Origin of the sequence: Paraburkholderia sp. BL25I1N1, from assembly GCF_003002025.1 — a bacterium.
Classification (GTDB): domain Bacteria; phylum Pseudomonadota; class Gammaproteobacteria; order Burkholderiales; family Burkholderiaceae; genus Paraburkholderia.
Genome location: NZ_PVZB01000030.1, coordinates 1 through 57,671 on the forward strand (window position 1 = coordinate 1; position 57,671 = coordinate 57,671).

A 57,671-nucleotide genomic window follows, 5' to 3' on the forward strand; every position below is an offset into this window, starting at 1 on the left:
TGATGCCGTCTGGTTCTGGAGGGACCCACATCTCCGATGTCACTCCTGCTGCAGCCTCAGATTTCCGTGAAGAGAGGGCGGCGTTCATACCATCTGTCTACATGGGTATGAAGCCGCATCCAGCACCCGCGCGGCAGTTTCGAGCGCGGTGTCAATGGTTGCCGAACAGGGGGATTGCCCCGACGAACGGCTGGTTGCGCGTCAGATGTCACAAACGCTTATCCGCCTAACTTCGCGGTGCCGCGACATCTAGTCGAGCGCTGATCTTGCAAGCCATTGATTGAAAATCAATTCCTGCAGCAAGCCGCCAGATTCGACGCTAAAGGGACGATTACCCCAGGAAGCAATATTCACCTCGTGAATGTGTTAATTAATCAAAGCGTTATTGGCCCTGTGCCAGCTGTCGTCCATCATTCAAGAGTTGCTTCATCGAGAAAAGCGATGCGTCGAATTCATACACGAATGCAGCGCCCTCTTGTCAATCGATGAGTTTTCAAAACATTCGGGGCATCGACGGCACACAGTTACACCTTAAATTCCTCAGTCCACAACTGCCCCACCATAATTAACCCGGCACGAATACCCAGGAGACAAAGCATGGCACAACTGTTACTGCAGCCGTCGTACGTATCTAGCCAGGCGGCAATCTCCAACTCCGGAAGCTCGCGCTCGGCGAGCCTCAACCCCATGAAGCGGCCGTCAAAATGACCATCAAGCCGGTAGTGATGTTTGAAGGCCAGTGATACTGGCCACATACAGGTGACAGGAGCAAGAACTTGAAGACTCAACTCATCATAGATAACGAAACCCGGGACGCTCAGGACGGTAAAACGTTTTCGCGTCTCCACCCGGTTTCGGGCAGCGTAATAACGGTAGGTGCAGCGGCGAGCGTTGAAGACGCGATCGCCGCAGCGGAGTCCGCGCAAGCCGCCTTCAGCAACTGGAGTAAGACAGGTCCTTCAGAGCGTCGCCGCCTATTGTTGAAGGCAGCGGATATTCTCGAAGGCAAGCTTCTAGCCCTTCGCGAGACAATGGCCAAAGAAATCGGCGCATCTAATCTGTGGGCAGAATTCAACGTCATGGGGTCTGCTGCTCTTTTTCGCGAGGCAGCCGCGCTTGCAACACAGATTCAGGGCGAAACCATTCCTACCGATAAACCCGGCACGCTGTCCTTCACGGAAAGGCATCCAGTCGGAGTCGTCCTAAGCATCGTTCCATGGAACGGACCGGTTCTACTTGCTGCCCGCGCGATCGCTTATCCGCTCGTTTGCGGCAACACCGTTGTGTTCCGGGCATCTGAGACAAGTCCGGCGACTCATATGGCCGTCGCTGAAAGTCTCTATGAAGCGGGCCTGCCCCCCGGCGTGCTGAACTTCATCACGTGTGCACCCGGCGATTCTCCCCAAGTTACAGACGCGCTTATCGCACATCCCGCGGTGCGCCGAATCAACTTTACCGGTTCTACGCGAGTAGGTCGAATCATTGCGGAAAAGTCGGCAACTCAGCTGAAGCGCTGTCTGCTTGAACTTGGTGGTAAAGCGCCATTTATTGTCCTCGACGATGCGGACATCGATGCGGCGGTCAATGCAGCAGCCTTCGGGTCGTTTCTGTATCAGGGACAAATCTGCATGTCGACAGAACGATTCGTCGTCGACGAAAAGGTGGCGGACCAGTTTGTTGCCCGTTTTGCCGCGCGGGCAAAGGAACTGCCGGTCAGCGACCCGGCGGCCGGCGCCCCCTGCGTAGTTGGCCCGCTGGTCAGCCCGGAATCGGGCAAGCGAATCAATTCGCTGATCCGGGATGCGTTGACGAATGGCGCGAAGTTGGTGACAGGCGGCGAGGCAGACGCTGCCGTCATGCGACCCACGATCGTCGACCACGTAAATCCATCGATGGCGATTTACGACGAGGAAACGTTTGGCCCTATCACGACTGTCGTGCGGGTATCTGGAGTCGAAGAGGCAGTAAGAGTCGCCAATGACACCGCGTATGGTTTGTCGTCAGCAGTCTTCGGGCGCGACGTGACGCGTGCCTTGGCTGTCGCGCGCAGAATCGATGCCGGATCCGTACACATCAATGGAGCTACTGTGCAAAACGAAGCGCAAGCACCGTACGGCGGGACGAAACAAAGCGGCTACGGACGATTTGACGGGCGCGCCGTGATCGATGAATTCACCGAACTGAAGTGGATCACGATCGAACCAGCTCGGCAGCCGTATCCGTTCTGACCTTGCATACCCGAGGAGCTGGCGCGAGGATGAGCAACATTGTCCTCGCGCCCGATCCTATCAGGCTCCAGGAAGCGGCCCTTTCAATCCACGGGTCGGGTTTCGTGTTAAGGCGAGACAAAGTCCGGTTGAAGTGCAGGCTGTGCTGCATCAAACGCCGGATGAGAAGAAGCATGGCGATAGACAGCCATACTCAGCGGATACGCATCCAGATTGCACCCCATCCTCAATGCATTCGCAATCTGCGGAACGAGGCAGCAGTCTGCTAGTGTGGGTTGTTCGCCGAAGCACCATGGTCGACTGCCGTATTTCGAGAGCAACCGCTCAACACCACTCATGCCTTCAGTCACCCAGTACTTGTACCACTCGCTCTTTTGCTCCGGCGTCACCTTCAGAACCGTGTCAAGGTACTTGAGCACGCGCAGGTTGTTCAGCGGGTGAATATCGCAGGAAATCAGGTACGACAGCTCCAGCACGCGCGCACGATGCTCTGATTCTGCAGGAATGAGTTGCGGCTCTGGATAGCGCGCGTCCAGCCAGTCGACAATTGCGAGTGACTGCCCGAGGCTGAAGTCACAATCCGTCAGGGCAGGAACGGTCGCCGAGGGATTCACCGCGTCGAGGTATGTTCCCTTGCGATGCTCACCGGTCCGGATGTTGACGGGTACGTAGTCAAACGGGACCCTCTTAAGAGCGAGCGCAATGCGTATTCGATAAGACGTTGAACTATTGAAAAAACTGTGAAGTTGCATAGTCCCCCCGACGTACTACACTACACGGACGTGAAGTTCGCCCAGCTTTTCGACGCCCACCGTCATGGAATCGCCCACCTTTACCGGACCCACGCCCTCCGGTGTTCCCGTATAGATAACATCGCCAGGTTCGAGGCGAAAGAATTTCGAGAGATCCGAGACCGTCTCCGCGACCGACCAGATCAGATGCGAAACGTCACTTTTTTGTTTTGTTTCGGCATTCACTGTCAGCCATAGGCCACCGCTTTCGAAATGCCCCACATCGCTCGCCTTGTGGATTGGACCGATCGGCGCGGAGCGATCAAACGCCTTGCCAATCTCCCAGGGGCGTCCCATTTCGCGCATCTTCATCTGCAGATCGCGACGCGTCATGTCGAGGCCAACGGCATAGCCCCAGATGTGACTGAGTGCATCGGTCAGCGCAATGTCCGAACCCCCTTTGCCAATCACCGCAACGAGTTCTGCCTCGTAGTGGTAGTTATTCGTTTGCGCTGGGTATGACAATTCAAGTACCTCACCGTAGGCCACCGGCACCACGGCACCCGCAGGCTTGCAGAAGAAGAACGGCGGTTCGCGGTCCGGATCGAAACCCATCTCACGTGCGTGTGCAGCGTAATTTCGGCCGACGCAATAAACACGCCGTAAGGGATAATGCGCATCGGTACCTACAACGGGCACGGCGATGGGTGCCTCGGGCGCAAAAACGAATTTCATGGGAAGAGACTCCTGACAATTAGTCGGCTTGGCGTGTTTTGGACAGGACCCTCACGTGCCCAGCACATCCAAAGGAAAACCTATTGGCGCTTTTCACGCAGCAGGTTCAATGCGGAAAGGATCGGTCGATCCGAGTAGCTGAAAAGCACGCAGTCGTTATCGGCCGTCAGACTGACCGGCTGCCATGACGGCACCACGAAGACGTCATGCGGTGAAAACCCGAAGTGTTCGCCACCGATACGCACGCTACCGTTGCCTTCCACGACACAAAAAATCGTGGCATCGGTTGTGCGATAGGTCTTACCGGAGAATCCGGCAGGCAGGAACTGCATGAATGTCGCAATCGTCGGCATCGGCCAGCCGCCCGTCGCGGGATTGACATAGCGGAGTTTGACGCCATCCCACTCGTCGAGTTCGCCGTTGCGATGGAGCGCATCAAGCGCTTCGCGACTGCGTTCGTACGGGTAGCTGAAGATGGGCGACGTTGGATCGGTGACCACATGACGGACGGGCACCATGTTGTGCCCAAACCGTGCGAAGCTGTCGCCTTCTGAACGAAGCACCGGCTGGCTTGCTTCCGGGTAGCTTTCGGCAAATCCGGCGTCAAGCGATCCAACGACCGGAATGTCCAGACCGTCTAGCCAAACCACCGGTTCGCCGCCGTCGGAGACTACCGGATTTCCGTGGTCGTGCCAGGCCCAGGAGGGCGTGATAATGAAATCGCCGGGATGCATGGCGGTGCGTTCGCCGTTCACGGCTGTCCATGCGCCTCGACCTTCCACGATGAAGCGAAGCGCAGATTGCGTATGGCGATGACTCGGCGCGACCTCGCCAGGCAAAATCAACTGCAGACCAGCATAGAGAGCCGGCGTAATGCTGGACTTGCCAGGCAGGCCTGGATTTTCGAGCACGAGTACTCGACGCACCGCCTCTTCTGCGCTGATGACTGACCCGGCCTGCATAACCAGATCGCGTATCTGCGCGTACTTCCAGATGGCGGCCTTGGCCTGCGGTCGCGGCTCCCTAGGCACGAGGTTGTGCAACGACTCCCAAAGCGGGGAGAGCTGTTGGGTCGCGAGTTGCTGATAATAGGCTGCGCGCTGTCCTTTAACCATATTGGCAGTCATGCGTGTCTCCTGATGATGTGCGTACCCGCGTCTGTGCTCATACGGCGCGAGAACCCACGAAATATGCCGTCGGACGCCAACTTTTTTAGCGTCCGGGTGTCGGGCTAGATTTCGATGTATACCGAGCCGTCCTCGACCTTGACCTGATACGTCTGGATATCCTCGGTCAACGGCTCGCACCTGGCTTTGCCGCTGCGGATGTCGAACTTGCCCTGGTGCAGCGGGCACTCGATCTCGTGACCGTCCAGGAACCCGTCGCACAGGCGCGCATGTCCGTGCGTGCAGATGTTGTCCGTTGCATAGACTGCTCCATCGACGCTGTAAATCGCGACCTCGCGCCCACCGGCCGTTACCGCTGTCACATCGTCCGCAGGTATGGCGACCAGCTCAATGAGCTTTGTCCACTGTTTTTCCATCTTCAACCTCAAATCGGGTAAATAATCGAGTTCGCGATCATTTCGCTGTCGAACACACAGACGCGGCTGGCGAATTTCAGTCCACAAGGTGTGCGTCGAACCGAATCGATATAGCGGCCCACGTTGAACACACTCGTGAGTTCATCAGGCTTCGTGCGAAATACCGCGTAGTTGGCCTGCGCCTCGATATTCTCTGCGCTAACCGCGCTCACCTGAGGGATGCTTACAACGTGCCGCTGATAGTAAGGGTCGTGGAAAATAGTCTCGGTCATGCCGTAGACGCGGTCCTTTAGCATGCCTTTGCTTTCAAACGCGAGAGTCGCGAGTGGGAAGTCACGATCGTAGTTTTCGCGAGGCTGGATCTTGTAGACGCATTCGTCAACAAAGAATTCCGGCCAGCGATCCCACTCGTTGTTATCCAGCGCGGCGGCATAGTCGGTATACAGCGCGAGCAATTGTTGCCACGTTTCAAAATCGAGCATCTCAGACCTCCATTACGCGGCGCCAGTAGTCGTACATCCCACGAATCAGGGTCTCCGTGACCATGTGGTCCGAGTCCGCGACTTCTCGTCCCCCAAGTTCCGCGATCGTTCGATGGAACGGCTTCTGCTCAAAGCCTTCCTGAGAAAATTCAATGACTTCGCCATCGTCCGCAGAAACAAAACCAGCCGGGCCGAACAGGTTGGCCTGCCGCAGTCGCCTGCGCGTCATCTCTTCGCTATCGACCTCGAATCCGAAGTGCGTCCAGACGAAGTCGAACGAGCCATGCCCGTTTGGCTGGATGTGGCGCGTGGAAAGAGAATTGACCTGCTGCTGGATGATGACGCTCGGGAAAAGTGTCATGAGAACGGCGGTGGGACCATTCCACCAAGGTTCGTGCACGACGTCGAGGAAACGATCATCGTTGAGCGTCATCTGCTCCTTGAAACTAGACACACCACTCGTGACCTCACCTTTGCCGCCCGAACCGCGCGTCGAGATCATCGCCGCATGGCGAAACTGCTCGTCCATCTTCAGTTCAGACTTGTTATCCGCGCGCCACAGACCGAACGTCACAAACCATGTATGCAGCAATCCCGGATGGTACGGGTCCTTGATATTTTCCTGCATCAGCTTCCAGTTTCCTGGAATGCGTTGGCGGTTATAGCCATAGATCCTGAGCTTGCGGCCGTCGAATACGCGGTCGAAATAGCCGAGAATCGTTGGGCCAAGATAGTCCTCGAGCGAAACCACGTCATGGTCGAACGACGCGAAGATGACGCCATTGCGCATGGCGACCTTCAGCTTCGTCAGACCGTGTTGCTTCGGATCGAAGTCTGCAGGCATTCCGCCGTTGACCTTGCCGTCTGTCTTCACACCTCGACGGAAAGGCACTCCGACGAGATCGCCCTTCAGGTCGTAGTTCCATTGGTGATAAGGGCACGTGAAATCCTTGCGATTGCCGGATTTCTCACGACAGAAACGCACGCCACGGTGCGCGCACACGTTCTCCACCACGGCGACTTCGCCATCATTTGTTCGGGTGACAATGACCGAGCGTTCACCAACCACCGTTCGCTTGAAGTCGCCCGGATTGGGAATCTCGGCTTCGAGGCCCACATAGGACCAGTGCCCCGAATAGAAAAATCGTTCGAGTTCCTGCCGATAGGTGGAGTTGTCGGTATACGCCCAGAACGGTACGCGGCTCGAGCCTTCGCCTTTCCATTCGGGCCGTTTAAAGACAATGGGGGCCACGTGCATGACTTGTCTCCTGTTATGGAATTGAATGACAACATCGGCGGCTACACACCGTTCGCGTAAAAAGCGTCGGCGTAGATATGGGCGGGATCGACACCTTTCTGACGCAGCAGAATGGAGGCCGCATCAACCATCACAGGTGCCCCCGCCAGATAGGCGCGCCAGTCGGCCATGCTTTTCCAGTCGGCGTTCACCGCTTCGGTCACAACGCCTGCGCGATATGGGCCGCCCGTCGACCCAGACGCAACCACCACGTGAACTGTGAGATCCGGCAACGCCTCACGCATCTCATTGAGCCAGCGAAGGCCATAGACGTCTTCGGGCGAACGAACGCCGAAATAAACGTGTACAGGATTGCGCATGCCAGCGTCGACCATCCCGCGCAGAATCGAAAGAATGGGGGCTAACCCTGTACCTCCTGCGATACACACCATCGGACCGGAGAATTTCTTTCGCAGGTAGGCTGTTCCCAGTGGGCCGCTGAGGCGAACGGCCTGTCCGACCGCGAGTTCCGTCGCCACGTATGAAGTGACTCGACCATCGGGAACCAGACGAATGTGAAATTCGACTTCCTCCGAATTTGCGGTGACCGCCATCGAATATGGTCTGATATGCTGCGCCGTGAATTGCAGAGTGGCGTACTGCCCCGGCGAGAATTCGAACGGTTTGGACAGGGCAAGTCGCACGCGCTTGATGTCGTGCGTCAGGTCATCAATGCCTACGACGGTGGCCTTAATGATTTTTGCCGGATGAGTCACGATTTCGTCGACCTCGGGTATTTCTATTACGCAGTTTTCCACTACCGTCGTCTGGCACGCCAGCACTGATTGCCCATTTCCGGTGGGCGACCGCGATTCGGGCCCACCGGTTACAAGGACGCTTCCGGAAACGACGCGGCACCGGCACGTACCGCATCGGCCGGCCATGCAACTATACGAAACCGGAACCTGATTGTTACGCAGGGCTTCCAGAAGATTTTCACCCGAACGTACATTGAGCGTGCGCTGAAGCGGCAAGATTGAAACTTCCATCGACCAATGCCTCCTGGCAGGACAACTTCTGCCCTATCATGCTTTCAATCGCACAATTGATAAATAGAAGTTACTTGATATTTCATATCACCAAAATCAATAATACTCAGCATCCGCTCGGAGACACGGCATGGAACTTCAGGATATTGACCTCAACCTGCTCGTCGTCTTTAACGAGCTCCTACGTCAGCGACGCGTGTCGGCCGTTGCGACCAGCCTTGGCATATCCCAGCCGGCTATCAGCAACGCGCTCAACCGCCTCAGAAAAGTACTCGGCGACGAGCTTTTTCTTCGCAGCTCTAAAGGAATGGTTCCAACGAAGTTTGCCGAGACACTGGCCGAACCGATTGGCTATGCATTAGGCACAATTCACAATACGCTAAACGTAACGTCCGAATTTGATCCTGCCTCGGCCTCTCGCGCCTTCACGATTGCGATGACAGACATCGGCGAGATCTATTTTCTGCCCAGCCTGATGAAGCGCCTCGCGCTTGTGGCTCCAGGCATCAAGATAAGTACGGTGCGCAACCAGTCCGATACATTACGCGACGAAATGGAGCACGGCGAGGTCGATCTCGCCATCGGGTTTCTGCCAGGTCTGAAGACATCCTTCTTTCAGCGTCGACTATTTCGCCAACGTTATGTCTGCCTGTTCCGAAAGGAACATCCGTTCGCGAAAACAGGCCTGACTAACAGGTCATTTCTCGGCGCCGAACATGTTTCGATCATTGCGGAGGGCACCGGGCATGGCATGGTTGATACGGCAATCCAGCGCGCTGGCGTACAGAGAAACGTGCTCCTGCGCGTGCCCCATTTCGTAGCTGTCGGCCACATCCTGCAGGAGACTGACTTGATCGCCGTGGTCCCTGAAGCGTATGCGACACGGACGCTCGCACCGTTCGACCTGGTGAGTGCACCTTGCCCGATCAAGATCCCGGACATCACCATAAACGTCTTGTGGCATGCAAGGAATCATCGCGAGCCAAGTAATCAATGGCTGCGCCAACTTGTGTTCGACGAATTCGCACTCTAGACCGGGCCGTGCGGAAACGAGATGTGCGCGAGCCTCCGGCCTCTGTCGAGCCGCATTCCCCGCAAGCAGTGGTCTGCCGAGTAGTAGCCGTTCGATCGCCGAGCACCGAAGCCCAACCGCAATTGACTCGCCTGGCTAACCCAGAAAGAAAACATGCATGTGCGTTCGAGCCACAGGACGGCCGGTCGGTATGTGCTCCGATCTAAGCTCGAGCCATCCCGTTTGTCTCTCATTCATGGCCCTACGCGCTAGCGGCGCATTAATGAGAGGCAGGGAGACTCTCCCGCAAAGAATCACCGATCACTCAATCTGGAGAACGAGGGATAATCCGTATCGCGCATTCTCCAAAAACTGACGAAACTCAAAAAAATCATGCCGCGACGCATGGATCGGCGGGCGATAGAACGAGCAGGGAGAAAATAATCGGTACCCTATTGAGACACGAGGTTCAGCGCGCGACTACCTTGAACGCAATGCGGGTATGGCCGAATCTGATCGGCAGCCTGCTCGCGGGAAGCTCCGAGACGCAACAGGCCTGTATGTTCGAGCCCATAGGCATGACGACGTTCAGCGGCTCGATAACTTGCGGCCGGGTGGGAGCCGCGCGTTTTGGGAAAGTAGCGGCCACGCCCTCCATGTATTGCGGCCAGTCTGCGCTCGGGGCCGAACTGTCACCTCTTTTTGTCGCGCTGCAGACGAACGGTGAAAGCGTTTTGGGTGACGGCACTTCTCGTGTTGCACTTTCCGCAAGCGAATGGACCATTTTCGATGGGCGCCGGCCATTCGCAATAAGCGGCGATCGGCCCATGGAGCTGATCTTCATTAATCTCCCAGGGCTCGGACCTACGAGATCCCAAGACCCATTGGCATACCCGACCTTCGAGTCGCTAGGAACGTCGGGCTCCGCGCGTATCTTTTCGGACCTTGTTACCTCGCTATTCAGGGAGTTTGAACACGTCGACGAGGCCGTTGCAATGGCATCAGTCGAAAACCTCAGATTGCTGTTTTCAGACGCGTGCCGGGTTCGCTTTCCCGGCGCGTTACTACCTGTCGAAGCGCAACGGCGAGCGATGATAGATTACATCGAACGACATCTCCCGGACCCGGAACTTAGCCCTGCTTCCATCGCCAGGGAATTCGAGACATCTGTCCGCCAGCTTCATCGCGTCTTCAAGGGTACTTGCGGTGAAACCGTCGGCGAGTACATATGGAAGCGACGTATTCACAAGTGCGCAGACGAGCTACGCTGCGCCGGGAACGCCGCCGATAGCGTGACTACAATTGCATTTCGGTGGGGCTTCAGCAGTTCGCCGCATTTTTCGCGCGCGTTCAAGGATGAGTTTGGGCAGACTGCATCTGCCTATCGGCGAAGTCTTCCCAACGGACCGGCCGTAACCAGGCTCACATAGAGCAAGCTGCAGTGCGCTCTCGGCATGACGGCCCGCTGCAGCTTAACCCGACTAGCGGGACTTCAGCTGAGAACGCGAAATCCAGTTGCCGTGGAATGCCAGGGGGATCCGGTTATTTATCTTCACCCGCGCGACAGGCTCCTGGTCGAAAGCTCTGGCGTCAAGAATCACCAGTTCCGACGCGTTTCTCGCCGGGTCCCACCATACTGCCAGGATCCAGCCGTGGTCCTCGCTTTCGGCTGACGGATGCGGCACAAAGATGGGTTCCCCCGGAATCATAGAATAGCGCTGCTCCACTCCCTGAACTTGAACTGCGCGCGTTTCGAAGTCAAACTTCGCGAGGGAATTAAATCCTTGGCCGCCCTTTTCCGGGTCGACAAGCGCGAGATAGCCGAAGCGATGCTTCGTCCCGGAGATTGCTTCGTTCGTCCTCAGGAATTCGCCAACTACGCCTTCGAACGAACTCTGTGTTGATCGTGAGTTGTGCACGTCGATAAGCGTGCGGACCATCCGGGCAGAGCCGAACACCGGCGTAGAGACGTGAGGAAAGGCAAACGGGAAAACTTCGCCGATCGGCGGAGCGTCGGGAACCGCCAGCAAATCGGCGATGCATGCATCGACAACGATCTTGTCCCCTTCCTGGTACGCGTTCAGGAAATGGGTTATCTGGAAGTCGCTCTCCTGTCTTATCATGACCGTTGACCCGTCGTGACGATTGACCAAGAAAATGCGCGTGCCGACAGATTTATCAAGCGACAAAACGCCCTTTCCTTGTGCGACCACCCCTTCCTCGGCGATATTATTTAACAATGGGCTCAGGAAGAAGATGAACCAGTCCTTGCTGAAGATGAAGTCGTGGATCCACGCCAGGCTGTCCATATGCACTGTATGTTCGCTCGTTACATTCCCAGTGCCGTCGACGGCAAAACAGGTCACGGTCTGCGCTTTATAGTCCTGCGCAACGAATAGTGTTTCCCCCGTAGATGGGTCCACGTGCGGGTGCGCTGTCAAAAGCTTATTGCCAAATCGTCCGTTGAAATCGAATGTACCGATGGTTTCCAGGGTCTCGGGGTCGAGTTCCCAATAGTGACTCTCGAGTTCATGCAGAGCCAGAACCCTTCCGGCCAGGGGAATCACATTGATGCCGGCAACGACTTTTATCGCGGGCGCACCGGGGGGCAGTTCACCCTGTGTGACATTGGAAACCCCGTACAACCCATTATATAGGGCACGCCCAACCTGTTGCTCCGTAAGGAGACCTTCAGTTTTCACCCATTTGCATGCATACCGCGCAGTTCCGCCTTCCAGGAAAAACGCATGCGTCATGCCATCCCCATCAAACCAATGTGCGCGGTCGGCGTTGAGCGGCTTGTAGTATAGAGAATTTCCCGTGCGATACAACGCACCGCTCAGCTCAGGCGGGATTCTGCCGACCACGACCGGTGCGCCTTCCGCATACTCCTGCGTAAGGGGTTCAAAGGGTCCGTTGAGAAACGGGTTGCTTTCGCTCCACATGTTTTCATCTCCATATTCAGTGGTTGTTAAGGGCCATATGCCGCTGCGGCGCTAGATTTATTTCGATGGGTTGGCCGGCAGATAGATTGCCTTAGTCTCGGTGAACATGGCCAATCCCTCGGGACCGCCTTCGCGACCAAGACCGGACTGCTTGAATCCGCCGAACGGAACCGACGGGTCGAGTTGGAGACCGTTTATAGTCAGATTTCCTGTACGAATGCGTCGCGCAATTCGCTCCGCCCGTTCAACGTCATTTGAAAACACGGTGCCGCTGAGGCCATAGTTGCTGTCGTTGGCGATGCGGACGGCATCGTCGTCTCCATTGTGGTCAATGATGGAAACGACGGGCCCAAACACCTCTTCCCGGGCGATCGTCATATCGTTGCGGACATTGTCGAAGACGGTCGGTGCCACGAAGTAGCCTCGCTCATGGCCCGACGCGCGAGTGCCGCCGAGCACGACGTTCGCACCTTCTCGCTTCGCGATCCCAATAAAGTCCATCACGCGTCGATACTGGTTCGCGGTCGCGACGGGGCCGATGACGGTATCGGGCTCCCAGGGGTTGCCGACCTTCATTCGTTGGATCGCCGTCGTATAGGCATCGACGAATTCGTCGTGGCGCTTGCGCGGAACAAGGACGCGGGTTTGCGAAAAGCAGATCTGCCCACTGAACGGCATTGTGAACGGTGCGATATTCGCAATCCATGCATCGATGTCAGCGTCATCGCAAATGACTGCCGCCGACTTGCCACCGAGCTCAAGACTGACCCGCGCGAGGCGGTCCGAACAAACCTGGGCGATGTGCTTGCCTGCCGCAGTCGACCCGGTAAAGCTCACCTTGTCGATCATCGGCTGACGAATCAGCCAGTCGCCGACCTCGCGCCCCGCTGGGACGACGTTGAAAACACCATCAGGAAGCCCGGCCTGCCGAACGCATTCCGCAAGTACCTGGGCGTCCAAAGGCGTTTCAGGACTGGGCTTCGTCACGACTGTGCAACCCGCTGCCAATGCCGCTGCCAGCTTCTGGGCAAGCAGTACAAGGGGGGCGTTCCACGGGACAATCAGCGCGCAGACGCCGACGGGCTCGCGAATGACCTTCACCCGTCCGGTACTGATTGCGCGCTCGGACTCGAACGTCGACTCGGAAATCAGATCGGCGTAGTAATCGAAATACGCAGCAGCGAGGCTGGTGAAGCGCTCCGCGAACCAGCTGGGGGCGCCTACCTGTGCCGTCCATACTCTGGAGAAGAGCGGAAGGCGGTCGCGCATCTCAGCGGCAATTCTCCGCAGTGCTGCGGCTCTATCGGATCGGGATGTCGCACTCCAGAGACCGCTATCGAAAGCGCGCCGTGCAGACTCGATGGCCGCATCAACGTCTTCGACGGAAGCAGCGGGCAGCCGGAAGATGACTTCCTCGCTAATGGGTGAAACAAGCTCGAGTTCCTGCGGGCTGTTCGGTTGAGCCCATTGCCCGTTAATGTAGAAGCGGGTCCGAATATCTTCGGAGAGTTCGCGCTCGAAATTAAATTGGTCTGTCGCCGTCATGGTCAGTCTCCTCTCGTATTGATTGGAGGTTACCCGGCGCAACTGGCGGGAGTCTTGCCTAACCGTGACACGCACTTATCCCGGCGAGACTGCAATTGCTGGTGGGCACAAAAAGAAATAGCGTGGGAGCTAGCGTTGAAGGACTTTCACTAATAAGAGGACCGGCTGGTGCTCGTAACCGTCTTAAAGGCGAGACCCAGGCGGTGGACCCTTACTGCACCGCGCTGACCCATTGGTCGCCGGGCTTAGCGTTCAGCGCAGGCGAACAACGCGATCTCTGCCTTAAGCGTTACAGCCTGTTCGTCCAAAGATGCGGCCGCGGCCGCCGCCTGCTCGACGAGAGCTGCGTTCTGTTGGGTAACGACGTCCATCTGCCTGACCGCCTGGCTCACCTGTTCAATGCCGCGACTTTGAACGTCAGAAGCACCGGCGATGCCGCTGATAATCTCGGATACCCGGCCAACAGCCTTCCTGATTTCGGCCATGACACTGCTCACCTCGACTATTCGCTGGGAGCCTTTCTCGATCCCGGACACAGATTCGAAGATCACCGATTTAATTTCCCTCGCTGCTGCTGCCGAACGCTGCGCGAGACCGCGGACCTCACCCGCTACAACGGCAAAGCCCCTCCCCTGTTCCCCAGCCCGTGCTGCCTCAACTGCAGCATTGAGCGCGAGGATGTTGCTCTGGAACGCAAGTTCCTCAATCAGGCCTGTGATCTGCGATATTCGTGTCGAACTCTCGCTGACATTCCCCATCGTTTCCACCATCGCGGCGACCATATCATCTCCTGTGGTCGCTACATCAGCTGCATTCGCGGCCAGCATCGTCGCTTCTCGCGCACTGTCGGCATTTTCGTTGACCGTCTCCGCCAGACGGGCCATGCTCGACGCGGTCTACTGGAGTGAGGCAGCCTGTTCTTCGGTCCGGGCTGAAAGCTCGATATTTCCGACCGCAATCTCGGCGGTCGATTTCGCGACAACGTCAGCGGAAGCTCGTACGGAGGAGATGGTTGATTCAAATCGTTGCATGAACCTGTCGAATGCAACCGCACCCGCCCCAAACTCGTCCAACCTGGGACTCTTCGATCGCTGGGATAGATCGAGAGTCTCGGTAATATCCTCGAATCGCTCGCGCATGCGGCTCAGACCTCCGCACACGAGCCGCTGGAAATACAGGGCTGAACAGATCGATACAACCACCGCTGCCGCCCCCGAGATCATGGCCATCAGCAGCACGGCGTCACTCTGGAGAATCTTCTGTCCCCTGTGGACCAGCTCGACGGCAGTCAGCGACGCGGCTGTAGCGGCCAGTACCGCCGATGCGCCGAACGCGAAGAGCAGTGTGAGTTTGATCGTCATAGTAGTTTTCATATTCCTGTCCCCATCGACCACGTGGCACCCATCCAGCCACGACAGTCTGAATCTATAGGAGGCAGCTCGCCGTCCGAAAGGACCTGGTACGCATTTGCGGCTGCCATATCATCACAATGACCTGGCCAGCCAGGGCTGGGTCTCGAGTCGCCTCTTCTCGTACTGGCGGATCAGGTCTGCGTGCCTGAGAGTGAGTGCGATCTCGTCATAACCATTGAGCAAACAGTCCTTTCGGAACACATCGATCTCAAACTGATACGTCTGTCCTGATGAGGTCGCTACCGTTTGACCTTGAAGATCGCTCGTCACCTGGAATCCGGGGATAGCATGCGTTGATTCAAAGAGTTCGTTGACCTGCATCTCCGGAAGTGCAATCACCAGAAGGCCATTCTTGAAACAGTTGTTGAAAAAGATATCAGCAAAGCTTTCGCCGATAAGTGCGCGAAATCCGAACTGCTGCAGCGCCCACGGTGCATGCTCCCGGGAACTTCCACAACCGAAGTTCCTGCGCGTCAGCAAAATTGACGCCCCCAGATATCGGTTCTGATTCAGGACAAAATCGCGGCTAATCACACGCATTGAGTTGTCAATGCCCGGCTCGCCGTGGTCGAGATAACGCCATTCGTCAAAGGCGTGCGGCCCAAAACCAGTGCGACTGATCGACTTCATGAACTGCTTTGGAATGATCGCGTCCGTGTCTACGTTTGGGCGGTCTAGTGGTGCGACCCGACCAGTATGGTTGGTGAATTTATCCACGTTGCGTCTGCCTGGAGTTATAGAAATTGATCCGACCGCTGGGCCAGCATGCCCCGCTTGCAAAGCCGAGCCATCGTTGCCGTTAGAAGCTGTGCCGGATGCCGACCATTGCGCCAAACTGCCCCTGGCCTGCGGCGGGGGTTGTACCGGACCCACCCGAGCTGACCGTGAAGCGAGCTTTCGCACTGTTCTCGAGGTAGGAGGTTTGCGCATAGACGGCTGTTCGCTTGGACAACATATAGGTGAGTCGGACGGTGCCCAGTGTGCCTCGCGTGTCATGCTGTGACACGATCATCCGATAAACCTCGCCGTCAACGATGATCGTAGGCGTAGTCAGAATGCTCGTGCCAACGTAGAACAGATTTGCCCTGACCCCCGTGACGCTAGGTCCAGTGACCATACGGACAATCCAACCTGCCCCAATGCGAGCAGGTCCAAGCTGCGTCCATCCGTTGGCCTCGATGCGTGCGTCCTTGTCGCCGCTGTTCGGAATGGGCGCAGGTGTCACACCGTCGGAAAAGTTCGCCGCCGCGTTTGTACCGCCTCTTTGCTCGTCATACACAGCAGATGCACCAAAGAAGCCGCCGTCGTACTTCAGGCGCGCACTCAACTGTCGACATTCGATAAGCTGACCGGGGACACCGCCGGCGCAGGTACCTTGACCCGGGGAATTTCCCGTACCCGTTGAGTCGCGCCCGAACGAATAGGTCGCGCCAAAGCTGAAACCATAGAAAGTCGGGCTCAGATAGGCAACGGAATTGTCGCTGCGGGCGTTCGGGAGGTAGGCGTCAAACGACGCAATCGCATAAATGTTCGGGCCGAGGATGTCGGACTCCTGAATCCCCCAGTAGCCCATTGAGTACTGCCGCCCAAATGAGAGCGTACCCCACGCGGGAGACTTTAGGCCAACCCAAGACTGCCGGCCGAACAATCTGCCTCCCTGCCGAAGACTCCCACTACCCGGGTCAAACCCGCTCTCAAGTACAAACACGGCCTGGAGTCCTCCCCCCAGATCCTCGTTACCGCGCACGCCCCAGCGGGACGGCAGCTCCCCGGTTATCGAGGGCATACGTAAGATTGAATCTCCCTTTGCGTTGGCGTCAGTGACGTACTCCACTCCCGTATCGATGATCCCATACAGGGTCACGCTGTTTTGCGCGCACGCCGGGCCAGCGATAAGTGCGGCACATCCTGCAATAGCGAATTTTTTCATCAGTTCTTCTAATTTTATAATATTTAAGTCTAGAGAGTTTCGAGGGGTGACTTCCTCTCCTATTCTCCTGCCGGAAAAGTGTTTATTAGACTTTAGCCGTACTCTTGTTCACCGCGATTGCAGCGGTGGCGACAACCGCGGGCACGATGCCGGCGAGAAATACCTCGCTGACACTCCAGTGCATCTGGAGCAGCAGCCCGCCCACAAGCGGCCCTGAAATCGAACCGATTCGTCCAATGCCAACGGCACATCCAACGCCTGTCGCGCGCATATGGATGGGATAAATCTCTGCGGCCAGTGCGTTCAACCCGGCCTGGACACCCTGCGTTGCGACACCCATCAGTACGCTCACCACCACCACGATATCGATGCTGCTCGCGAAGTTGGCCAGGGCGGCAGCCAGCGCCATATAGACGATCAGTTCGGTAATGAGCACCTTGCGCATACCAAAGCGGTTCATCGCAGGGCCCTGGAGCAGACATCCAGCGACGCCGCCAAGACTAAAAAGCGCGACGGACCGGATGCCGGCCGAAACCGAATGCTGTGCATCGGCCAAAACTGCAGGCATCCAGCTAACGATGAAATACAGCACGACCAGATTCATGAAGTATGGAACCCAAAGCAGGCACGTCTGGGCGGCATGTCCTCGCGCAAACAGGTCCCGCAACGGAACGCGGATTGCTTCCTTCCCGGGCGTGTAACGCACCGTTTCAAGGTCGATATCCGGCGCGATTCTGCGCACGATCTCACTCAGTTGCCTCTGCTTCCCGCCTCGCAGAACCAGAAAACGGGGAGATTCCGGCATGAGCAAAACCGACAGAAGCGCGACAACGAGAGGCAGTGCACCGCCGACGAGAAACACAGACTGCCAGCCATGCATCGGAATCAGCGTTGCACTGATAACCCCGCCAAGCACTGCACCCAACGGCATCCCGCACATCAGCGTCGAAACGACTGTCCGGCTATGGCGCCTCGGTGCATATTCCGACGCGAGTGAGATGGCGTTGGGGAGAGCACCACCGAGCCCGATCCCCGTTAGGAAGCGCAGAACAAGGAGTTGGTCGTACGTTTGGGCGTACGCAGTAGCGAATGAAAGCGCACCGAAGATCACGGACGAAAGAACGATCATGGTCCTGCGTCCGTATCGGTCAGCGAGTGGCCCGAGTGTCAGTGCCCCGACAAGCATCCCCACCAGTCCGGCGCTGAAAACGGGACCGAACTGTTTGACGGGCACTGCGAGACCGTGGGAAATCACCGGTGCCAGCATACCAATGACCTGCGTGTCGAAGCCATCAAGGACGGCGGTCAGCATGCACAGAGAGATTGCGTAGAATTGAAGTCGGCTCAACGGACGACCGTCGATGACCTCATGGACCTGCAACGAGGCCGAGGGAGTACTCATGTGTTGTCTCCATTGCGGTCAAATAGCCGCTTATTGTTGGGATTGCTTGGCGATAGCGTATGGCGCGCCTGTACGGCGGCACGCCATACGGAATCAGGGAAGGTCAATCGTTAGGCTTTCTCCGCAGATACGCGAAACGCAGGCGCAGAGCTTCTCGCCTCCTTTCTTTTGCTCGTCACTGAAGAAGACGTCCCGGTGGTCGAGTTCCCCGGAGTAGCCAAGGACCTCTACCGCACAAAGTCCGCACTCACCCTTCCTGCAGTTGAAAAGCGGGTCGGCCCCGGCGGCTTCGAGCGCATCAAGCAGTGTCTCCTGCGCCCCGACATTCACCGCAAGTCCCAGCCGGGGAACCTTGAGTGTGAACGGCCGGTTCGGATATGCACCACCATTGGCGAACGATTCGAATCTCAGATCGCAACGCCTGCGCCTACTGCTCTCCCACGAATGGCGTGCGGCAGTCAGCATGCCAACCGGGCCGCAAACGTACATCTCGGCGCTCGGGTCCAGGTCATTCAGCAGTTGGTCGAACGATACAATGTCACCCTTGCTCGCATCGTAGACTTCCAGCGCGTTGCCCAACCGCTCCTCGAGGCGGTCGAGAAATGGCATTGAGGCGCGACTTCTTCCCGCATAGACCAACCGGAATTTCGATCCTGCGGCAAGAGACGCTTCCACCATCCCCACGATTGGCGTTATGCCAATCCCACCGGCGACGAAGATCCGCGGTACAGACTGAGCGGAAAGTGGAAATGCATTGTGCGGCCCGCCGATCTCAAGCATGTCTCCTTCGGAGAGACGCCACATGAAGGCCGATCCACCTCGCGACGGCTCGACCCTGCGGACAGCGATAAGCCCTTTGTTTCCACCGTTCGCCAGTCCAATGAGGGAGTACGACCGCGACTTAACGCCATCGCCCGCGCCGCAATGGACATCGATGTGACTGCCGGGCCCGAAAGCGAACGGTCCGTCAAAGTCCAGTTCGAAAAGCCGCACGTCGTCGCAGACGTTTTCAATTCGGCTGATACGCGCGCTCTGTCGAAATTTCATGGTGCCTACCCCTTCGAGTGCGTGCCGACGGAGACAATCGGGATCACCGGACTTTTCGCGGCCCGACCGCCTCGCTCACGCTCGACCATCTGGTCGATGTACCGACGTGCCAGAATTGCGCCACCGTCAATGTTGAGCGGATAAAACTCACGGTCGGGATAGCGCGAGACAGCCGCCTGTTGCGCTTCCAGAATCGCTTTGTCCTCGGCAAAGATCGAGCGCACTGCCTCTCGCCATTCTGTCGTCAGGCGCTGGCTGGTGAGCTTGTAGTTGCGCACGATTGCCCAGTAGTAGACACAGGACGTCTCCGTTTCCGGCGTGCTCACATGAATAACGAAGCCCGTGATACCCTGGCTGCGATCGCCTTCCGGAGCTCCGGTGCCCGTAGGCGCGACGCCGACGTCAATCGTGACGGCGCTCGGTGCGTGAAAGGTAATGTGCTGCCATCGGTCGACCGGCCCCTGCTTGCCCAGATGCTTCCTGAAAAAGGGCGGCGGATCGATATTCACCATCCATCGCGTCACCTCCACGGTCTTTTCAGTGCGTGAAACTGTAAACGGCGCCTCGGCTACCGCACGATTGCCGATGCTGCTGTGGTGCACGAAGGTCTCATGGGTGAGATCCATGAGATTATCGATGAGTAACCGATAATCGCATTGCAGATGAGTCGTGCCGCCGTCTCCTGCCCATTCCACGCTGTCGTTCTGAAACAGGTCTGGAATGAGCGCGTCGTCGGCCTCCAGCGGATCGCCCATCCACACCCACACAAAGCGATGTCGCTCGACAGCGGGAAACGACCGCACGCACGCCGAAGGATTGAGGGTTTCCTGCGACGGCATTTGCACGCATCGGCCATCCGGTGCAAAAACCAACCCGTGGTAACCGCACACGACGTCGTCGCCACTCAGCGTACCAATGGAAAGGGGCAGCAGACGATGCCAGCAGGCATCCTCAAGCGCTGCTGCTGAGCCGTCCACCTTACGGTAGACCACGATCGGGATACCGCATACCTTCCTGGGCGTGAGCTGGCGTCCAATCTCATGGTCCCAGCCTGCTACGTACCATGCATTCATCGGGAACATACTTCGTCTCCTCTCTTTCTATCGCTCTTCATTCGAGCTCTCGGACTGACTGACTCCGCCTTACTGGTTCACCAGGACGTCGTGTGGGTCAATCACGAATTTCTTCGGAACTCCAGAATCAAACTCGGCGTAGGCATTCGGCACATCATTGAGCGAGATCACAGTCACATTGACGATGTCTGCAATCTTGAGGCGATCCCAAAAGATGGTCCGCATGAGATCACGTTGGCACTCCATGACCGGGGTCTGGCCGGTGAAAAAGCTGTGAGATTTCGCCCAGCCAAGCCCGAGCACAGTGAAGGCTGCCCGCACGGGCAGCCGGATCGGTCGCACCCGGTCGTCTGTCACGTAGAGACCTGGGATACCGATAGAACGGGCAGCACGGGTGATCTCCATCAAGGGATTGAGCACGGCCGCCGGCGCTTCCGAGCGCGATCCGGTGTGCCCATGGCATCGAGCTTCGAAACCGACGCAGTCAATCGCACAGTCGACCTCCGGCCTGCCGAGTAGTTCGACAATCCGGTCAGTCCGGTGCGGCGGTCCTGCCCCGCACCATATGCTGGTCGGAACCGCAGATGTTCGTCGAGATGACTCGCAAAATGACGCCGTGCTGCGCGGTTCTTCCAAGCGGGTCGATCAGTTTCGGAAAATCTATTTGCCGCACCTCGACACTTCCGGAGTCCGTATAGACGACTCCTCGATTTTCATCCATGCTCGCCTCCAATGATTTTCAGGCTTGGTTTAGCCATGTCTGAACGTGAACGCCCCGCCGTGAGGCTCGCATCACTTCGACGGGCACGACAGTCGCTTCAGTCGATCCAGCGCCGACGTGCCTCGAGGAAACCACTCACCAGGCACGGCAGACATCAATCAACCGTCGTACCTTATCTCCCGCCAAAGCCCAAGTGCTTTCTGGGCTGGACGATCTGAGAAGCTAAACAGGACGGATTTCCCCGTTGTCCAATGCGAAGTGATGGTCCAGGAAGGCACAACGAACACATCGCCCTCTCTCCACTCGATAACCTCGCCGTTGATCCAGGTACTACCCTGTCCTTCACGGACGCAGCAGACGCTCGCATCAGTCGAGCGATATGCCCGACCTTTGAACCCCGAAGGCAGCTCCTGGATGAATGCTCCCATCGTTGGCATCGGATAACCGCCGGTCGTCGGATTCGTATATTGAAGCTTGAAGCCGTGGCAAGCGTCGATTGCCCCGCCAAGCGCGACCTGGTCAAGCGCCGCCTTCACCCTCGCATACTGGTAGTGGAAAACCGGTGACGAGCTGCCGGTCGGAACATACTCGACGGGAAGCAGGTTCATCCCGTAACGTGCAACCGCATCGCCGGCAGTACGTTCGACCTCCTGCACGTCACCGGAGGGATAAGCTTCCGCGAAGCTAGCGTCAAAGAGATTGACGATTGGAACGTCGAGGCCATCGAGCCAGATGACCGGGTCATCGCCCATATTGCCGTGGTCATGAAATGTCCACGACGGCGTCAGAATGAAATCGCCGGGCGCCATCGGAATCCGTTCACCGCTGACGGACGTGTAGCCTCCGGTTCCTTCAATTACCAGACGCAACGCCGAGGCGGCATGCCGATGGCTCGGCGCAATCTCGCCCGGCAAGATTAGCTGGAGCCCCGCGTAGAGACTCTGCGTTATTTGGGACATCCCACGAATACCGGGATTTTCAAGCACAAGTACCCTGCGCTCTGCCTCCTTCGCGGTGATCAGTTCTCCCGCCTCAATCAGCAGTGTGCGCATCTCGGCATAGTCCCACTTGTGCGGTACACAGCGCGGTCGCGGTTCCGGTGTCACGAGCTGCGACATGACGGCCCACAGCGGAGCGGAGTCCACATTGTGGAGACGGTCATACAAGGCCAGCCGCTCCGGGCTTTCTCCGCTCGCCGATGGATTATCGCAGGATGTCTCCATGGCTTAAGCCCCGATGTCGTTGCTACGCACCGCGACGGTCATTGACCCGATGCGGTCGATTTCGGCGAACATGGTGTCGCCCGGTTGAATCGAAGCGACCCCTTCGGGTGTGCCGGTAATGATCACGTCTCCCGCTTGCAGCGTGTAGAAGGACGACGCGAACTCGACGAGTTCCCGCACACCGAGAATGAGTTCGTTCGTATTCGACTTCTGGCGCGTTTCGCCATTGACGGAAATCGAAAAATCCAGGTTACCTGCGTCGGGAAGTTCGTCGCTCGTCACCAGCCACGGCCCAAGGACCGTGTACGAGTCGGGGGACTTCCGGAAGCTACGCTCCTCGGGTCCGCGAATCGTGATGTCCAGTCCGATGCAATATCCCGCGACATACTGGAGCGCGTCCTTCCTGGAGACATTTGCCGCCGTCTTGCCGATCACGACCGCTAGCTCCACCTCGTGGTCGTTTCGGCGGTCCAGCTTGCGAAGCGCCACCCCCTCGGAGGGGCCGACGAGCGAGCTGGTCGCCTTTAGAAAGAGGCCAGAGCGCTGAATCTGATTGATTTGATTGTCGTGATGCAGGTTTGGGTCGCCCAGCACTTCCTTGAGATGCTTCTGGTAATTCACCGGAGCAGCGATGATTTTGCCCGGGTTTGCGACCGGGCTCAGCAGCCGCACATCCGACAGAGGAATCGACTGCGCCTGGGGCGCAAGTTCGGCAGCCAGATGCCGGACCTGGTCGAGATGGGCAATCAGCACATCATGACGAGGAAACGGGTACGCGGCGGAGGGCAGAAGCTCAAGAGCCTCAGTCACATCGCGAACGATGTTGCCCTCGACGACGCCGAGTCGGTTTTCGTTAAATCGACAGATTTTCATTTTGGTTCCAGCAGGTATCAGGAGAGTAGAGCTTAGTACGCGAGGGTTGGATCCGCGTCAGTGCGCGAACTCGGACTTTTCGCTTAGCCGCTCGGAAGACGGTCGAATCGCGTGCGCGTCGTAAAGCCAAGCCATTCCGTCCAATGTCTGCTCAAGCGTTCGAGACTGGAGGAACTGGTTACGTAGTTCGCGATTCACACCGTTAGCGTGATAGAACTCTCCGTACAGGCGGGCACTCATCTGGACTTTGCCTGTGCGCAGATATCGACGCTCCTGATAGCGCTCGAAAGCAGCGGCCGGATCGTCGTTGGCATGAACGATTTCGTCGGCGAGGACGACTGCGTCTTCCATGGCCATACAGGCACCTTGCGCCATGTACTGCAACATCGGATGCGCAGCATCTCCGAGGAGGGTTACGTTGCCCTTTGACCAGTTCTTGACAGGATCACGGTCACAAAGAACCCACATACGCCACGTTTCGATTTTCTCGAGTAGGGTTTTGACGGTAGGCACAGCATCGCGGAAACGAACATGCAATTCTTCAGCGTCGCCAACTGCGTCCCAACCTTCCACATAGCGGTCACTATGGAAAACGGCGACGAGGTTAAATAGCTCACCGCCGCGCAAAGGATAGTGAACGAGGTGGGTCTTTGCACCAGCCCAAAGGGTCATCGTGTTTGAACGAAGGTCTTCTGGGACCTCACTGATAGGAAGGACTGCTCGGTAGGCAATGTGGCCCGAGACACGCGGCGTGCCGTCCCCAACGATTTGAGCGCGCACGGTGGACCAAAGCCCGTCGGCACCGATCAGGGCACGTCCGCGCACCTCTCCGTCCGTCGTGTCGAGGACAACCCTGTCGCCGTGGTCAGTGAAGCCATTGACCTTCACGTTCGTCGCGGTCTCGATCAGATCCGACTGCAGGCAGGCATCGAACAGAATCCGGTGAAGGTCGGCCCGATGAATCAGCGCGTATGGGTAGGTGAATCGATTGATGAACTGGTCATCGAGCGGAATAGATACAACCTGCTCGCCGGAAATTCCGTCCATCATCACGAGCTTTTGTGGCATCGCGGCCTTCGCACGGACAGCGTCCGTGATGCCGAGGCGTTTGAACACGTGAAACGCGTTCGGGCCGATCTGAATCCCTGCGCCAATCTCCTTGATTTCCTGAGCCCGCTCCAAAAGGCGGACCTTGAAGCCTGCCTGGCTTAATGCGAGCGCTGCGGCGCACCCGCCGATGCCTCCGCCCGCGATAAGCATGGGCAGCGGTTGTTGCTGGCCTGAAGTCATGCGTCTCCTCCGATTCATGTGCAAGTTCACGGTGGCGTTCCGACCGCCGGGAGAATCCCATGGCGGTGACGTACGTCAAGTTTGTGTCGATTGTAGGGACTCGCGTTGTTTCAATCCATATGTAAGAATTGATACCAGTGCTCAAAATATTTGATATGGGCGGCTGAGATGGACAATCTCGATCTGAAGAACCTGATGGTGTTTGATGAGGTGTACCGCACGGGCAGTATTTCGCGAGCGGCGGAGAAGCTGGACCTCGGGCAGTCAGCCGTCAGCATGATCCTGACCAAGTTCCGGAAGCATTACGGGGACCCATTGTTTGTCCGCACGTCCGAGGGCATGCAACCCACCCGCCTGGCGGACGAAATAGTTGGCCCCATCCGCCAGGCCATGATTGTGCTTAAGACGACGCTGCATCACCGGGCGGAATTTGACCCCAAAACATCCGACCGCATGTTCAGCCTCTGCATCACAGACATTGGTCAGCGGGTAGTGATGCCGCGTCTATTGAAGCACTTGCGCGACGTGGCACCCGACATTCGAATTGACCTGAGCTATACGTCAGAGCACACGGCCCGGCAGTTGGAGTCCGGCGAAGTCGATCTCGCGATGGGTTTTCTGACGAAACTGGAAGCTGGAATCTATCAGCAGCAGCTCTTTCCCGACCGATTTGTTTGCATTGTCAATTTGCACCACCGTCGCCTTACCGGCACGACGCTGGGCCTGGAAGAATTCGAGCGAGAGTCTCATCTGATAGTTACAACTTACGGAACTGGCCACGTCATTGTTGAAGAAGCGTTGGAGCGCAACGCCATTAAGCGAAGAATAGGACTGCGCATCCCCAACTATCTGGGAGTTGTTTCGAATATCGTTTGCACCGAATTTCTCGCGATAGTCCCCGAACGATTCGCGCGCATAGTTGCCGAGAGCAATCCCATCAAGGTGATAGAGCTACCGTTCACTGTGCCCAACTTCCGTGTCATGCAGCACTGGCATGAGCGTAACTCGCGCGACCCCGCTAGCGTCTGGTTACGCGAAACAATTGGGACACTGTTTCGAGAATAAAACGACGTTGCTGCCGTATATCTATATATCTCCCAAGCTATCAGCTTCGGGCCGAGGCTCCAATGACGGCAATGGGAAGTTCAAAATTGATGAACCGGACAGCGGACAGTTCATACTTGGACGAACCGTGGGTTCAAAGTTGCCGAAACTCGTGCCGCACGATCTCGCGCGGCAGGTTCGGATTGAATGGTTTGTGCCCGCGTTTGCGGCGCGGATTGCCCGCGACCGACTTGCCGGGGCCGTTTTCACCCGCGGGCGCGTCAGCACTTGTCGCCAGCGCCTCAACTTCGTTGAACTGGCCGACCAGACCTTCGCGCCGATGCAACACTCACGGCGGCGCTCCTCGACCGGCTGCTTCATCATACACACGTCGTGCCGATCTCCGATGACTCGTACAGGCTGAAGGAAAGGCGTCAGGCCGGCATGATCAACCGCATCCCACCGTCGCACCTGAACGACGGGGACTGGGTCAAACACAAACGCAATTCGAAGGAGGCAGCACTCAGATAATAACCGCACGCGTAGGTGTATTAAATCCAAATTGCGTTTGCGTCCGAAGCTGTATCAACTTGAGGTCGCGTTTGACACCTTCGCTATTACCCGGTCACCACCTAGCTCGGGTAGTAACGCCAGGTGTAGCCATTGCAGCGGCTCGGGCATATCCAGAACGGCGCACCATTACGCAGCGCCGAGCTTGGACTGAATCAACGGAATGTCATGCTGCCAGTCGTATCGCACTACGCCCGTCGGCCAGTCGCTCATGCTCTGCGACCACTGCGTCACTCGCCCGGTCCAGATATCGCGCGAGTCCAAGTTTTCGTCCGCATCTCCCGCGCGAACTGCCGATGCGCCATGCAGCGACTTCCGAAGTCGCAACCGCACGTCACTGACAAGCATCAGCGCGTCACTGCTGGGTAAGACTTTGGTAACGGATTTTCCTACACTCCTTCACAAGAGCTTCCGCCGCATTGGAGAGCTCCATAGAAAAACACACGATCCCACTATAAGGAGACTCGAACGAGACGATCCCTCCGCAACTGGAGCTTCGCCGCTTCTGAACGTAGTCCTGGCAATCAACTTTGGGGCCTAGGCGTATCGTCCGCAGTCAGCGACTTAAACTCGACAGCATTCGTACACTGCCCGCGCACGCACCCGTCCTTATGGGTCGTTGGCCTTTGAGGCTTGAGCTTATCCGTGGCATGGATGCCGATCAAAGATCGGCGCTGTCACTGACTGCCCACCTGATCGGACGACTTCTGATTAGCTAGCCGGGGCTATCCTACAACATTGGATGAACAATTCAGAGTCAACTATGAAAAACAGATGGATTTCCAGGCGCATTAAGAAACTCGACGCTGAAGATGACTATGACGAAATCTGGAAGCTCATGACGGCGTACCGAGCTAATGACTTCATCATGAATTTCATCTATGTGGTGACTTTTCCCCACTTCTTCGTACGCGAGCATGACGCGCGGCCACTTATCGATGACGGCAATGGAAAGATACTAATCAATGGCGACCGGCGCGCCGACGACACGTCGTGGAAAATGCAGGTTTGGTGGCACTACGGATCGGACCATGAGAAGACACGGAAGAATGTCGAGTCGATCAACCGGATTCACGAAGCCTATGCAAAGCGCTTCCCCGACAGTTTCGGACATCTCGAAAGCTACTTGTATACGCTATGTTACGAAGCTGCCGGCATGCACCGATTGATGCGGCGAGTTGGCATGCGCGGTTTTTCTGCGAAGGAGCAGCGCGTTGCAGTAAAATATTGGTCGACGATGGCAGTTCTATTCAGGAACGCTCAAACAGGTGAGCGAATTAGCGGCTTTCCCGGGACTTTCGACGGGATAATGCGGTTCATGGATACCTACGAGTTGGACGGGATGACCGAGCCTTCTCATGAAATGGGCCGGATTGCAGCGCGAGCGATTTTGGATCAGTTCGCACAACGATATTTTCCCCGGTGGCTGCACGGCCTTGCCCACGCCTGGATCATAAGCCTTTACCCCGGAAATGTCCTGAAGGCTTATGAACTGAAACCCCTTCCACGCGCAGTCGTCAAACTGTTTCGGCTAGGCACAGCTGCCTTCCTCTGGTATGGGGAAAGGATTGTGCCCGACCCGATCGACACTTTCACAGAAAGACGCGAGGCGAAGCTGGCCCGACGGAAAGCAAGCGTTGTTACCACCGAGACGTCACACGATGCTGCTCAACCCGAGCACGAGACCGCCCTTCGGGCAGGATGTCCTCATTTTAGAGGTGGCACTGAGCATACGGACAGGTCGGTAAGTGGTAAAACCGGAGCCTGAGTCGGCCACAATGGCCGGAAACAGGGACCAGAATAGTGACAAAACGGAGCGACGTGCGCGCACGCCCCGCGTTCTAGGCGAGGGTGGCAGTTGCAGTTGATAAAGGTGTCCTCGTCGCTTATCTAGTGGGTCTCGCTATGCGCCGCATCGCCAACCCGCAGGCTGGTGAACTCAAGACCGATGTCCGCGATGCCCCCATCATTGCAGAAGCTGCGGGCTCGATGCCGCAGAAGCTGCGCTCACTTCGGCTGGCTGACGAACCGCTCGGCGAACTTACCGTCCTATGCGGCTTCGACGGCGATCTCGCGGCACAGATCACGCAGACCAGCGCCCCCATTCGAGGCCCGCTCGCCAGATCCATCCGGCGCTGGAAAGGGTACTGGGACCGCGCTTCGACCATCCGGCTGTGCTCGGTCTGCTTGAGCGATAGCCCGCGCCCGGTGAGCTCGCCTCAGCCAGCGAAAAAACACTGGCCGACCGCCTCACCAAACTCGCACCTCGCATGGGCAAAAGCCCTGGCCATCGAAATCGTACAGGCGCTCAGCGAACAGGCGGTGATCGTGCCCGGTACTTAGCCAGCAACCATCGTCATGCGACGCCTTGCTCAGCAACTCGCGTCCCTGCGCAAGCAACGCAAAGCAAGCTGGCGGCGAAGTTGAGCGCCTGGTGCACGCACACCCTCTTTGGCCGGTCCTGACCAGCTTGCCGGGAGTCGCCGTCAGGACCGCCGGCACAGTGCTCACTGAAGTCGCTCACAAAGCGTTCGCATCAGCCGCGCATCGGGCTGCTTACGCTGGCCTCGCCCCGGTCACCTGACGCTCGGGCTCATCCGTTCGGGGGTGAACATCCGCCCCGACGGGGTAACAAGGTGCTCAAGAGAGCGCTCTTCCTTTCGGCCTTCGCTGCCCTGCGGGCCCCCATCTCAAGGGACTACTACGCGCGCAAAGTCCAGCGGGTAAGCGCCGCAATCAGGCGCTCATCACTCTCGCCCGACGACGTTGCGACGCGCTGTGCGACGGCGCCCACTGCCAACCGAAATCCGCCTCTACTTCTCGACGAATCACATAGGGGCATCGCTTCGCTCGCTGTGATCAACTTGCGGTGGGACGTGCACCACTAGAATGCGTCCATGCTGGGCGCACGAAATGAAAGCGGCGCAGTATCGCTGCGCCCACATTGGCCAAGATGACTGCTCTTAAAACAGGTGAATCCACCGCAAGTTGACCACAGCGGAGTTTCTGAACCGGTTCCGCACAAGTGTTTCGGTATAGGTATTCAGCCAAAATTTGTCGCTCTTTCGAACGTCATAATAAAGGCCTGGACCGATACCTAGTACTTGTTCGCGCGATTCAGGAACGCTTGCTCCATTTATACGGTTTTCCGTAATCTGACGAAGATAGTAACCGTTTATACCGAGGCGCAGCTTATCGGTTAACCTGTATGAGGCGGCGAAGTTCGTGTAAAAAACCTGGCCGGCCTGTGTATCCTCAATGCCAGGAGCGAGAGGGGCGCCGCTTGCTGGCTCGTTATTCTTGAAGCTGTATTGGTAGTGCGGTCGCAAGCTAATTTCGAAACTCGGTCCAAGGAGAAAGGTGAACGACGCCGTAATACCTATCCCCCAAAAATGATTACCTGGATTCAGATCGACAGACGGATCATACCTTCCAGTCGGGAATGCCCCGTATACCTCTGCGCGACTCACAAACACGGGGTGGCCATCGACCATAACCGGGTCCCATTGCAGCAGGACTCCCAAGCTCATATCACCGAGCCCCGCGTGACTGGTCGTTGGTGTGACACCCGGGTACGGCGGCGGTGGGGTGAACGATGGACTGAGGTTCACAAGGGGCAAGATGACGTCAATGCCGGGGTGCCCGCCGAAAATCGTTGTAGCCGTGGGAAGCTCGTAAAGAACCTGCTCCACAAGCGTTTGTACATTCAACTGCGGATTGTTGAAAAGAGGCGAATTGGAGCCGTTGCTGGTCTTATACGCATTAGCATGCGTGACGGCAAAGTAGCTTTGCACTGCGAGGTCGCCGGGATTCCCGCCGAAGCCGTCAAGAAAGGAAGTGCTTCCCAAGTCGAGCCCAGTCGGAAGCGTGACCGTCGGCAAGACGGCATGGGCGTCGAACTGCGCGCTGGCAACCAACGCAACCAGAAGTTTTGAAGCGGCGATGGCCCAGTTGCGGACGGGTCGTCTCATTTTTTGTCTCCAAGGTAGTTATGAAAATTTTGTAGTTTTTTTCCTAAGCTCTTCAGCGCGCTGAGGGCCGTTTGGAAAGGAGTGTAAAAAAAGAGCTTGGCGATGTCTTATCCGGCAGTGACGTCAAGATGTCTGTCAATGACGTGCCGGTGTAACTTGGACTTGCCCCTGCATAACCGGACACACGGTCATGCTTAGGTAGGCGAATTTTGTTTGCCAGCGGAAGTCGCGTGGCGAGCGGTATTTCAGGGCGCTGTGCGGATGCAATTCGTTGTAGTGGCCGAACACGATGGCCACGTTTTGGGGCCTGTCCTCGCGTCAGGCTTGGGCATCCACGAAACTTAATCGCGCTTCATCGTTTTGACGAAGCCCCCAGCCTTTCCGTTGTTCTGCGGAGTTCGGACGGGTGCCGTGATGGGCTTCAGACCGATTGCCCGCGAGACCGTCAGAGTCTCGTCGGCAATGCAGCAGGAACCGTAGTCGCTAAGTCACTCGATTCGCTATCGGTTTCAGCGCCCCATGGAAGCGGTTCGCGACGGCCGGAAGCATTACGTCACGCACCAACCATGTCACCGGTGTAACCCCGGTCCTCGCCCCCCCAGCTCATAGCGTCGCGGTGGCAGCATCCAATGCAAAGACGACCAGCAATGGCACACCATCGTCACAACGGAATTCGAAGCCGTCCGAGCACCAGCGCGCACTGCCCCCAGGAGGACACCGGCAGAACGATCAGCCCCTTCGATGCAACTCGCCGCCTTCTGGGCAGATAGCGCTGCAGATTCCCCTCGGACAGGGACCCTTCTAGGTACGCACCCGCATACACGTCCGGTGACGAATACGGCTGAAAATACACGAGATTGCCCGTGCCCACCTCACCGCCCGGCGCCGTCGGGCGGAGGAAATAGTTGAACCCAACTTCGAACCGGTCAGCCACCGACGCGTAACTCACGATATGGCCGCCGGGTAGCCGTACGCCTCGTTCGCGCGTACCAACACGGCCAGCGCATTTCAGTGCAGTGCGCTGGCCAAACGCTCTGGGACTTCGAGATTGCCGCGCGGCGCTCATATAAGCGTCATCCAAGAGGTCCGGTCGGGCACGCAGCCATCTCGCGCGCACTACCTTTGCGCTAAGGTTCAAGGAACTGACCGGGCTTTCGCCGATGGGCTATGTGGCGCGTTGACGAATGACGCTAGCCGCAGACAGGCTAAGACATTCCCGTGACTCCGTTGCCAGGATCGGCCTGCCGTCGGGTTATGAATCGGAGAAATCGTTCAGTGCGGCGTTTAAGCGGGTCATGGGCTGTTCGCGCCGCCGGTATGGTCGTCGACTAAGCTGAGGTCTTCACCATGTGCAATAGTTCCGGATACGAAGCCACTATTTGTGTGATTCGCAGGCATGGCTTTCCAACTCGTGTGTAAGACGTGCGACACGCCCAACCGGGCAACGCGATCGATGGGAGTCTTACCGCGAGCGAGCCGTGCGGGCGACGCCACTTGTAGTCAAACGACCATCCCTCCACTCGTTGCCACCAAGGACGGTGGCTGGATGCGAACGTTTATTCCGGGCGCTCTCGGTTTGCGCTCCGTGCTCTTTCGCGCATGCGTCGACGGGTCGGTCGAAGTGCTGACGCGCCACCTGCAAAGGGAATGTGGTCCACGGACAATCGCTGCCAACCCAGTAGCGCCCGGCGCAATTGCGACCGGCATTGGTGGCGGCATCGCGCGCGAACCTCCCGACGTGAACAGGCAGGTTGCGGACATGACTGCGCGACGCAGCGTCGGCTAACCAATGATATTGGCCTAACGCAAGGCGCTCATCCGACGGGCTTGACTCTGACCACTCTGCTTGAATCGCGCAGGGTGCGCGCCGCGCCGCTCTTCACTAACGCCTGACGTTCAATCGAGCGCCTTGTCGCTCGGATTGTTATAAAGATGCTTCACTGCCTCACTCATGGGGAAATTCAGATTCAGGTTCTTAGGCGGAATCGGGCTTTGAAACCATTTCGCGTAAATTTTCGCGGCCTCGCCCGATTTTTCCATGTCCGCAATAGCGTCGTCCGCGATCTTTTTGAACGATGGATCGTCGCGGCGCACCATGCAACCATACGCCTCCCGCGACTGGGGACTTCCCACGATCTCCCAGTTGTCGGGCTGCCGCGCTCGTGCCCGAGCTCCTGAGAGAATCGCGTCGTCATTCATGTAGGCGACTGCTCTCCCCGTTTCCAGCGCCTGAAACGACTCGCTATGGTCTTTCGCGCTGATGATGCTCATGCCCATCTGCTTCTCGTTGTTCATCTTCCTGAGCAGGCGTTCCGATGTGGTTCCGGCCGTCGTGACTACGGTTTTGCCTTTCAGGTCCGAAAAATCTTTTACCCCAGAGTCTTTTGCAGTCAGCAGTCGCGTACCAATAATGAAGATCGTGTTGGTGAAGGCAACTTGCTTCTGCCGCTCGAGATCGTTAGTTGTGGAACCGCACTCAATGTCCACCGTACCGTTCTGTACGAGCGGAATGCGATTTTGGGAGGTCACCGGGATATCGCGAACTTGCACCCCCGGAAGACCGAGTTTCTTTTTCACTGCCTCGACGACTCTGAGCTGAAATTCCCGCGAATACCCCACGACTTGCTGTCGATCGTCGTAATATGAAAACGGGACAGATGACTCGCGGTGTCCAAGAGCAATGAGGTTTGTTTCTTTGATTTTATGCAGCGTACCGCTTTCTTGGGCGTGAGCGTTCGCAGCCAAGAAGCAAAAAACAACATGCGAAAGTACCTTGCGTTTCATGGAATCTCCCGTTGCGCGTGCTTTGAAAAAACCTCTTTGACGGTCCCGTCGACCTATGGAAACCACCTATGCAATGGTCATCTAGCCACTTCCTGACAGCCCTTCGTAGTGTCCGCTGAAAACTACTTGATGTCCCGAATGTGACCGACGACGTAAGAAGTCTATCCGCGACAAAATCCACAATTCGCTATATATTTTTGAGCTTTGCACAAATCTCCGTTGTATGTTTTTTCATCGGAAGTGGTTCGGTCGGCGGCAACGCCGCAGCGTCGATCGTAGCTGCGACCCATTCGATAACCTCCGACGCTTCTCAGGATATGTCGCCTATCGAGACGAATGAACAATTTGATCGAGTGTCGAGAATGGTCGAAACGTTGCGGCCACGCGAAACACCCTCACTGGCCGGCAAGAGGCCACACTTCGGTACGTCGAGCGTTGCTTGTTCGCTAGATATCGCGCTGAAACAGCCAGCGCACGGTTCACACCCTTGGTAGTGAGGCGACCAATAGGAAGGAAGGCGCGGCTGATGCGCCGACGGACGTGCTTGCCGGACGGTCAGTGCCGACACAGGCAAGGCCCGATGCTGCGACGTCCGTGCTGTACTTCGCAAGGCGACAATAATTCCGCGTCCTGACCAACCTGCCTGTCACCTCCCTCTTTTTATTAGCGAGCGCGGCCTTTGTCGGCGGTCTTCTTGCTGCCTGTCGCTTCGCTCATCGACCGAACGAACACTTGGACCTGAGCACGACGTGGCAACTCTTGACGTTCGACGATACCAATTTCGCGTGAGAAGGTTGCCCCGCCAAGTGGGAGCGTCGTAACGCCATGCGGCATAGGTATACCGTCTAGCCCCGGAACGATCGAGACTCCGACACCCTTCGCGACAAGCGCCATGACCGTGTTCAAGTCGTCCAGCTCGATAACTTCGCCATGGCTGACGTGATTCATTTCGAAGATACTGTCCACGTGCCGTTGATTGAAGGAATCGCGGCCAAACCGTAGAAAGGGCCGGGAACTGAGTAGATCCCTCCAGTGCTCGTTTTCAAGGCTCTCAGGCACCAGGACGACGAACTGCTCCGTCGCGAGTGGATGCCACTTCAAATCGACAGGTAGAGAAAACGGCGGCTTGATAATTATGGCGCCGTCCACTTCCCCAGAAAGCACCTGCCCTACAAGGTTCAGCGAAACACCCAGCCTGATTTTTAGACGACATCCCGGCAAGAGTTTGCGAAACTCACAGACTCCATCAACGAGCCAGGTGCCGTTCGCCAAAGCGGTCGAGCCGATAAGGACCGACTCAGACACGGCCGGGTGTTGACCTACGGAATTGTGCAGATATTGTCCCATCGAGATTCGAGGAAGTTATCATCGCCTGATTCGGGACCGACAGGCTGGCATCAGTGCGTTAGGAAAAGCAGCCAGCCACCGGGGCCGCGTGAAGCTCGTGCGCGGTTCGTCTGCGGCTGGCGGCAATAGCTTCGCCGCCGTCACGCTACGGGCGATCTCAACCCTTCTTGGATGCCTCGTACCGCGCCTTGTTTTCTTCGTTCGGAGGATACAGACCGGGCAATGCAGCACCGGCATTGACCTCATCCATAATCCAAGCTTCGAAACGTTCCTGTTCGACAGCGGCCTGAATTACATCGTCAACGAGTGCCGCAGGGATAAGAACCGCGCCGTCCTGGTCGGCGACGATGACGTCGCCAGGGAAAACGGCGACCCCGCCACAAGCGACAGGCTGCTGCCAGTCCACGAACGTGAGGCCGGCTACCGAGGGTGGTGCTGCCGCACCCGCCGCCCATACTGGCAAACCGGTCGACAAGACGCCCGTTGCGTCACGAACAACACCGTCAGTGATAAGCGCGGCGACGCCGCGCTTGGCCATTCGTGCACAAAGGATGTCGCCCCATACCCCCGCGTCCTTCACGCCCATTGCGTCGACCACCGCGATACATCCGGCAGTCATCTGCTCGATAGCACCGCGAGTCGAATTTGGTGACGACCAGGACTCGGGCGTCGCCAGGTCTTCACGTGAAGGAACGAACCGCACCGTGAAAGCCCGACCGACAACGCGCTTCGTGCCAGATGCAATCGGAAACGCTCCGCGGATCCACACATTGCGTAAGCCCTTTTTGAGCAAAATGGTCGTGAGCGTTGCCGTCGTGACGCTCGAAAGTGCCGCGAACTTCTGTTCATCTGCTTCGAAGGTCGACATAGCGACTCCTTTTCTATCTGGATATGTAAAGCGGACTAGACAGCCGCAATCAAACCGCCATCAACACGGATGGTCGACCCGGTGATGTACGATGCGCGCTTACTGGCGAGGAAGGCCACAACATCGGCGTACTCTTGTGGATCACCGTAACGCCCCATTGGGATCGACGCCTCACTCTCTAACTGGACTGCGGCGGCCTCGCGGCCCTCCCGTTTCGCCTTGGAGTCGTCGAGAAAACGAGTACGGGCCGTGGCAATTCGGCCCGGCACGATTACGTTAGATGTAATCCCGAACTTCGCGACGTCGCGAGCCAATGTCTTCGACCATCCGACCAGAGCGATGCGCGTAGCGTTCGAGAGACCGAGGTTAGGGATCGGAGCAATGACTCCCGACGATGTGCTTGTAATGATCCGACCCCACCCGCGGTCACGCATTCCAGGAAGCAACAGGTCCGTGATGCCAATTACCGATATCACCATCGATTCAAACGCTTCGCGCCACACGTCCTCGGAATGGCCGAATGCAGGCCCCGGCTGGGGTCCTCCCGTATTGTTAATGAGGATGTCGATGCCGCCGATGTCTGCTAGCAGATCCTGGATCGCTGTGCGCCATTGTTCGGCAACGCCAAGATCAAAAGCCAACCCTCGGCTTTTCCCGCCGACCTCGGAGATTCGAGCCTGCACCTGGTCAAGCGACGAGGCGTCGCGATCTGCAACGCAAACATCAACGTTCTCGCGCGCCAGCGCCACCGCAATCTCGCTGCCTAATCCCCCACCAGCACTCATTACAAGAGCCCGTTTACCGCTCAAACCAAGATCCATAATCCGCCTCCTAATTTAAATTTTCGCAGGCTTCTCGAATGCGCCTGCAAGCTTCCTCAAGCCGCTCCGTCGCCGTCGCAAATGAGATGCGAAAGTAGCCAGGAGTCCCGAAGGCACTCCCGGGCACGACTGCTACCTTCGCTTGCTCAAGAAAATACCGTCCGACGTCCATATCGTTCTTCAACTTTTCGCTCCCGCAAGTTGCACGATCGAGCAAGCCCTCGCATGACACAAAGAGGTAGAACGCCCCTTCCGGACGCCGGCAACTCAGACCCGCAGTTGCATTGAGCGAGTCGAGGCACAGGTCACGTCGAATTCTGAAGATCTCGTTTCGTTCGGCAAGGAACTCCATGGGACCGTCAAGCGCAGCCAGCGCGGCCGCTTGTGCAATCGAACTTGGGTTGCTGGTGCTCTGTGACTGGATGGTGCTCATGGCAGAAATCAGAGCGCGAGGCCCTCCTGCATAGCCGATCCGCCAGCCGGTCATTGCGTAGGCTTTTGACACTCCGTTCACCGTCAATGTACGCTCCTTTAGCCGCGGCTCGACAGAGGCAATTGTTGAGAACGACCACCCGTCGTACCGGATGTGCTCGTATATATCGTCGGTCAAAACAAGCACGTGCGGGTGCCGGAGCAACACGGCGGCCAGCTCCGCCAGTTCCGCCGCCGAGTATCCTGCGCCCGTCGGGTTGCTAGGCGAATTGATCACAACCCATTTCGTCTTTTGGGTAATCGAATCGCGTAGCTGCGACGCGGTGAGTTTGAAGTCCTGGCTCGCAGGGCAATGAACCTCCACTGGCCTGCCTCCCGCGAGGCGAACCATGTCGGGATAGGACACCCAATACGGCGCCGGGATGATCACCTCATCGCCAGGATTTAGCGTTGCGACGAGGGCGTTGTAGATGACCTGTTTTCCCCCGGTTCCAACACTGATCTCGGGAACCTCGTAGGCAAGCCCGTTGTCGCGCTGAAATTTCCTTGCGATCGCTTCCTTGAGTTCGCGAGTGCCGTCGACGTCCGTGTATTTTGTCTGCCCGCCATCTATCGCGGCTTTCGCCGCCGTGTTCACATGCTCCGGCGTAGGAAAATCGGGCTCGCCTTGCGACAAGCCGATTACGTCGATACCCTCCCGTCGCATATCGCCTGCTCTTTTCGTAATTGCCAGAGTCGGCGATGGCTTAACCGTGTTGAAGATCTCAGATAAAACTTGCATTACGGATCCTTATTTCAAGAAGAACGCAACTAGTATTCTTTAGATCGGCTTGTATGCGCGCACCGCGTTCGGCCACGTCGTCTGAACGTGGACGTCGGTGACCACCCTCTATTACGCCCGTTAAACGGAACGGTATAAGGCATCATGTGCTGACCGAGACGGATACGCCCTCCGAGACAGGGCGTATCCCGCACCACGCAGCCGTTCGCGGGACGCGCTTACGCGGTAACTCTCTCTTCCGCAGTGCGTTTCTGTTCCCATCGAGCGATGACCAGTGGTGCCACCGCGTTTCCGAGAACGTTCAATGTCGTCGTTCCACTGTCAATCACGCGGAAGATGCCGGCAATGAGTGCAACCCCTTCGAGCGGTATCCCAGCAGAGGCGAGGGTTGCTGACAGAATGATGATTGCGAAGCCTGGAACGCCGGCAGCGCCCTTCGACATAAGGACCATCGTTACGACGAGCACTGCTTGTTGCGACAAGGAAAGGTCGAGTCCGTACAACTGAGAAATAAAGATCGTAGCGACACCAAGGAAGATGGACGCTCCGTCGAGATTAAAAGCGTAGCCCACCGGGACCACGAAACTCACTACGCGGCGTGGCACGCCATATTCCTCGAGCTTCTCCATCAACTGAGGCATGACGGCAGCGGAGGCGGCGCTCGAAAAGGCGAGAATCAGCTCGCTTCTGAAATAGCGCATCAGCCTGAAGACGTTCTCACCAATCAGCAAGCAGATTCCGCCAAGCACCACCACGGCAAATACGAGCAGCGAGAAGTAGACCACACCGATGAGTTTCAGCAGCGGGAGCAAGGAAGCGAAGCCAAATGATGCAACGGTGGCTCCGATCATCCCAAAGACACCAATCGGCGCGTAGGCCATGACCATCGCGACAACTTTGAACATTGCGTCAGCGACTCCCTGCAGCACAGCGAGGACCGGAGCGCTCCGCTCTCGAGGCATTGCGTTCAGAGCAATCCCGAACAGTACAGCGAAGAAAAGGATTGAAAGCAGCTTGCCGTCGGTAAGCGCACTGAATAGATTGTCCGGGACAATGTTTTGCAAGACGATAAGGGCGCCTTTGCTGGGCTCGGTTTTTATTGTCGTACCGGCGTGCGTCAAACCGGAAATATTTGTACCCAAACCAGGCTTGAGCAAATTCCCGAAGACCAGGCCGACGATCGTAGCAAGGCCAGTAATCGAGAAGAAGTACAACATGGACTTGATGCCCATTCTTCCGAAGGACTTGCTATCACCGCCACCCGCGATTCCGAGGATCATGCAAGAAAACACGATTGGTACGACGACCATCTTCATCATCTTGATGAAGATATCGCCAAGCGGCTTCAGTATTTCCGCAGTTACCCATTGTTGGCTATGCGAGTGAGTGTTGAAAAACCAACCGACCGCAATGCCGATCACCAAACCAATGACTATCTGCCACACCAATGTTATGCGCTTCATGATTGTCTCCGATGCGCCCGGATGGTCCGCTTTAACGGAGCTCAAGCGCTATTTGTACTGTCAGGCGTAAAAAAGGCGGCACCGTCAACGCGTGCCACCCCTAATCACTTCGCAAACAGCTGACTCATGTCCTTGAACGCCTTAAACTCTAGCGCGTTGCCACAGGGGTCGAGGAAGAACATGGTTGCCTGTTCGCCTACCTGACCTTGGAATCGAATGTAAGGCTCGATTACGAACTTCGTTCCAAATGACTTCAGGCGAGCGGCCAACGCTTCCCATTGTTCCCAGTCGAGCACGATGCCGAAGTGCGGAACCGGCACGTCGTGACCATCTACTGGATTGGCACGTGCATGCTCCTGGTCAGCAGTCTTGCCGTGCTCGTGGATGACCAGCTGGTGGCCAAAAAAGTCGAAGTCAACCCATTGCGTATCCGAACGACCTTCCTTGAGACCAAACACCTCTCCATAAAAGTGTCGGGCAGCTGGCAAGTCATAGACTGGAATAGCCAGGTGAAACGGGGAAAGACTCATTGAAAACTCCGAGAATGATGTTGTGGCCGCGGCAAAGGTCGGTCGGTGCTGGATCCGGCGCTATTTTTCCAGACCTCTCGGCAGTAATGCCTTGTCGTGCTGCTAGTTCCTTCGTCGAAGCGGCAGGCTCCGAGATGCTCGTCTCGCACAAACAAATTGTAGAAACGCGGAAAGGAAAATAAAATCAATATATATTTTTCATTCTCACAAAAAGGATTTGTATATGATCCGCGAACTCAGGACGCTCCTGGCCGTTGCTCGCGAGGGCACGTTCGCCGCCGCAGGCGACAAGATAGGCCTGACGCAGGCCGCAGTCAGCGCGCAGATGCAGCGTCTGGAGTCAGAGCTGGGCTTCGAACTTTTCGACCGGAAGGGGCGTGCCGCGAAGCTGAATAAGCTGGGACACCAGACTTTGCTGCAGGCGCAGGAGCTGATTCGTCTGTACGAGAATCTGGGATCTCCGTCCGTGGGGGCGCCACCAAGCGTCCTGGTCAACGTTGGCGCGATTGCTTCAGCTCAGAGATCATTGCTGCCCGCAGCGCTCACGCGATTTCATCGGCAGCACCGGCAGTGCAGAACGCGGATTGTTCCTGGCCTCTCGTTGGAATTGCTCAACGCAGTTGACGCCGGCGAAATTGATCTCGCAGTTGTTATCCGACCGCCCTTCTCACTTCAGAAGGATCTACGCTGGACCACGTTGGTGAGCGAGCCGTTTAGGCTGATAGCACCGCGCAACGTGGCGGGCGATGACTGGGCAGAGTTGTTGTCGAGCCAACAATTTATCCGCTACGACCGGTCTTCCTTCGGTGGTCGTCAGGTCGACAAATTTTTGCGCGGCATGCACTTCACGCTCCGCGAAGTCTGCGAGGTCGACGAACTGGAAGCAATAGTCAAGCTCGTCGCGAACGGCTTAGGGGTCGCACTGGTCCCGCAAGTGGCGGCCTTTCGGCGATGGCCCGCCGCAGTTCGTGCCATCGATCTCGGGGCGCATACTTTTCACCGCGAAGTCGGCCTGGTGCACCGCGCCTTTGGTAACCTGTCCGAACCGGTGCGAGATCTGGCCAACCTGATCCGCTCCTGTGCCGATTCCTCCGGCGACGCCGACCCCAGCTGACACCGTAAGGCACGGGGCATCAAGAACAGGGGCCGAAGCCCCCGACCATGGCCAGCCTATTTAGCGATAACCGATGCACCACGACCGCGAGGATCGGACACTGGAATCGGATTGCCGTTGACAATTTGAACGGCCGCCACGTCCGTGTTGAAGCCACTATTGGCCACGGAATACCCTCGCGTCGCCAGCTCCGATACGAGCGACGACGGGAACGGTGCGTACGGTTCGTAGTAGACAACGGTACCTTGCGGCAACTGATGATGGAAGCGCATATTTTTTACGGAATCGGCAAGCGGCATGTTGTAATCGTAAACGTCAGATAACACCTGATAGAGCGACGTGAAGATATGCGAGCCTCCCGGAGTACCTATGACCATCGCCACCTTCCCGTTCTGCAGCAGAATGCTGGGAGACATCGATGATAGCGGACGCTTACCTGGCTGCACGGCATTTGCATCGCCCCCAACGACTCCAAGAGCGTTGGGTTGTCCTGCTACGGTGGCGAAATCGTCCATCTCATCGTTCAAGACAAATCCAGCACCGCGGACGACCACACCGCTGCCAAAGAAACCGTTCAGTGTGTACGTGTTGGACACAGCATTACCCCACTTGTCCACGATTGAGAAATGCGTGGTATGGAACTTCGGTTTTCCCGGAGCAACACTTGCCGACGGCGATATTGAGGTTGGGTTGACCTCCGCCGCGCGTTGAGCAATGTAGTCTGGGTCGAGCAAGCCCGCAACAGGTACGCTCACGAAGTCTGGATCACCCAGGTACGTTTCTCGGTCGGCAAACACGCGCTTCATCATCTCTGCGCTGAGGTGGATGTATTGAACGCTGTTTACGGGCACACCGGTGAATGCCGTGTTGGCAAGATCCGCCTTCATCCCGAGCAACTGAGCGAGCGCAACACCGCCCGAACTCGGAGGAGGCGCCGTCAACAGAGTCATCCCCTTCCACGTGAAAGAAATTGGTTGCCGCCATACCGGCTTGTACGACGCCAGGTCTGCTTTGCTGATAACACCCTTGCCGCCATCCTGCGTCATGGAGCTGACAAGCAGATCAGCGGTTTTTCCCTTGTAGAACTCGTCGGCGCCCCCGCTGGAGATCCGATCCAGTGTCGCCGCCAGGTCCGGCTGTGTAAAAGTCTGGTTCGCCTTCATCCCGCCAAAGTATTCCGACAGGTTGATGGGATAGGGATGGCCCTGATCCGCCGCAATCGTGCCGCTATAGTTGTCGACCGAGTCCTGCGACGGAATGTAACCGTTGCGCGCTAGCGCGATCGCTGGCGCGAGAAGTTGCCGCCACGGCAACTTGCAGAATCGCTGACACGCAGTCCAAAGCCCCATGACTGTCCCGGGGACACCGACTGCCTGGGCACCTTGGACGCTACTCTGCGGGTCTTCCTTGCCATCCGCAGTCGAAAACTGTGAAAAGAAAGTTGGGGACGTGGCCGCTGGGGCGACTTCGCGATAATCCAGGAAGTATGGCTGTCCATTCATGTAGATCGTCATGAATCCGCCGCCCCCAATGTTGCCGGCCTCAGGATACGTTACCGCTAGAGTGAAGGCCGTCGCCACTGCGGCATCTACTGCGTTGCCGCCAGCAGCCAAGATCTGCTGCGCGACCTGGGCACTGAAGTTATCTCCCGTTGCCGCAGCGCCAGCCGAGAGTTGGGTTGGCGCGTCCTGAGTTGGCGAGTCAATATGTCCCCCGCATGCCGAGAGGACACTTAAACTCACGCACGCTACCAAAACACTTCGTTTCAATGCGATATTTAGACCAAGCATGTCAACACCTCTGATATCTCCATCCAATGCCATGGGCGAGCGCCCCCCTGAACCCGGTGGACCCGCCATAAGATTCCTACCTCAAAGATCGATCAGTTTTGCAGGTTCGTATGCCACATGGACTTAGCACTCCTCTGAAGTTAGTGTTACGGACCGCATCTTCCGAAGCGGTAGACGCCAACGAATTCAGATATCCTAGGCCGCAGAAAAAACAAACATAATCAATAAATTTTTTAGTGAATCATCACATTTGTTAATGCAACGGACCGCCGATGAGCGCTACCAAATCTTGACCGAATGCAATGCCGGCGGCCTCTGACGGGGTACGGCCCGCTATTTGACCGAGCAGTCCTGCGGCACGATCGCTACGGTTCTGCGAGACCGCGTTCACAGGACTCGTAGACGACCGGTCGACTATCTGATAGGCTGTCGTCATGAGGAAACCAACTATAGAAATGCGGCAGCACATACTGGGTGCGGCGAAGTCCCTGATGACTGAAAAGGGGTACACCGCCGTGGGCTTAGCGGAGATCGTGGCGGCGGCCGACGTTCCGAAGGGCTCCTTCTATTACTACTTCAAGTCCAAAGAAGAGTTTGGTCAGGCATTGCTCGAGGGGTACTTTGACGATTACCTGTCCACGATAGAAGGAATGCTTAGTGGCGAAGGCAGCGCTTCTGCTCGCCTGCAGGCCTATTTCCGCTTCTGGGCCGACAAGCAGTGTACGGGGCTTACTGACGGAAAGTGCCTCGTAGTCAAGCTGGCACCGGAGATGTGTGACCTGTCCCAGGATTTGCGCGAAGCCCTCAAACGGGGAACGGACGCAATCGTTGAGCGGATCGCGCAATGTGTCAGGCAAGGTCAGGTGGATGGCTCGATCGCCGCAACCAAGCCCGCAATTGAACTGGCAGAGTCGTTGTATCAATTGTGGCTAGGTGCATCGCTGCTAGACAAGCTGAATCATGATGGCAAATCGTTTGAGATTGCTTTAGGTGCCATGGCTCACCTGCTGTCTTAACACTCTTTTTTGCTTTTTGTAGTCGACCGGTCAACTTTATGGGATTAACTGATGAATACCAGCACCAAAACCGACCTCTTTGAACCGAGCCGACTAGGCGCGATAGAGTTGGCAAACAGAATCGCGATGGCGCCGCTCACGCGGAGCCGCTACTCTGAGGATGGCGTGCCCAATGACCTGCACGCAACGTACTATGCTCAGCGTGCCGGCGCCGGGCTCATTGTGGCCGAAGCTACGAACATCTCGGCGCAGGGTCGCGGCTATGCGGCTACCCCAGGCATATGGAGTGACGAGCAGGTCGCCGGCTGGAAGAAGGTAACCAACGCGGTTCATGCTGCGGGCGGCAAAATCGTCAGCCAACTGTGGCACGTCGGCCGCTTCTCGAGCACAGAACTTCAGCCAAACGGCGAAGCGCCGGTCGCGCCGTCAGCTATAAAAGCTGAAGGCGAAACCTATACAGTGAAAGGCTTCGTGCCGGTATCGATGCCGCGAGCGTTGGAAACCGAAGAAATCCACGGCATCGTGGAGCAATACGCCCATGCGGCTGAGAATGCCAAGCGCGCGGGTTTCGATGGCGTCGAAGTGCACTCTGCCAATTGCTATCTGCTAGATCAATTCCTCCGAGATTCCACCAATAAGCGTACAGACCGATACGGCGGCTCAATCGAGAACCGCACGAGGCTTACGCTTGAGGTGACCGAGGCGATCGTCGATGTTTGGGGTAACGAAAGGGTTGGCTTACGCCTGTCGCCGGTTTCGCCCAATGCTGGAAATACCCCTCCGGACAGTACCGTGATGGCCACATACGGACATCTCATTCGCGGACTGAATCGCATGGGACTGGCCTACCTGCATTTTGTGGAAGGCGCGACCGGTGGTTCGCGGGACGTCCCTGCCGGGGTTGATCTCGACGCTCTACGGGCGCTCTTCGACGGTCCGTACATTGGCAACAACGACTATGACCTGGACCTCGCAATTCAGCGCCGTGCTGAAGGGAAGATCGACATCGTAGCGTTCGGCCGCCTGTTCATAGCAAACCCCGACCTCGTTGAAAGGCTCCGTCACGGTGCCGATCTAACGATTGCGCCGCGCGAGTCCTACTACAACGGGGGTGCGAAGGGTTACACCGATTGGCCGACCGGCGCTTATTAATCGTACGCCGATATCTGGAACATACCGCAGTCCCCTAACGTGACGATTAGGTGTCCACATCGCTTAGGGTAAACCTTCAGAGAGGACTTCAACATGAATTATCTGCAAGACAAAGTTGCCGTTATCACTGGTGCATCATCCGGCATCGGGGCGGCGACCGCCCGGGCCCTCGTGGCGCAGGGCGCTCGAGTAGTCGCCGTTGCCCGAGACGCCGCGGAAGTCGAGGCATTTGTTGCGACTGCCCGACAGAACGGTGGCGAGATTGTAGGTCACGTTGCAGACGTCACAGTCGCAAGACAGATGAAGGCAATGGCACAGTTCACCAAGGATGCGTACGGCTCCATCGATATCCTGGTCAACAACGCGGGCCTGATGCTGTTCTCGAACTGGACCGACTTCGCGACCGATGATTGGGAGAAGATGATTGAAGTCAATATCAAAGGCTACCTGAACGCGATTGCGGCCGTGCTGCCTTTTATGCAGCAGCAGAAGTCCGGCCATATTCTGAATATGGACTCGATTGCCGGCCATCACGTGGTGCCATCGGCGGGTATCTACTGCGCAACAAAGTTCTTCGTCCAGGCTGTCACGGAGTCCTTGCGCAAGGAGCTTTCCGTGCACCTTGGCATTCGAGCGGGAACGATCAGTCCCGGGGTAGTCGACACTGGATGGGCAAACAAAGTCAGCGATCCAGAAGGCCGCAAGGCTGCGCAGGAGCTCAACAAGCTTGCCATCGCACCTGAAGCTGTAGCACAGGCTGTCGTCTACGCCCTCAATCAACCCGCGATGGTCAATATAAACGACATTGTTATCACGCCGACCCGGCAGGACTGGTAAGTCGGCAGGTGTTTCTCGCCCCTACTCTTCCTTAATGTTTTGTTATTTCGAGGATGCATATCATGAATAGTCCCACCTACGTGCAAGAATATAATGCGATCGTGGAAGTTCTCAAGCAGTACAACGAGGGCGGCAAGCAAGCGAAAAGCAATATCATGAAGCCTGCATTCAGCGAGCAGGCTACCATCTTCGGCGTCGACGGCGATAGCAAATTGACCGGCGGTCCGATTCAAGGCCTCTTCGACACCATAGACAGTGTCTTCAAGCCATCGCCTGATGCCAAGGCTGCTGTCACCCGGATCGACATCGCAGGCACCGCCGCCAGCGCTCGCATCGACACAAATGACCTCTCCGGTTTCTGCTTTACTGATTTCTTCAATCTCTTAAAGGTCGAAGGCAAGTGGACAATAGTCAGTAAAATCTATCACACCCACGTCTGATTTAATCACCCGGGCATGGCCGGGCTGTTTTCGCTCGGCCATGCGCACGGCGCGCCATTACCCCAGCATAAGATCCATTCTTCGCATAGACCTATTGCCTATAGGCGCGACGTGACTAGTCGGCAGCAACGGGGTGCGCTTTCTGCTTCGGGACCCGCGTCCACTCCGCTTCTTAGCGCGCCTCCAGGCGGCAAGTAGGTAAGCTTGGAAGTGCGTTCGCTTTATCTCTCCGGCTCGCAAACATTGGTTGGCTATCGGCCACAGATCCGCTGTTTAGCTTATGTCGGCGTACTGCCAGTGGGAGTCTTCGCAACCATCGCGCTGGCGCCTTCGCCGCACAGCGAAGATCACCCGAGCAGTGGTCGAAGCAGCGCCCGTCGCCCGCCGAGTCGAACACCTTGTGCCCTCGAAAACGGCCTGACTTGAGGGTAAAAACAGCAATCCATCTGAACTAGGAAGGAATGGTCATGCCAACTGTCGAATTCTCCGCCGTAATTGATGGCGACGCCGATAGGATTTGGAACGTTCTTAAACGTTTCGGTAAAATCAGTGAATGGTTTCCCGCCATCACCGACAGCATCACTGAAGGCGATCAGCCCGATGGTATGGTGGGGAGCGTTCGCCGCATCAGGCTTCAAGATGGCAGCACGTTGCGCGAACGCCTTCTTTCCGTGGATGACCGGCATCGCAGGCTATCGTATTGCATTGAAGAGTCGTTCCTCCCACTGGACAACTATGTCGCCGCCGTCATTCTTGTTCCGCTGACGGGAGAATCGCGCACCTTTATTCATTGGACGGCGAGCTTCGACCTGCGGGCAAGCGACGCCGAGGGCCAGTATGAGAAGCTCATTGCAGGATTGTTCAGTGCAGGCAACGACAGCCTACAAGCATTCGTACGCAAGGAGCAGGCATGAACGGGTATCTGAAGCCGGTTGAACTCGGAAAGGCCTCCAGGTTGATCCATCATGGCCCCACCGTTCTTGTGTCTGCTCATCACCAAGGAGTGGACGACGTAATGGCGGTTGGGTGGGCTTGCGCGCTCGACTTCGCTCCGCCAAAGCTGACCGTAGTGCTGGATAAGGTCGCTCGTACTCGTGAGCTCGTAGAAGGTAGTGCGATCTTCGTAGTGCAAGTGCCTACAGTGGCCCAACTGCAGCTTGTTGATGCGGTGGGCACCAGCACACTGTTCAATGATCCGGATAAACTACTGAAAAGTGATGTGCATCTGTTCCACCAGGATGGCTTTGGGCACTTGCCTTTCGTAACCGGCTGTTCGGCGTGGCTCGCTTGCAAGCTAATTCCGGAGCCGCACAATCAGGAAAGCTACGACCTTTTTATCGGTGAGATCGTCGGAGCATGGGCCGATACACGTGTGTTTCGGGAGGGCCATTGGCATTTCCAGGATGCGGATCCGGCTTGGCGGAGTCTGCATTACATCGCAGGCGGGCATTACTACGCAACCGGCGACTCCTTCTTCGCCGCAACGGTTGAGAGCTAGATAATCCTTCGAATGTAAAAAAAGACCGGTGCCCAGATCAAGGCGCACCGGTCGGAATACTCTACTCGCTACCCCCGCCCGGCCGATTCGCGATCTAAGTCAGATTCCTGAGCGTAAGCGATGAGCGGGACTAGAGACGTCGCAAGACGAGGCCACCTGAATACCTTTTTTTCAAAACGTCAGCGGTTCGAAAATGGCAGGACGTCCCTGTCGTGTCCTCCACTTGCGAGCAGCCGCTCGGCTGCTCTCGCAAAGATTGTCAAAGGTAGATGTTCCTCGCGCTACGGAGTGCTCGGCTCATCCCGAAAGGCCTTCCGCCTCCTTAAGTTCTGGTCGCGGCCCATCGATTAAATGGTACTGAGCCAAAATAGCGTCCTTGATTGCCCGCCTGACGATCTTACCCTGAGCGTTGCGTGGCAGTCTTTCGAAGGGCACTAGCAATCGCGGACGCTTATAGCTCGTCATGGATTCGGCTACGGCTCTCATCTGTTCCCGCCAGTTCGGAGGGGGAGACTCCACTGCTGCAAGTATGACCTCTCCCCAATACTCCGAGGGGATACCGACCACTGCGATTTCTGAGTTGCCCACGCTCCCCGCCAAAGCGCGCTCGACCTCATCGGGGGCGACCTTGTAACCGCCCGTCTTGATCATATCTGCGGCACGTCCGACCAGGCGCAAGCGGCCTTTGGCATCGATAAAGCCTAGATCGCCAGTATCGTGATATTCGCCTTGAGACATCGGCATGAAGCCGTCCCGCGTTCTGTACCCAGACATTAAGTGATGAGCTCGAACGTGTACCGTTCCTACCTCTCCGTCGGGAAGAACATTCGCATCATCGTCGCGAATCGCGACTTCCACTCCAGCAGCTGGCCATCCGACGCAAACAGCGAGTCCCTCTTCCTGATACCAATGATCCGTCTCAGCAGACTCCATCACAGTAATCGGATTAAACAGTTCGCTTTTACCATAAGTGATACGGATTACCGGGCCGAAGACCTCGCGAGCTCGGCGATACAGATGAGGGCTCAATATTGCCGTCCCGCAAAAGATCGACTTCACCGCAGGGAAGCGCCTACCTTCGGCCGCATCCACAACTTTTGCCAAGACAGTCGGCGGCATGAACGCCGCCGCACAGTCGCCACGCTCGAACATTTCCAGGACTTGCGGGGTATTCACTCCGTCCATCAGCACGACCGAACCGCCAGACGAGAGATATGCATAGGCGAGCAACGAAGCACCATGGGAAAATGGCGTCATTAAAAGCACTGGACCACTTTCCGACGGCTGATGCGGCAGGTTTGCACGAAGCAGCAGGTTGGCGATCCACCTTCCTTCCTGCGTGTGGAGTGCGCCTTTTGGCGGACCAGAGGTTCCCGAAGTGAAAACAACACGTGCCGCTGCCGTTGGCTCAACCTGCGGATAGTCTGCGGGATCGAACGTTTTTGGTCCGATTGAATCTACCTCTACCACGGGGCCTTTAAATTCTGCAAAGCGCTCGACGAGATCTGCGCTGGTAAGCACGAGTTTCGCCTCGCTAACTGCCAGGCAGTGCTCCAATTCGTTCTTGCTGAGTGCAGGATTAATCGGCGCCTCAGCGAACCCCGCCATCATGACAGCATAACCCGCGGCAACCGCGTCAGAGCCGTTGCGAAACAGGGTTGCGATGGTCTCGTCTGCGCCTAACTGAAACGACCGCAGTTGGGTAGCGATTCCACTCGCCTTCGCAATAAGATCTTTATAGGTGACACGGCCACGTGTATCAATAACAGCAACACGGTCACCATAGCGCGCTGCAATTTGCGCGACGTCGTTCGCGGGCTTGAAGGACTGCATGTTTTAGGCTCCCTTTGTCCGTAGGTGGGAGTCAGTATTGTTCTCGATTGAATCGACGTCACAGAGCAGATCGAATCATCACAAATGTGATCTAACGGAACCTCCGTTCTGGAATATTCTTCGGGAATTATATTGCATTGAGCGCGACGTCAAAGTCACGCTTCAGGTCGTCAATGTGCTCCAGACCGACTGCTAGTCGAACGAGGTTCGGAACAATGTTGGCATCCCTCATTTGTGATTCTGTCATCGTGCCAGCCCACATGGCGGCCGTATGGACAACCAGCGTGTGCACTCCGCCCAGGCTGACCGCTTGGATCGCCAAACTCAATGATGCGACAAAACGGGAGGCCGCTTCAAAGCCTCCTCTAACCGCTAGCGCTATCACGGGCCCGAACCCCGTCATTTGACGCGTTGCCAAATCATGTTGGGGGTGACTACTGAGTCCTGGATAGTACACCCTCTCCACCATCGGATGTCGCTCTAACCAGGCCGCAAGTTCCAAGGCGTTGTCGTTCATGCGCGCCATACGCAATGAAAGCGTACGTACGCCCCGTAGCAGTAGCCAGCCATCCATAGGAGAGAGGACAGAGCCAAGGATGATATGCGTCGCCCAAATGCGCTCTGCAAGCGCATAGGAACAGCAGATGACGCCAGCCATCAGGTCGTGGTGCCCTCCCAGTGCCTTGGTCGCGCTGTGGACGACGATGTCGATTCCAAGTGCATGTGGCTTTTGATTAATCGGAGACGCGAACGTGTTGTCGGCGACGGTTAAGATCCCTCGCGGCCGGGCCATCGACGCAATTCTTCTGAGATCGGTGAGGACGAGCGTGGGATTCGCCGGAGTCTCAAGCATGATGAGTTTCGTCTCAGCGCGCAACGATGCCTCAATGAGGTCTGCGTCGCTCTGTTCGACTAATGAGACTTCGACACCGAGTCGTGGCAGCAGCTCATCGAACAGCTTTGCGGTAGCCATATAGTGTCGAGTCTGCGCTATCACATGGTCGCCTGCCTTAAGAAGGCTTAACGCCGTCGTGCTGATAGCGCCCATCCCCGAACCAGTAAGCAAGGCCGTTTCTGTGCCCTCCAGTTCAGCAACAATCGCGGCGACCCGATCGTGGGTCGGGTTCCCGTAGCGCGTATAGTAGGTGGAGTGGCGTGCAGTACTCGCCATCTCCACGAAGTCCGCCGCGTCTGTCGCTCTGAAGGTAGCCGAATAGTAGATCGGAGGCACTACAGAACTGCTATCGCCGTGCGCTGAGTCACCATGCAGGACGAGTGTTTCGTCGCGCCACTCCGCGCGGCTGCCGTGGGCCGTTGCCGGCCTAGTGTCTTTCATCTCCACCCCTCCAAATCAACTGACTATTTGACAAGACGCATCTTTCGCAGCGCATAGACCCGTCCCTCGATGTTCTCGCATTCTAACGGAATCCCTGACGATGGAAATCACAGATATTTTTGCGAAATCACGTGGAAACCTGCATTGCACACGTGTGTATTTGCGTATACCATGGCCTCATACATGACTGACGTGCAGCAAAGTCGGTCGCATGGGGAGATCATATGTTTTCGGCTTATTACGCCTTGGGTAACTCCCGCTTCCAGGAGCGGTTCGGCGTTTCGTTTGAGGGGCTGGCGCCCGGTCAACGCTTTCTGCACCGACCGGGCATCACATTTTCCCAGCAGGAAAATGTGGATGATTCACTCAATATGCTGAACAGTGCGATGCTGCACTATGACGAGCGTTACGCGGGAGGGACCGCGTGGGAACGCCCGTTGATGGTGAGCACGTGGACACTTCAGCGCCTCATTGGCATGACCTGGAAGACCTTCGGAACTTACCGAAAACGAATTCTTTCAATGGACAGTATCGCCATGAAGGGGCCGGTGTTCGGCGGCGATACGATCTATGCAGAGACAGAAGTATTGCAGAAGACGCTGTCGAGCGCTTCTGCGTTAGTCCGGCTCCGTACGGAGGGCTACAACCAGCGCCGAGAGCAGATCGCGGTCGTCGAGTACACCATTGAGATGTTCCATGAAGGTGACCTGCCCGACGCAATCCGGATTGGCGGGCAGCCAAGTGACGAACTCCGATTCCGCTCACATCGTGACAATGGTGACGGTACATATACCGAGCAGGTTGGGCTCTTCTTTGAAGACCTCGCCGAGAACGAAACCTTCGCTCACTTCCCTCGCCGTACCATCCTGCCCAGTGACCTCGCTGCGCGGGCTTATAGTGCGCTGGACTGGAGTCCTGCCAGCCATGACTTCGCCTGGGCGGAGGCCGCCGGGTTGCCTGGCAACAGTCCGCCCCAGACGTGGCTAGTAGGCCTCATAGCCGCGCTTTCGACACGAACGTTGGGACGTGTCGTGGCTAACTTGGCGTGGAATAAGGTCGAATTTCTCTCTGATGTCTTTGCAGGCGACACGGTCGAATCTCGCTCCACCATCACCGGCACCCGGGTATCAACGTCCAGACCCAACGAGGGCATTGTTACTGTGGACACGGAGGGTATCGCGCAAGACAGCAGATGCGTTCTTCGATTTTCGAGAACGTTGCTCGTCTACCGCAAGTCCGCCCAAACCCCGTATCAGGTAGCCGGCTACTAACAGCATCCCTTCGGAAATGCGTCTGTGTCAGGCGCGTTCGATTCAGGCGTCAAAATAAGGAGACAGCCATGAAAGCCCTGCTTCACTACCGTGCGAGCCCTATGTTTCAAGAGCGGCTGATGCAGAGCCGGCCTGACTGGCTAGATGTAGTCGTTGTCGATGAGGACGACCAGCCGGCTCTTCAGAAAGAGCTCAAGGACACAGACGTATTGCTTCATGTGTTGGCGCCTGCCGACAGGACGTTGATGAGCTTTGCGCCACACCTGAAGCTGATCCAAAAGATCGGAATTGGCGTGAACACTATTGACCTGGTCGAAGCCGAGGCGCGGCGAATCAAAGTCGCTAACATGCCCGGCACAAATACCCAGGCCGTCGCTGAACTAGCATTGGGCCTGATGCTCTCGACGCTCCGCAACATCCCTGTCCTGGACCGGGCTACCCGCTCAGGAGAAGGATGGACGCTCCCGGCGAGCGTGACCGACCGCCAAGGGGAAATATGTGGGAAGACAGTTGGATTGGTGGGCTATGGCGCAGTGTCGCAACGTCTTGCCCCAGTGCTCCGGGCCCTCGGCGCTGCTGTTAAGTATTTCAGCGTCGACGCTCACACCGATCCAGGCGCTACAGATTCCCTTGATGCGTTGCTGGCCCAATCCGATATCGTTTCCTTGCATTTGCCCCTCACTCCAAAAACTGAACACATGGTGGACGCATCCTTCCTCGGCGGAATGAAGGCAGGCAGTCTCCTGATTAATACCGCCCGTGGCGGCCTGGTCGACGAGGCTGCGCTCCTTGGCGCACTACAAAGCGGACATCTGCGTGGCGCTGGACTCGATGTCTTGGAGCAGGAGCCTATCAAGGCATCCAACCCCCTGCTAACGCTCGATAACGTCGTCGTCACGCCGCATTTGGCTTGGTTCACCGCCGAGACCGTGCAGCGAAGCCTTGATGTTGCCTTCGAGAATTGCAAACGCCTAAAAGAAGGCGAACCGCTCCTCTTTGCCGTCTAGGACGGCAGACTAGTAGGCAGTAAGTTCACCGGCCTAAATGCACACGTGTGCGTTTCCTTTCGAACCAGTCAAGCCCATTCTTTCTTGACCCGTTATCGGGGCGACCTTGGCCGACCGGGAACTTAAGTCGTCTACTGATGAACTGCATCAAACGGAGATCTTTATGTCGTTGCCAAATCAATTGCCGCTCCGCGATATTGTCGTTATTGAACTCGGTCATAGCGTCGCGGCGCCGTTCGCGGGGCAAATATTCGCCGATCTTGGCGCCACTGTTATTAAGGTTGAAAAATCTTCTGGCGATGATGCACGAGGGTGGGGGCCGCCGTTCTGGGAAGGAGCCGCATCCTTGTTTCAGACCTTAAACCGCAATAAGCAGTCAGTTGTTTGCAATCTTCGCGATGCCCAGCAATTGCTCGCGCTTAAGCGGTTGATTCACGAAAGTGCGGACGTAGTGATTCAGAATCTCCGGCCCGGCCAAGTCGCGAAGCTAGGCTTGGACGCTAAAACACTGCGCGCCGAGAAGCCGGAGCTCATTTATTGCAATATGGGCGCTTTCGGTAACAAAGGTCCACTAAAGGATCACCCAGGGTACGACCCGCTGATGCAGGCCTTTGGCGGCATCATGAGCACCACGGGCGAGCCCGGCCAACGATCCGTGCGCGTGGGCCCATCCATCGTCGACATGGGCACCGGAATGTGGGCGGCAATCGGGGTGCTGACGGCGCTCTATCAGCGCAAGTCGAGCGGCAGCGGCGCCGACGTCGACGTGTCCCTGTTCGAAACCGCTGTGTCTTGGATGTCGGTATTTGCCTGTCAATACATGTCTTCCGGTGAAGTTCCGGGCAAAAGTGGCTCCGGCTCGGCCAGCATTGTGCCTTACAAGAGCTATCTGACGGAGGATGGCGAACTGGTCGTGGCGGCCGGTAACGACGCCCTCTTCCAAAAGCTCTGCGTGGTAATTGGGATGCCAGAACTCGCAAGTGACCCACAGTACATCGACAACAAGAGTCGAGTCCTGAATCACAAAGCGCTTTACGCCATTTTGGATCCGGTTTTCCTGCAGCGACCGTCCGATGAGTGGACGTCGATCCTTGAGACTGCAGGAATCCCATGTGCCCCGGTTAATGACACGGCCGAGATGGTAAATCATCCGCAAACGGCAGACCTAGGAATTATTGCTCCTGTGCCTGGGACGGACATGCGCATGGTCGGCTTGCCAATCACCTTGAATGGTGAACGTCCAACTCCCTACCGCGCGCCGCCTATGCTAGGTGAGCACACAGATCTACACCTTTTCTCAACTGCCGCAGCCGCCGATTGAAGGCGCGTAAGCGACGACTCAATGACTTCTGGAATTGACATTATGGAAACATACACCGAAGAATTTGGCATGGCGGTCGAGGAAGACTTCCCAGAAATCCGCGACAGCATACGCCGCATTTGCGCTCAATTCGGCGGCGAGTACTGGCGCGCTCTTGACGAGAAAGAAGCTTATCCAAGTGAGTTTGTGACCGCACTTACGGAATCCGGATATCTTGGAGCGCTGATTCCTGAGGAGTATGGTGGTAGCGGGATGCCTTTGCGCGCAGCAGCCGTGATTCTTGAGGAGATTCACGCAGCAGGTTGCAGTGCCGGCGCGTGTCACGCTCAGATGTACACAATGGGAACGGTTCTACGCCATGGAAGTGCGGAACAAAAGAACAAGTATCTCCCCGCCATCGCCTCCGGTGAACTTCGTCTGCAAGCCTTCGGAGTAACAGAGCCTACTACCGGCACGGATACGACAAAGCTAAAGACGCGAGCGGTCCGTGAAGGCGATAGCTATATCATCAACGGTCAAAAAGTATGGACGTCGCGCGCGCTGTTTTCTGACCTGATGCTATTGCTGGCGCGAACGACGCCTCTGGATCAAATCAAGAAAAAAAGTGACGGTCTGTCCGTCTTCCTTATCGACATGCGAGAGGCACGTGGCAACGGGCTAACAATCCAGCCGCTTAAAGCCATGGTCAATCACAATACGACCGAGGTTTTCTTCGACAATCTGAGGATTCCTGCCGGCTCTCTCATTGGCGAAGAGGGAAAGGGTTTTAAGTACATTCTTGATGGAATGAACGCGGAACGAATCCTTGTGGGTTCAGAAGCCATCGGCGACGCAAAATGGTTCACGAAAAAATCCGTGGCGTACGCGAATGAACGTACAGTCTTCGAGCGGCCTATTGGCCAGAACCAAGGCATTCAGTTCCCCATTGCTCGAGCGCATGCGCAGACAGTGGCGGCCGAGCTCGTGCTTCGTAAGGCTGCAGCATTGTATGACGCGCACAAGCCCTGCGGCGACGAGGCGAACATGGGAAAAATGCTTGCGTCAGAAGCCTCTTGGGCAGCCGGCGAAGCGTGCATGCAGACGCATGGGGGCTTCGCGTTCGCGAGAGAGTATGACATCGAACGAAAGTGGCGCGAAACGCGCCTGTTTCAGATCGCACCTGTCTCGACTAACTTGATCCTTTCCTACATCGGACAGCACATGCTCGGCATGCCGCGTTCGTTCTGATCCGCGATCACTCTGACCCAGGAGAACTACATGGTCGCATTGACCCAGTCATTGGCCTCCTATATCCACGCTCCCGACTTCGGCCCGGATGAAGATGAGGCCCTCTCGATGGCGCAGCAAGGCGTCCTGGACTCGATTGCCACTCTGTACGCGGGTTCGGGCGAAGAAGTCGTGAGAATAGTCTCGAGCCAGTTCAGCGCCGTCGATCGTGAAGACGTGCGAGCGGCGCCCGCGCCGTTCTCAGGAAACCACTTCAAAGCAGATGAAGCTGCTTACGTCATTGGAGTTGCTGCACACGCACTTGACTACGATGATGTTGCACTGTCCGGCCACCCGAGCGCTGTCCTGATGCCGGCAATCCTTTCGTTCTGCTACAGCAGGAACCTGGAAGGGCTTGAAGCGCTTCGTGCATACGTAGTCGGCTATGAAGTCTGGGCCGAACTAGTGGCACGTGACAGTGATCAGTACCATACCAAGGGCTGGCATCCAACCAGCGTATTCGGAACGGTCGCTGCCACAGCCGCATTGGCGTACCTTGGGCGCCTAAGCATGCCGCAGATACAACACGCCCTTGGAATTGCTGCCAGCATGGCGTCAGGGCTAGTCGCAAATTTTGGCTCCATGACGAAATCGTGGCAGGTTGGCCGTGCGGCCTCTTCTGCATTTTCAGCGGTCGGGCTTGCGAAGGCGGGCCTCACCGCTAGCACCGATGTCCTGGAACATCCGGCAGGATTTCTCAACGCCATTTCCCCTAGAGGTAGCGTGGATCTCGCTCGTCCATACATTATCGGGAAGCCGCGCATTGTAGAGCATGGGCTGTCAATTAAACGCTATCCGGTTTGCTATGGGAGTCACAGGGTTATTGATGGCGTTCTTCAGCTCGTTGCAGCCGATGATATCCGCCCGCCCGACGTCGTGAAGGTAGTCGCGACTATAGGGACTGGACAAGCGTCAATGTTGCGCAATCACGCTCCAATGAGCGCACTCGAGGCGAAGTTCAGCTTGGAGTTCGCAGTGGCATCGGCAATTCTGGCCAAAAGCGTCGGCCTTGCGGAACTTACCGATGATTTCGTGCGACGTGCCGATATCCAACATTTGGTCACCAAAACAGTCGCTGAGCTGACCTCGGATCCGTGTCCGATCGACAATGCGTTCTCGTACAAAGACCGAGTTGTCATATACACCGAGGATGGACGTCTTCACGATTCCGGAGACATACGCTTTGCAAGAGGACACAGCAAAAATCCCATGTCTGACTCGGAGCTACGGACAAAGTTTTTGGACTGTCTTTCGTACTATACGAGTCTGAACGACCTAGAGGCTACGTATGGCGAGCGCTTGTATCAAAAGATTGTCGACCTTCGATCGATGAAAACTATTCGAGACCTTTGGACCTAACGCCCTTATCTCAGGAAGCGTCGAAGTCGCACCCTCGGCGAACCTGAAGAACGAGGATCAAGTTTTGACTGCGATGTCGACACTCGGCATCGCGGTCGAATGTCGGGCCACCAGCGTCGCTTCGAAAATCAGTTCCTTATGTGGAAATGAAGTCGTAGCACCTGCTTGATTTCCGATCGCGGAGAACAGCAATGCCGTTGCTTGCTCGCTCATATCACGCACTGGCAGAGCCATAGCAGTCAGCGGCACCGTGGCAACCTGAAACCATTCTGTGTCCCCGTAGCCGACGATTGATACTTGCTTGGGAATGGCAACTCCGCGTTCCCGCAGTGCCAATAGCGCACCTGACATCTGACGCGGGCTGCCGATGACCAGGCCGGTCAGGTCGGGGCGCATTGAGAGCAACTCATGCACGGCCTGACTGCCGTACTCGGGGGAAGGCGGCCCTAGTCTGATCAGCGCCGAATCGACTTCGCCGCCATGGTCTCGACATGCCGCTCTGAAGCCCGCCAAACGACTTGCGCCAGTACTAGTCGTCTCTAACGTCCCGATGTAGCCGATTTGACGGTGCCCCTGCGCGGCCAGGTGGTCCGTCGCCGTGTGTATGGCACGCTCCTCGTTGACACGTACAGCTAGCCCTCCAAGCTGCGGCTCGTAGCGCAACAATTGCACGCATGGGATGGCTTTCAGCAATCTCCGCGTTGCGACGGTGCTTCTTTCCGAGGGCGCGATCATGACGCCCAGTGCGCGACTCTGTACCAACGCCTCGATTTGTTCCTGCTCGCGGACCGGATCGTCCTCCGAGATACCAAGCATCATCGAGTAGCCATAGAGCGCGCAGTTGTTCGAAAGCACGCGGGCAAGCGCGCTGAAAAACTCGTTCTGTACGTTTGGAACGATCAAGCCGACGAGCCGGCTAGACAGCCCTCGCATCATGCGGGCTCCCGAATTCGGTATATAACCCATTCGAGCGGCTGTTTCCTGCACCTTGATGCGCGTCTGTTCGTTGATCGCCTTATGATTATTCAGCGCACGCGACACGGTCGAATGCGACATGCTCAAGGCGTCCGCGATATCCTTTATTGTGATCATTTCTGAGCGCCGGCAAGTAGATCGGGGTTTTGCACACGTTTTCCGCTCCCACCATTGTAGCAGTGGTTGCATCGCTGACTGGACACAGTGAACGGCTGACTCCCAACTTACACTTGCACGATGCGGCCCCACTTAAACTCGGTGGTTCTCACTTCTTAACGATCTCAGTCTTGCGCTCGCCGAGCCCGACCAATCCAGGCAAGGCATTGGAGACACAACCCACCGAAGCCCCTCCTTCCTCGATGCCTAA

Annotated in this window: 52 protein-coding genes and 4 pseudogenes; 20 read left to right on the plus strand and 36 right to left on the minus strand. The window is 56.9% G+C overall.

Annotated elements, in window-relative coordinates; translation table 11 throughout:
- Window positions 1-776 precede the first annotated feature (776 nt).
- The gene (locus B0G73_RS33095; RefSeq protein WP_106285348.1) at window positions 777-2,228 is read left to right on the plus strand and encodes an aldehyde dehydrogenase; all 1,452 of its coding nucleotides are present in this window, start codon (window positions 777-779) and stop codon (window positions 2,226-2,228) included.
- 107 nt (window positions 2,229-2,335) lie between these two features.
- On the opposite strand, the gene maiA is transcribed toward B0G73_RS33095, so the two are convergent.
- The 7 genes from maiA to B0G73_RS33130 form a co-directional block, all read right to left on the minus strand.
- Window positions 2,336-2,980 (minus strand): maleylacetoacetate isomerase, encoded by a 645-nt coding sequence (gene maiA / locus B0G73_RS33100; protein WP_106285349.1) that lies wholly within the window; start codon window positions 2,978-2,980, stop codon window positions 2,336-2,338.
- 15 nt (window positions 2,981-2,995) lie between these two features.
- Entirely contained in the window at window positions 2,996-3,694 is a 699-nt protein-coding gene (locus tag B0G73_RS33105; protein WP_106285350.1) for a fumarylacetoacetate hydrolase family protein, read from the minus strand.
- An 80-nt stretch (window positions 3,695-3,774) separates the two neighbouring features.
- Window positions 3,775-4,821, minus strand: a complete 1,047-nt coding sequence (gtdA, locus tag B0G73_RS33110; protein WP_106285351.1) for a gentisate 1,2-dioxygenase — start codon at window positions 4,819-4,821, stop codon at window positions 3,775-3,777.
- A 104-nt stretch (window positions 4,822-4,925) separates the two neighbouring features.
- Window positions 4,926-5,237 (minus strand): non-heme iron oxygenase ferredoxin subunit, encoded by a 312-nt coding sequence (locus tag B0G73_RS33115; RefSeq protein WP_106285352.1) that lies wholly within the window; start codon window positions 5,235-5,237, stop codon window positions 4,926-4,928.
- Between the two features lie 8 nt (window positions 5,238-5,245).
- On the minus strand, window positions 5,246-5,719 hold the full coding sequence (locus B0G73_RS33120) for an aromatic-ring-hydroxylating dioxygenase subunit beta (RefSeq protein ID WP_106285353.1): 474 nt from the start codon (window positions 5,717-5,719) through the stop codon (window positions 5,246-5,248).
- A gap of 1 nt (window position 5,720) precedes the next feature.
- A complete protein-coding gene (locus B0G73_RS33125; RefSeq protein WP_106285354.1) occupies window positions 5,721-6,977 on the minus strand; it encodes an aromatic ring-hydroxylating dioxygenase subunit alpha in 1,257 nt (418 codons plus the stop codon).
- Window positions 6,978-7,018: 41 nt separating this feature from the next.
- Entirely contained in the window at window positions 7,019-8,005 is a 987-nt protein-coding gene (locus tag B0G73_RS33130; protein ID WP_106285355.1) for a 2Fe-2S iron-sulfur cluster-binding protein, read from the minus strand.
- 130 nt (window positions 8,006-8,135) lie between these two features.
- On the opposite strand from B0G73_RS33130, the gene B0G73_RS33135 reads away from it, so the two are divergent.
- Complete coding sequence (locus tag B0G73_RS33135) at window positions 8,136-9,038, plus strand: LysR family transcriptional regulator (protein WP_106285356.1); 903 nt, start codon at window positions 8,136-8,138, stop codon at window positions 9,036-9,038.
- 557 nt (window positions 9,039-9,595) lie between these two features.
- On the plus strand, window positions 9,596-10,447 hold the full coding sequence (locus B0G73_RS41935) for a helix-turn-helix domain-containing protein (RefSeq protein ID WP_181196691.1): 852 nt from the start codon (window positions 9,596-9,598) through the stop codon (window positions 10,445-10,447).
- A gap of 51 nt (window positions 10,448-10,498) precedes the next feature.
- Here B0G73_RS41935 and B0G73_RS33145 read toward each other — a convergent pair whose 3' ends face one another.
- The 13 genes and pseudogenes from B0G73_RS33145 to B0G73_RS33200 form a co-directional block, all read right to left on the minus strand.
- Entirely contained in the window at window positions 10,499-11,962 is a 1,464-nt protein-coding gene (locus B0G73_RS33145; RefSeq protein ID WP_106285358.1) for a carotenoid oxygenase family protein, read from the minus strand.
- A gap of 57 nt (window positions 11,963-12,019) precedes the next feature.
- Window positions 12,020-13,507 carry an aldehyde dehydrogenase gene (locus B0G73_RS33150; RefSeq protein ID WP_106285359.1) on the minus strand — a complete coding sequence of 496 codons (1,488 nt, stop codon included), beginning with the start codon at window positions 13,505-13,507 and terminating at the stop codon, window positions 12,020-12,022.
- A 245-nt stretch (window positions 13,508-13,752) separates the two neighbouring features.
- Window positions 13,753-14,391, minus strand: a complete 639-nt coding sequence (locus B0G73_RS40725) for a methyl-accepting chemotaxis protein (RefSeq protein WP_146144261.1) — start codon at window positions 14,389-14,391, stop codon at window positions 13,753-13,755.
- Between the two features lie 12 nt (window positions 14,392-14,403).
- Window positions 14,404-14,868 (minus strand): methyl-accepting chemotaxis protein, encoded by a 465-nt coding sequence (locus B0G73_RS41940; protein WP_146144262.1) that lies wholly within the window; start codon window positions 14,866-14,868, stop codon window positions 14,404-14,406.
- Window positions 14,869-14,991: 123 nt separating this feature from the next.
- A complete protein-coding gene (leuD, locus tag B0G73_RS33160; RefSeq protein ID WP_106285360.1) occupies window positions 14,992-15,636 on the minus strand; it encodes a 3-isopropylmalate dehydratase small subunit in 645 nt (214 codons plus the stop codon).
- 82 nt (window positions 15,637-15,718) lie between these two features.
- Window positions 15,719-16,849: a porin gene (locus tag B0G73_RS33165; RefSeq protein ID WP_106285361.1), complete on the minus strand. Its 1,131-nt coding sequence runs from the start codon at window positions 16,847-16,849 to the stop codon at window positions 15,719-15,721.
- Between the two features lie 85 nt (window positions 16,850-16,934).
- Window positions 16,935-18,251, minus strand: coding sequence for an MFS transporter (locus B0G73_RS33170; RefSeq protein WP_106285362.1), 1,317 nt, complete (start codon window positions 18,249-18,251; stop codon window positions 16,935-16,937).
- 93 nt (window positions 18,252-18,344) lie between these two features.
- Entirely contained in the window at window positions 18,345-19,298 is a 954-nt protein-coding gene (locus tag B0G73_RS33175; protein WP_106285363.1) for a PDR/VanB family oxidoreductase, read from the minus strand.
- Window positions 19,299-19,303: 5 nt separating this feature from the next.
- Window positions 19,304-20,380: an aromatic ring-hydroxylating dioxygenase subunit alpha gene (locus B0G73_RS33180; RefSeq protein WP_106285364.1), complete on the minus strand. Its 1,077-nt coding sequence runs from the start codon at window positions 20,378-20,380 to the stop codon at window positions 19,304-19,306.
- A gap of 60 nt (window positions 20,381-20,440) precedes the next feature.
- Window positions 20,441-21,092 (minus strand): annotated as a pseudogene (locus B0G73_RS33185) (hypothetical protein).
- A gap of 158 nt (window positions 21,093-21,250) precedes the next feature.
- On the minus strand, window positions 21,251-22,315 hold the full coding sequence (gene gtdA / locus B0G73_RS33190; protein WP_106285365.1) for a gentisate 1,2-dioxygenase: 1,065 nt from the start codon (window positions 22,313-22,315) through the stop codon (window positions 21,251-21,253).
- Window positions 22,316-22,318: 3 nt separating this feature from the next.
- Window positions 22,319-23,188, minus strand: coding sequence for a fumarylacetoacetate hydrolase family protein (locus B0G73_RS33195; RefSeq protein WP_106285366.1), 870 nt, complete (start codon window positions 23,186-23,188; stop codon window positions 22,319-22,321).
- A gap of 57 nt (window positions 23,189-23,245) precedes the next feature.
- Complete coding sequence (locus tag B0G73_RS33200; RefSeq protein WP_106285367.1) at window positions 23,246-24,478, minus strand: 3-hydroxybenzoate 6-monooxygenase; 1,233 nt, start codon at window positions 24,476-24,478, stop codon at window positions 23,246-23,248.
- A gap of 168 nt (window positions 24,479-24,646) precedes the next feature.
- Here B0G73_RS33200 and B0G73_RS33205 point away from each other — a divergent pair, with 168 nt between their 5' ends.
- On the plus strand, window positions 24,647-25,543 hold the full coding sequence (locus B0G73_RS33205) for a LysR family transcriptional regulator (RefSeq protein WP_106285368.1): 897 nt from the start codon (window positions 24,647-24,649) through the stop codon (window positions 25,541-25,543).
- 133 nt (window positions 25,544-25,676) lie between these two features.
- On the opposite strand, the gene B0G73_RS41780 is transcribed toward B0G73_RS33205, so the two are convergent.
- Window positions 25,677-25,871 carry a hypothetical protein gene (locus tag B0G73_RS41780; RefSeq protein ID WP_181196692.1) on the minus strand — a complete coding sequence of 65 codons (195 nt, stop codon included), beginning with the start codon at window positions 25,869-25,871 and terminating at the stop codon, window positions 25,677-25,679.
- Between B0G73_RS41780 and B0G73_RS41945 the strand changes: the two are divergent.
- Window positions 25,862-26,053: pseudogene (locus tag B0G73_RS41945) on the plus strand (ATP-binding protein); the annotation flags it as partial. The gene B0G73_RS41780 and the pseudogene B0G73_RS41945 overlap by 10 nt on opposite strands.
- A gap of 168 nt (window positions 26,054-26,221) precedes the next feature.
- Here B0G73_RS41945 and B0G73_RS41470 read toward each other — a convergent pair.
- The gene (locus tag B0G73_RS41470; RefSeq protein ID WP_258194066.1) at window positions 26,222-26,356 is read right to left on the minus strand and encodes a hypothetical protein; all 135 of its coding nucleotides are present in this window, start codon (window positions 26,354-26,356) and stop codon (window positions 26,222-26,224) included.
- Window positions 26,357-26,855: 499 nt separating this feature from the next.
- Between B0G73_RS41470 and B0G73_RS33220 the strand changes: the two genes are divergently transcribed.
- Together B0G73_RS33220 and B0G73_RS33225 are read left to right on the plus strand one after the other, a co-directional pair.
- On the plus strand, window positions 26,856-27,860 hold the full coding sequence (locus B0G73_RS33220) for a hypothetical protein (RefSeq protein ID WP_106285370.1): 1,005 nt from the start codon (window positions 26,856-26,858) through the stop codon (window positions 27,858-27,860).
- Window positions 27,861-27,943: 83 nt separating this feature from the next.
- Window positions 27,944-28,928, plus strand: a pseudogene (locus B0G73_RS33225) (transposase); the annotation flags it as partial.
- A 127-nt stretch (window positions 28,929-29,055) separates the two neighbouring features.
- Here B0G73_RS33225 and B0G73_RS33230 read toward each other — a convergent pair.
- From B0G73_RS33230 to B0G73_RS41950, 3 genes and pseudogenes are all read right to left on the minus strand, one after another.
- Complete coding sequence (locus B0G73_RS33230; protein WP_106285371.1) at window positions 29,056-30,063, minus strand: transporter; 1,008 nt, start codon at window positions 30,061-30,063, stop codon at window positions 29,056-29,058.
- Between the two features lie 135 nt (window positions 30,064-30,198).
- Window positions 30,199-30,759 (minus strand): annotated as a pseudogene (locus B0G73_RS41475) (integrase core domain-containing protein); the annotation flags it as partial.
- Entirely contained in the window at window positions 30,725-31,012 is a 288-nt protein-coding gene (locus tag B0G73_RS41950; RefSeq protein WP_374957044.1) for a hypothetical protein, read from the minus strand. The pseudogene B0G73_RS41475 and the gene B0G73_RS41950, both read right to left, overlap by 35 nt.
- A gap of 235 nt (window positions 31,013-31,247) precedes the next feature.
- Here B0G73_RS41950 and B0G73_RS41790 point away from each other — a divergent pair, with 235 nt between their 5' ends.
- Complete coding sequence (locus B0G73_RS41790) at window positions 31,248-31,400, plus strand: helix-turn-helix domain-containing protein (protein WP_308706158.1); 153 nt, start codon at window positions 31,248-31,250, stop codon at window positions 31,398-31,400.
- A 559-nt stretch (window positions 31,401-31,959) separates the two neighbouring features.
- Here B0G73_RS41790 and B0G73_RS33250 read toward each other — a convergent pair.
- From B0G73_RS33250 to B0G73_RS33280, 7 genes are all read right to left on the minus strand, one after another.
- A complete protein-coding gene (locus B0G73_RS33250) occupies window positions 31,960-32,847 on the minus strand; it encodes a glutamate/aspartate ABC transporter substrate-binding protein (protein WP_106285373.1) in 888 nt (295 codons plus the stop codon).
- Between the two features lie 663 nt (window positions 32,848-33,510).
- Entirely contained in the window at window positions 33,511-34,194 is a 684-nt protein-coding gene (locus B0G73_RS33255; protein WP_106285374.1) for a LysR substrate-binding domain-containing protein, read from the minus strand.
- A 157-nt stretch (window positions 34,195-34,351) separates the two neighbouring features.
- Window positions 34,352-35,062, minus strand: coding sequence for a ribonuclease activity regulator RraA (locus B0G73_RS33260; protein WP_106285375.1), 711 nt, complete (start codon window positions 35,060-35,062; stop codon window positions 34,352-34,354).
- A gap of 35 nt (window positions 35,063-35,097) precedes the next feature.
- Window positions 35,098-35,883: an SDR family oxidoreductase gene (locus B0G73_RS33265; protein ID WP_106285376.1), complete on the minus strand. Its 786-nt coding sequence runs from the start codon at window positions 35,881-35,883 to the stop codon at window positions 35,098-35,100.
- Between the two features lie 10 nt (window positions 35,884-35,893).
- A complete protein-coding gene (locus B0G73_RS33270; protein WP_106285377.1) occupies window positions 35,894-37,096 on the minus strand; it encodes a pyridoxal phosphate-dependent aminotransferase in 1,203 nt (400 codons plus the stop codon).
- 218 nt (window positions 37,097-37,314) lie between these two features.
- Window positions 37,315-38,559, minus strand: coding sequence for a cation:dicarboxylate symporter family transporter (locus B0G73_RS33275; protein WP_106285378.1), 1,245 nt, complete (start codon window positions 38,557-38,559; stop codon window positions 37,315-37,317).
- Between the two features lie 104 nt (window positions 38,560-38,663).
- On the minus strand, window positions 38,664-39,089 hold the full coding sequence (locus B0G73_RS33280; protein ID WP_106285379.1) for a VOC family protein: 426 nt from the start codon (window positions 39,087-39,089) through the stop codon (window positions 38,664-38,666).
- A 223-nt stretch (window positions 39,090-39,312) separates the two neighbouring features.
- Between B0G73_RS33280 and B0G73_RS33285 the strand changes: the two genes are divergently transcribed.
- The gene (locus B0G73_RS33285) at window positions 39,313-40,203 is read left to right on the plus strand and encodes a LysR substrate-binding domain-containing protein (protein ID WP_106285380.1); all 891 of its coding nucleotides are present in this window, start codon (window positions 39,313-39,315) and stop codon (window positions 40,201-40,203) included.
- 56 nt (window positions 40,204-40,259) lie between these two features.
- On the opposite strand, the gene ggt is transcribed toward B0G73_RS33285, so the two are convergent.
- Entirely contained in the window at window positions 40,260-41,993 is a 1,734-nt protein-coding gene (gene ggt, locus B0G73_RS33290) for a gamma-glutamyltransferase (protein ID WP_106285428.1), read from the minus strand.
- Between the two features lie 434 nt (window positions 41,994-42,427).
- On the opposite strand from ggt, the gene B0G73_RS33295 reads away from it, so the two are divergent.
- The 6 genes from B0G73_RS33295 (at window position 42,428) to B0G73_RS33320 (ending at window position 46,936) form a co-directional block, all read left to right on the plus strand.
- Complete coding sequence (locus B0G73_RS33295) at window positions 42,428-43,009, plus strand: TetR/AcrR family transcriptional regulator (RefSeq protein WP_106285381.1); 582 nt, start codon at window positions 42,428-42,430, stop codon at window positions 43,007-43,009.
- Window positions 43,010-43,060: 51 nt separating this feature from the next.
- Window positions 43,061-44,161: an alkene reductase gene (locus tag B0G73_RS33300; protein WP_106285382.1), complete on the plus strand. Its 1,101-nt coding sequence runs from the start codon at window positions 43,061-43,063 to the stop codon at window positions 44,159-44,161.
- Window positions 44,162-44,254: 93 nt separating this feature from the next.
- Entirely contained in the window at window positions 44,255-44,998 is a 744-nt protein-coding gene (locus tag B0G73_RS33305) for an SDR family oxidoreductase (RefSeq protein ID WP_106285383.1), read from the plus strand.
- 62 nt (window positions 44,999-45,060) lie between these two features.
- Window positions 45,061-45,438 carry a nuclear transport factor 2 family protein gene (locus B0G73_RS33310; RefSeq protein WP_090812618.1) on the plus strand — a complete coding sequence of 126 codons (378 nt, stop codon included), beginning with the start codon at window positions 45,061-45,063 and terminating at the stop codon, window positions 45,436-45,438.
- Window positions 45,439-45,905: 467 nt separating this feature from the next.
- On the plus strand, window positions 45,906-46,352 hold the full coding sequence (locus tag B0G73_RS33315; RefSeq protein WP_106285384.1) for an SRPBCC family protein: 447 nt from the start codon (window positions 45,906-45,908) through the stop codon (window positions 46,350-46,352).
- Window positions 46,349-46,936 (plus strand): flavin reductase family protein, encoded by a 588-nt coding sequence (locus B0G73_RS33320; protein WP_106285385.1) that lies wholly within the window; start codon window positions 46,349-46,351, stop codon window positions 46,934-46,936. Before B0G73_RS33315 ends, B0G73_RS33320 begins: the two co-directional genes overlap by 4 nt.
- Window positions 46,937-47,233: 297 nt before the next feature.
- On the opposite strand, the gene B0G73_RS33325 is transcribed toward B0G73_RS33320, so the two are convergent.
- Both B0G73_RS33325 and B0G73_RS33330 read right to left on the minus strand, forming a co-directional pair.
- The gene (locus tag B0G73_RS33325; RefSeq protein ID WP_106285386.1) at window positions 47,234-48,769 is read right to left on the minus strand and encodes a class I adenylate-forming enzyme family protein; all 1,536 of its coding nucleotides are present in this window, start codon (window positions 48,767-48,769) and stop codon (window positions 47,234-47,236) included.
- A gap of 127 nt (window positions 48,770-48,896) precedes the next feature.
- Complete coding sequence (locus B0G73_RS33330; RefSeq protein ID WP_106285387.1) at window positions 48,897-50,105, minus strand: PLP-dependent aspartate aminotransferase family protein; 1,209 nt, start codon at window positions 50,103-50,105, stop codon at window positions 48,897-48,899.
- A gap of 224 nt (window positions 50,106-50,329) precedes the next feature.
- On the opposite strand from B0G73_RS33330, the gene B0G73_RS40230 reads away from it, so the two are divergent.
- The 5 genes from B0G73_RS40230 to B0G73_RS33350 all read left to right on the plus strand — a co-directional run bounded on the left by B0G73_RS40230 (window position 50,330) and on the right by B0G73_RS33350 (window position 56,329).
- Window positions 50,330-51,376 carry a MaoC/PaaZ C-terminal domain-containing protein gene (locus B0G73_RS40230; RefSeq protein ID WP_146144263.1) on the plus strand — a complete coding sequence of 349 codons (1,047 nt, stop codon included), beginning with the start codon at window positions 50,330-50,332 and terminating at the stop codon, window positions 51,374-51,376.
- 68 nt (window positions 51,377-51,444) lie between these two features.
- On the plus strand, window positions 51,445-52,383 hold the full coding sequence (locus B0G73_RS33335) for a D-isomer specific 2-hydroxyacid dehydrogenase family protein (RefSeq protein ID WP_181196693.1): 939 nt from the start codon (window positions 51,445-51,447) through the stop codon (window positions 52,381-52,383).
- Between the two features lie 106 nt (window positions 52,384-52,489).
- Complete coding sequence (locus B0G73_RS33340; RefSeq protein ID WP_258194076.1) at window positions 52,490-53,704, plus strand: CaiB/BaiF CoA-transferase family protein; 1,215 nt, start codon at window positions 52,490-52,492, stop codon at window positions 53,702-53,704.
- Window positions 53,705-53,746: 42 nt separating this feature from the next.
- Window positions 53,747-54,931 (plus strand): acyl-CoA dehydrogenase family protein, encoded by a 1,185-nt coding sequence (locus tag B0G73_RS33345; protein ID WP_106285390.1) that lies wholly within the window; start codon window positions 53,747-53,749, stop codon window positions 54,929-54,931.
- 30 nt (window positions 54,932-54,961) lie between these two features.
- A complete protein-coding gene (locus B0G73_RS33350) occupies window positions 54,962-56,329 on the plus strand; it encodes an MmgE/PrpD family protein (RefSeq protein ID WP_106285391.1) in 1,368 nt (455 codons plus the stop codon).
- A gap of 57 nt (window positions 56,330-56,386) precedes the next feature.
- Here B0G73_RS33350 and B0G73_RS33355 read toward each other — a convergent pair whose 3' ends face one another.
- Window positions 56,387-57,421 carry a LacI family DNA-binding transcriptional regulator gene (locus tag B0G73_RS33355; protein WP_181196694.1) on the minus strand — a complete coding sequence of 345 codons (1,035 nt, stop codon included), beginning with the start codon at window positions 57,419-57,421 and terminating at the stop codon, window positions 56,387-56,389.
- Between the last annotated feature and the right edge of the window lie 250 nt (window positions 57,422-57,671).

Excerpts from the sequence above, each read along its gene's own strand:
- B0G73_RS33145 (WP_106285358.1), bottom strand. The coding sequence starts at position 11,962 with ATGTGGAGCGAAAGCAACCCGTTTCTCAACGGACCCTTTGAACCCCTT.
- B0G73_RS33220 (WP_106285370.1), top strand. The coding sequence starts at position 26,856 with ATGAAAAACAGATGGATTTCCAGGCGCATTAAGAAACTCGACGCTGAA.
- B0G73_RS33260 (WP_106285375.1), bottom strand. The coding sequence starts at position 35,062 with ATGTCGACCTTCGAAGCAGATGAACAGAAGTTCGCGGCACTTTCGAGC.
- B0G73_RS40230 (WP_146144263.1), top strand. The coding sequence starts at position 50,330 with ATGTTTTCGGCTTATTACGCCTTGGGTAACTCCCGCTTCCAGGAGCGG.
- B0G73_RS33125 (WP_106285354.1), bottom strand. The coding sequence starts at position 6,977 with ATGCACGTGGCCCCCATTGTCTTTAAACGGCCCGAATGGAAAGGCGAA.
- gtdA (WP_106285351.1), bottom strand. The coding sequence starts at position 4,821 with ATGACTGCCAATATGGTTAAAGGACAGCGCGCAGCCTATTATCAGCAA.
- B0G73_RS33335 (WP_181196693.1), top strand. The coding sequence starts at position 51,445 with ATGAAAGCCCTGCTTCACTACCGTGCGAGCCCTATGTTTCAAGAGCGG.
- B0G73_RS33200 (WP_106285367.1), bottom strand. The coding sequence starts at position 24,478 with ATGACTTCAGGCCAGCAACAACCGCTGCCCATGCTTATCGCGGGCGGA.
- B0G73_RS33330 (WP_106285387.1), bottom strand. The coding sequence starts at position 50,105 with ATGAAAGACACTAGGCCGGCAACGGCCCACGGCAGCCGCGCGGAGTGG.
- B0G73_RS33150 (WP_106285359.1), bottom strand. The coding sequence starts at position 13,507 with ATGACGGCGACAGACCAATTTAATTTCGAGCGCGAACTCTCCGAAGAT.
- B0G73_RS33265 (WP_106285376.1), bottom strand. The coding sequence starts at position 35,883 with ATGGATCTTGGTTTGAGCGGTAAACGGGCTCTTGTAATGAGTGCTGGT.
- B0G73_RS33345 (WP_106285390.1), top strand. The coding sequence starts at position 53,747 with ATGGAAACATACACCGAAGAATTTGGCATGGCGGTCGAGGAAGACTTC.
- B0G73_RS33310 (WP_090812618.1), top strand. The coding sequence starts at position 45,061 with ATGAATAGTCCCACCTACGTGCAAGAATATAATGCGATCGTGGAAGTT.
- B0G73_RS33250 (WP_106285373.1), bottom strand. The coding sequence starts at position 32,847 with ATGAAACGCAAGGTACTTTCGCATGTTGTTTTTTGCTTCTTGGCTGCG.
- B0G73_RS33115 (WP_106285352.1), bottom strand. The coding sequence starts at position 5,237 with ATGGAAAAACAGTGGACAAAGCTCATTGAGCTGGTCGCCATACCTGCG.
- B0G73_RS33355 (WP_181196694.1), bottom strand. The coding sequence starts at position 57,421 with ATGATCACAATAAAGGATATCGCGGACGCCTTGAGCATGTCGCATTCG.
- B0G73_RS33325 (WP_106285386.1), bottom strand. The coding sequence starts at position 48,769 with ATGCAGTCCTTCAAGCCCGCGAACGACGTCGCGCAAATTGCAGCGCGC.
- B0G73_RS33315 (WP_106285384.1), top strand. The coding sequence starts at position 45,906 with ATGCCAACTGTCGAATTCTCCGCCGTAATTGATGGCGACGCCGATAGG.
- B0G73_RS33275 (WP_106285378.1), bottom strand. The coding sequence starts at position 38,559 with ATGAAGCGCATAACATTGGTGTGGCAGATAGTCATTGGTTTGGTGATC.
- B0G73_RS33305 (WP_106285383.1), top strand. The coding sequence starts at position 44,255 with ATGAATTATCTGCAAGACAAAGTTGCCGTTATCACTGGTGCATCATCC.
- B0G73_RS33195 (WP_106285366.1), bottom strand. The coding sequence starts at position 23,188 with ATGAAAATCTGTCGATTTAACGAAAACCGACTCGGCGTCGTCGAGGGC.
- B0G73_RS33105 (WP_106285350.1), bottom strand. The coding sequence starts at position 3,694 with ATGAAATTCGTTTTTGCGCCCGAGGCACCCATCGCCGTGCCCGTTGTA.
- B0G73_RS33120 (WP_106285353.1), bottom strand. The coding sequence starts at position 5,719 with ATGCTCGATTTTGAAACGTGGCAACAATTGCTCGCGCTGTATACCGAC.
- B0G73_RS33175 (WP_106285363.1), bottom strand. The coding sequence starts at position 19,298 with ATGAAATTTCGACAGAGCGCGCGTATCAGCCGAATTGAAAACGTCTGC.
- B0G73_RS33255 (WP_106285374.1), bottom strand. The coding sequence starts at position 34,194 with ATGGGACAATATCTGCACAATTCCGTAGGTCAACACCCGGCCGTGTCT.
- B0G73_RS41790 (WP_308706158.1), top strand. The coding sequence starts at position 31,248 with ATGACGCTAGCCGCAGACAGGCTAAGACATTCCCGTGACTCCGTTGCC.
- B0G73_RS33170 (WP_106285362.1), bottom strand. The coding sequence starts at position 18,251 with ATGAGTACTCCCTCGGCCTCGTTGCAGGTCCATGAGGTCATCGACGGT.
- B0G73_RS33280 (WP_106285379.1), bottom strand. The coding sequence starts at position 39,089 with ATGAGTCTTTCCCCGTTTCACCTGGCTATTCCAGTCTATGACTTGCCA.
- B0G73_RS33285 (WP_106285380.1), top strand. The coding sequence starts at position 39,313 with ATGATCCGCGAACTCAGGACGCTCCTGGCCGTTGCTCGCGAGGGCACG.
- B0G73_RS33320 (WP_106285385.1), top strand. The coding sequence starts at position 46,349 with ATGAACGGGTATCTGAAGCCGGTTGAACTCGGAAAGGCCTCCAGGTTG.
- ggt (WP_106285428.1), bottom strand. The coding sequence starts at position 41,993 with ATGCTTGGTCTAAATATCGCATTGAAACGAAGTGTTTTGGTAGCGTGC.
- B0G73_RS41935 (WP_181196691.1), top strand. The coding sequence starts at position 9,596 with ATGACGACGTTCAGCGGCTCGATAACTTGCGGCCGGGTGGGAGCCGCG.
- B0G73_RS33270 (WP_106285377.1), bottom strand. The coding sequence starts at position 37,096 with ATGCAAGTTTTATCTGAGATCTTCAACACGGTTAAGCCATCGCCGACT.
- B0G73_RS33300 (WP_106285382.1), top strand. The coding sequence starts at position 43,061 with ATGAATACCAGCACCAAAACCGACCTCTTTGAACCGAGCCGACTAGGC.
- B0G73_RS33230 (WP_106285371.1), bottom strand. The coding sequence starts at position 30,063 with ATGAGACGACCCGTCCGCAACTGGGCCATCGCCGCTTCAAAACTTCTG.
- B0G73_RS33135 (WP_106285356.1), top strand. The coding sequence starts at position 8,136 with ATGGAACTTCAGGATATTGACCTCAACCTGCTCGTCGTCTTTAACGAG.
- B0G73_RS33205 (WP_106285368.1), top strand. The coding sequence starts at position 24,647 with ATGGACAATCTCGATCTGAAGAACCTGATGGTGTTTGATGAGGTGTAC.
- B0G73_RS33295 (WP_106285381.1), top strand. The coding sequence starts at position 42,428 with ATGAGGAAACCAACTATAGAAATGCGGCAGCACATACTGGGTGCGGCG.
- B0G73_RS33130 (WP_106285355.1), bottom strand. The coding sequence starts at position 8,005 with ATGGAAGTTTCAATCTTGCCGCTTCAGCGCACGCTCAATGTACGTTCG.
- gtdA (WP_106285365.1), bottom strand. The coding sequence starts at position 22,315 with ATGGAGACATCCTGCGATAATCCATCGGCGAGCGGAGAAAGCCCGGAG.
- B0G73_RS33165 (WP_106285361.1), bottom strand. The coding sequence starts at position 16,849 with ATGAAAAAATTCGCTATTGCAGGATGTGCCGCACTTATCGCTGGCCCG.
- B0G73_RS33350 (WP_106285391.1), top strand. The coding sequence starts at position 54,962 with ATGGTCGCATTGACCCAGTCATTGGCCTCCTATATCCACGCTCCCGAC.
- B0G73_RS41940 (WP_146144262.1), bottom strand. The coding sequence starts at position 14,868 with ATGACGATCAAACTCACACTGCTCTTCGCGTTCGGCGCATCGGCGGTA.
- B0G73_RS40725 (WP_146144261.1), bottom strand. The coding sequence starts at position 14,391 with ATGGCCCGTCTGGCGGAGACGGTCAACGAAAATGCCGACAGTGCGCGA.
- B0G73_RS33180 (WP_106285364.1), bottom strand. The coding sequence starts at position 20,380 with ATGTTCCCGATGAATGCATGGTACGTAGCAGGCTGGGACCATGAGATT.
- maiA (WP_106285349.1), bottom strand. The coding sequence starts at position 2,980 with ATGCAACTTCACAGTTTTTTCAATAGTTCAACGTCTTATCGAATACGC.